Source organism: Euzebya rosea, assembly GCF_003073135.1.
Taxonomy (GTDB): Bacteria; Actinomycetota; Nitriliruptoria; order Euzebyales; family Euzebyaceae; genus Euzebya; species Euzebya rosea.
This window is the reverse complement of record NZ_PGDQ01000001.1, coordinates 172,743-230,413: the sequence shown is the minus strand read 5'-3', so window position 1 is coordinate 230,413 and position 57,671 is coordinate 172,743. Positions and strand designations below refer to the sequence as shown.

The following is a 57,671-nucleotide window of genomic DNA, read 5'->3' as shown; positions in this document are numbered from 1 at the left end:
GGCGTCCCGCAAGGGGGGCGTCGGCAAGACCAGCGTGGCGCTGATGCTCGGTCACGCCTTCGCCGCCCGGCGGCTCGACCGGGTGATCGCCGTCGACGGTGACCCCGATGGCGGCACCCTGGCCCACCGCGTCGCCCGAGCGGACGCCCTGCACATCGGCGACCTGCTCGAGGCGATGCGCGACGTGCACGGCTACACCTCGATCCGACGTTTCACCGTCGGCACCCCCTCGGGCCTGGAAGTCCTCGCCACCCCCGCCGATCCCGACGCCTCCCGGACCTACCACACCGCGGAGTACCTGCGGATCCTCGCCAAGCTCAACGGCAGCTACGGGCTGATCGTGCTCGACACGGGAACGGGCGTGCTGGACAACGTGACCGCCGGCATCCTCGACGCCGCAGACCAGCTGGTGCTGGTCGCCGGCCCCGGCAGCGACGAGTCCCGTGCGGCCGACCAGACGCTGGACTGGCTGGAGGAGCAGGCAGCGGGCCACCTCGTGGAGGGCGCCGTCACCGTCCTCAACACCACCTGGCCGCTGGACGGGGTGGACCTCGATCCCGTCGCCGCCCACTTCGCGACACGCACCCGTGCCGTCGTCCGGCTGCCGTTCGACGCACACCTCGCGGACGGGGCCGTCGTGGACCCCCTGCGGCTGGCCGCCCCGACCCGGCACGCGTTCCTGGAGCTCGCGGCCACCGTCGCCGATGGCTTCGCCCTCGACACCCCGCGCCGGACGAGCCCGACCCCGTCAGGGCACGCGTGACCAGACGCGGCGGGCGACCTGGTCGACCACCAGGACCGCGCCGGAGGGTTCGACGGCCAGGTCGACGGGGCGGAGGAGCGGCAGGTCGCTGGTGACCCCGCCGAACAACGTGTCGCCTCGATCGCCGTCGAGCAGAAGGACTCGACGGTTGCCGGTGTCGGCCACGACGATCCGTCCGTCGGCCAGCACGTCGACGGCCTGGGGGAGGTCGAGCGTGACCGTGTCCGTCGATCCGTCTCCGCCGGAGGATCCACGGGTGCCGGGGACGCCGGCAAGGGTGGACACCGACCCTGCGGCCATGTCCACCCGTCGGACGGCATGGTTCCCGGTGTCGGCGATCACCAGCGCGGAGCCCGTGACGGCGACGTCGTGGGGCACGGAGAGGCGCGCGCTGTCCACGGGGCCGTCGGCCGTCCCGGCCTCGCTGCCCGAACCGGCGACGGTGGTGATGCGTCCGTCCGGCCCGACGGCCCGGATCCGGTGGGCCAGGCTGTCGGCGATGTAGAGGGTTTCGTCGTGCCAGTCGAGACCGCGGGGGAAGCTCAGCAGCGCGTCGGTGGCCAGCTGTCCGTCACCGATGCCGACAGCGGAGATGTCGGCGGGCCGTCGTTCGGGCTGTCCGGCCACGATCGCCAGGACCCCGTCGCGACCGAGCCGCCAGACGACATGCCGGAGCGGGTCTGCCACGTAGACGTTGCCGACGTCGTCGACGGCAACCCCACCGGGTGCCGACAGCTGCGCATCCCCTTCGGTCCGGCTGCGCGCCTCGCCGTCGCGGATCGCCACGACCTCACCGGTCGCGGCGTCATCGACGACGAACCCGCCTGCCGGATCCACGGCGATCGACGTCGGCAGGACCAGGGCAAGGGCATCGGCGGGTGTGACGGCGGGTTCTGCAGCGGTGCCGGCGATGGTGGAGATCGTGCCGTCGGCGCCCACGGCCCGGACCACCGGCGACGACCCCTCCGACACCGCCAGCGTCCCGTCGGGGGCCACGGCGACGCCTTTCGGCCGATCGAGGCTGGCCAGCACGGCCGGTCCGCCGTCGCCATCGCTGCCCTGCTCACCCCGTCCGGCGAGGACCGACCGCACCCCGTCGACGACGGCGACCACCGTGTTGTCGAAGGTGCTCGTGGCGAGGATGGCCCCATCAGCCGCCACCGCGACGCCCTCGGGCCGGTTCAGCCCGGTTCCCCCGGCGATGCCCTCGATGCGCCAGGCCTCCCCGTCGGGGACCAGTCGTCGAAGCCTGCCCGTCGGGGGGTTGCCGCCGGTGGCACGCCGCCCGAGCTCGGCCACCACCAGCGTGTCGCCGTCCACGGCGATGGCGGTGGGTGCGTCCATGGTTGCCTCCAGGGCCGGCCCGCCGTCGCCGCTGGACCCGCGGATACCCGAGCCAGCGATGACGGACTCCGTGCCGTCGGGCTCCACCCGCACCACGAGCCCGTTCGCGAGCAGCGTGGTGAACAGCGTGCCGTCGGCCCGCACGGCCAGCCCGTGGGGCGGGGTCCCCGTCGTCAGCACCGAGCCGGGGCCACCGGCCACGGTCGAGATGGTCCCGTCGACGTCGATCCGGCGGACGACTCCGTTCCCACGGTCGGTGACGTGGACCACGCCCCCGTTGACCGCCACCCCGTACGGGTCGTCGAGGCTGGCGAGCACCGCTGGGCCGCCGTCGCCGCTGTACCCGGGGTGCCCGGTGCCGGCGAGCACGGTGACGGTGCCGTCGGCGTCGATGCGCATGACCCGGTGGGCGGCCCGGTCCGCCAGGTACAGCTCGCCGTCGTCGCCCCAGGCCATGCCTTCGCCCCGACCCAGGCGAAGGTCGGTCGCGGGTCCGCCGACCGCCAGTCCGCGCCCAGCGGCGACCGTCACATCAGCGGGGATCACCGCGGGACCCGACAGCGGGATGGGCAGCTCGACCGCAGGCTCGGCGCCGACCGGGGGCGGGGTGACCGCTGACGGTACGGCGTCCGCTGACGGTACGGCGTCCGCTGACGGTACGGCGTTCGCGGTCGTGTCCTGCGAGTCCGCGTCGGCGACCGCCGGCTCGGGGGCCCCGGCGGTTTCCGGGACTCGACCGAGCACGACGGGGGCGCGGATGAGCGACCGGCTGACCTCGTCCACTGACGGGACGACGAGGGCTGTGAGCAGGACGACCAGCAGCCCGAGGGCGACGAACGCCAGCGGCCGCCGGCGCGGTGAGGTCCCGTTCGGCGCCGGAGCGTCGGACTCGCCGGTGTCGCGAGGTGGATCGACGTGCCCGGCGAGCTCGACCGGGGGCGCCGGGATCCGCACGGTCGCCGACCGTCGCGCCCTGATGGCCGCCTCCGCCTTCTCGGCAACCCCCGCCGCTTCCTCCGCAGCCCGAGCCTCCTCGGCAACCCGCGCCGCTTCCTGCGCGGCCCCGGCCTCCTCGGCAACCCGCGCCGCTTCCTGCGCGGCCCCGGCCTCCTCGGCAACCCGCGCCATCTCCTCGGCAGCGCGGGCGTCCTCGGCGGCGCGGGCGTCCTCGGCGGCGCGGACGGTCGGCGGCCAGGGCTGCGGCGGGAGGGGTGGGAGCGCAGGGTTGTGTCGCGTGGCGACGGGCGGATCCGTGGCGGCAGGCGGCGCCAGCGGGCCACCTCGGGCAGCAAGGCGCGCCGACGCCCCCGCACGCTGCAGCGCCGTCACGAATGTCGCGACCGAGGGGTACCGGGCGTCGGCGTCGACGGCCAGCCCTCGCTCGAGGACGGCCCAGACCGGTTCGGGCAGCCCCCGGTCCCGCAGGTCGACGAGGTCGCCGTCGACCTTGCGCTGCACCACGGTGGCGGGATCGGCGATGCCGTGGCAGAACGGGGGCCGCCCGGAGAGGATCGTGTACAGCGTCGAGGCCAGGCCGTAGACGTCGGCGGCCACCCCGAGGGGGCCCCTGTCGACCACGTCGGGAGCGATGACCTCGGGGGCCACTACCTCGGGGGCCATGACCTCGGGGGCAAGGTGGGCCAGCACGCCGGGCTGGGACTGCGACCGGCTGATCCCCATGGCCCCGCACCACAGGTGGGCGATCCCGGCATCACTCAGCCGCACGCCGCCCCACCGGTCCACGAGGACGTTGGCCGGCCGCACGTCGAGGTGGCGGAGCCCCGCCTCGTGCAGCGCCTGCAGGCCCGCACCGATCCGGCGGCCGACCTGCACGACATCCAGGACCGTCGCCACCGGTCGGGCCCCCGGCTCGAGGCTGCCGGCCATGCGCTGCTGGACGACGAACGGCGCACCCCGATCGGTCCTGCCGCTGGAGAGGACGCCGACCAGGCCCGGGTGGTCCCGCAGCCCCGACAGCGCCGCAACCTGCCGGTCGAGACGGGCCGCCGTGGCGTCGTCCACCGGACGCAGGAGCGACACGGCAACGGCCCGTCCGAGGTGGGGCTCCCGGCCCGCCCTGACCCGGGCGAACCGTCCCTCGCCGATCGGCCCCTCGTCGAGGATCCCCTCAACGGGACCGCGGACCTGGGGTCGGTGGCTCACCGGGGCGGCGGCGCCGAGGGCGGACGGTAGCCGCCGCGAACGGCAGCCTGCTCCAGGACCGCGACCGCGCGGCCGATCTCGTCCCGGGCGCTGTCGAGGTCGGTGGCCAGCGCCGCCCGTCCCTCGGCCACGACGCGTTCGAGCTCACGGGTGGCCCACGTCACCGTGGTCACCAGCTGTTCGGTGCTGCGGTCGGTCCGGCTGGCCACGACCTGGGTGGCCGCGTCGACAGCGGCGCCGATGCCCTCCACCGCGTTGCCGATGCCTTCCACCGACCGGTCGCTGGCGGCGGTGCCGGCCTGGATGGCCCGGGCCACCGTGGTTTCCAGCCGTTCGGTCAGCACCTCCAGGCGAGTCGCCGCGTCGGCGCCCGTCGTCCCGATCCGGTCGGCCCGGCGCAGTGACTCCTCGATCAACCGCTCGACCCGTTCCATGTCGCTCCGCAGGCGGGTGTTGGTCTCGCCGGCAACCGCCTCGACCCGCGTCAGCGTCAGGTCGACGCCGTCGGCCAGCCGCAGGTGCTGGGCCTCCGCCGCCTCGGCCAGCCGGCGTTCGGTCTCGCCGAGGCGCTGGTCCATCTCGCGCTGCAGCCCCGCGGTGGAGGACAGGACCTCGTCGCGGTGCTGGTCGGCGCGTTCGGTGATGACGTCGCCCGCCCGTGCGGTCGCAGAGGCAAGCCGGTCGACGAGGGCCTCGATCCGCGGGGGGAGTCCGTCGACGGCGACCGACACCGACGCCGCGGCATCGCTGACCCGCTCCTGCATCCGGCTGCTCGCCGACTCGCCCGACTCCACGAGCCGTTCGAGGGTGGTGGCGACGGTCTGCTCGACCTCGGTCCTCAGCCGTTCGGCCGCCGCGAGCTGGGTGTCGGCCTGGGCGGTCGCCGCGGCGAGCAGGCGGGCCTCGGCGTCACCGACGGCGCCGTCGAGCCGTCCGCCGGCGTCGGCGAGCTGGCGCACCTGTGCCCCGACGGTGTCCTGGACCTCGACGCGGAGCTGTTCGGCCAGGGCCATCTGCTGCTCCGCCTGCGACCCGGCGGCCGCCTGCAACCGATCAGCGGCCCGGGTGACCGCCGAGTCCAGCCGATCGCCGACGTCGGCGAGCTGCGTGGCGGCGGTCGACCCGGCCTCGCGGATGTCCTCGGCCGCCGCGCGGACGGCGTTGGCACCCGCCTGCTCGATGCGTTGGGTGGCGACGCTGACCGCACCGTCGACCGCGGCGGTGGCCGCCTCGATCCGGCCGGTGGCCGTGCGCAGGTCGTCCATGGACCGGGCCACCCGATCGCCGGCCAGCGTGCTGGCCTCGGTCAGGGTCGTGACCTGCCCGTCGAGGCGACCGGCGACGTCGTCGAGCTGGGTCCGGTGTCGTTCGGCGTGGTCGGCCATGGCGCTCGTCAGCTCGGTGGCGACCCGACGTACCTCGGCGCTCGCCTCCTGGCCTGCGCCAGCAACCTCACCGCCGGCGCGGCCCATCTCCGTCCGCAGGTCGTCGGTGGCCTGCCGGGCGCCGTCCAGCACCAAGGATGCGGCGCGACCGGCCGCGTCGGCGAGGCGGGTCACCTGTCCCTCGGCGGTGGCGTGGAGCTGCTCCTCGACGTGGGTTGCGGCCCCCTCGATGCGTTCGGTGTGGGTGACGGCCAGGTCGTCGAGCATCGACCGCAGCCGGGAGGCTTGTGCCTCGACCACGTCGTCGAGTCCTGCCCTGGTGCGGTCGAGCGCCGCCTCGGTGCGGGCGTGCACGCCCTCGACCCGCCCCGAGGTGCGCTCCAGCGCCTCCTCGATCCGGTCGGCTGCGCGGCTGCCGGCGTCCACGACGCTGGCCTCGGCCACCGTGACGCGGTCGACGATGCGGGTGCCGGCCTCGTGGCTGCTGCGCTCGATCCGCTCGGCAGCGGCACGGGTCCCCTCGTCGAGGTCGACGAAGCGCCCGTCGAGGGCGGTGTCGGCCGAGGCGACGGCCGTGGCCAGGCGTTCGGACTCGCGGGCCACGGCCGCGGCGATCTGGTCGGTCAGGCCGCGGGTGCGCTCGATGACCGAGGCGGCGGCGTCCGCGGCGGCGGCTTCGATGGCGGACGTCGCGGCCTGGGCGGCGCGATCGGTCCGGTCCCCCACGGTCAGCGCGGCGGCTTCCAGCGTCGTGTGGAGGGAGTCGAGGTGCCGCTGCTCGTCCTGGGCGATCCGGGTCGAGGCGGCCTCCGCCGCGTGCTCGATACGCCCCGACGCCTGGTCGGTGGCGGTGCTGAGCCGCGCGGCCACCTCCTCGACGGACCGGGTGGTGGCCCCGGTCGCCTCGACCACCGCGGTTCGCGCCCGGTCCACGACCTCGTCGATGGCGTCGGCGGCAGCGTCGGTGCGTGTGGTCACCGTCGCGGCGGCGGCCTCGGACTGCTGGAGGAGCTGGGTCGCGCTGGCGTCGACGCGGTCCCCGAGCTGGTCGGTCAGGTCCCGGACGCGCGAGGCCAGCTCGCTGCTGGACCGCTCGACCCCCTCCGTGATCGTCCGGCCGGCGTCGGCCAGGTTGGTGGCGATCACGGCCTCGGCATCGCCGACCCGTGACTGCAGCGTGTCGGCGGCATCGGTGCTCCGCTGGGCCGCGTCGGTGACCGCCAGCTCCAGCGACGCCGTGGCGTCGTCGGTGGATCGGGTCACCCGGTCGGCGGCTGCCGCCACCGCATCGGCCAGGCGATCCCGGACCGACGCGACGGTCCCGGTGAGGTGCTGCTCGGTGGCCGCCACGCGGTCGGCGATCGTCTCGCCGGCCGCGGTCGAGGCCCCTTCGATGGCGGCGGCAGCGTCTGCCGCTGCGTCACGAACACCTGCCCTGGTCTCCTCCAGCCCCAGGCGGACGGCGTCGACGACACCGACCAGGCGCACCCGGGTCTCCTCCACCGACGCCGACAGCTCGTCCCGGACACCGCCGACGCTGCGGTCGATGCTGGCGACGGCCTCGCCGCCGGCGGCCTGGATGCCCTCCGTGGCCGCGGCACCGGCCTGCGCCACGCGCTCCGCGGCGCTCGACGTTGCCGCGAGCAGCTGGTCACCGACCCGGTCGGCCACCTCGGTCATGCGCTCGGCGGCGGTGTCGCCGCCCGCCACGATCCGCTCGACGGCCGACTCGGTCCCGACCGCCACGCGGTCGGCTGCGCGCTCGCTGCCCGCGTGGACCCGGTCCACCGCGCTGTCCACCAGGTCGTCGACCCGGACGACCGCCGCCTCGAGCTGCTCGTCGATGCGCTCTGCGGCGGCGTCGACGTGCTGGCCGACCCGGTCGGCAACCCGTGTCGCGGCCTCGTCAGCTGCGGCGGCCGTGCGTTCGGCGGCTCCGTCGACGGCACGTGCGGTACGGGCTGTGGCGTCCTCGACCGAGGCGAGGGCCTGCTCGGTGGACGCCTGCCCGGTGGCGAGGAGTCGTTCCTCCTGGACGGTCCAGGAGGACTCGAGCCGTTCGCGAAGCCTCGCGGCGGTGTCGTCGACGACCGTCGCCAGGCCGTGCTCCATCCGCTGGATCCGCTCGACCAGCCGTTCGTCGGCGACCTGGCCGAAGAGGGTCAACGACTCGGCCTGCGCCGCCGCCACCCGGTCGACGACGCCGTCCACGACGTCGGTGATCTGCTCGACCGCCTCGGAGGTGCGGGTGTCGAGGCTGCTGACGGTGCGGCCCATGGCGGCCGTCAGGGTGTCGGTGGCCGAGACCACACGAACGTCGACGGACTCCAGGTGCCCGGCCAGCCCGCCCACGCGTTCGGTGACGACCTCCAGCCTGCCAGCGACGCCATCGATGTCGGGCCGCAAGCCCTCCACCTGCGCCCTGACCTCGTCGACCCGCTCGCCGACGCCATCCAGCCGGTCGACGACCCCGTCGACTCGCGCCCCGACGGCACCCACCTGCTCGCCGACACCGTCGAGCCGGTCGACGACCACCTCGACATGGCCACCGACCCCGCCGACACGCTCGGCGACACCATCCAGCCGGTCGCCGATGCGGTCGATCCCGCTGCGCACCTCCAGCACCTGTGCGCCGACACCGTCGATGCGGCCGCCGACGGCGTCCGCCCGCTCGGCCAGCCCGTCGATCACGCCCGCCACATCGGTGGCCAGGCGGTCACCGGCACCGGAGACCGCCTCGACGGCCCGGTCGGCCACGGTTCGGCCGCTTGCCTCCGCCGCCTCCGTGAAACCCTGCCGCGCCTCGCGGACGGATTCCGCGATGGTCGAGCTTGCCTGGGACGCCGCCGCAGCGACGCCTGCACGGGAGTCCTCGGTGGCTGCCGCGATCCGCGCCGCCACACGATCGGTCGCCTCGGCCATCGCCGTCCGGGCACGCTCGGTCAGGTCACCGGCAGCGTCCACGGCGCCGTTGGTGTGGGACTCCGCACGGGTTGCGGCGTCCTCCAACGACGTGACGGCAGCCGCCATGCGGTCGGTGACGTCCTGCACGGCCTCGGCAGCCGCCCACGCACCGCGGCTGGTCTGCTCGCCGGCGTCGGCCATGACCGTGGCGGCACGCTCGGCCGCCTGCCCGACGGCCCGGTTGGCCTCGGCGGTGGAGGCCACCACCGCCTCCCGGTGCTCGGCCGCGGAGGACCGAAGCTGCTCGACGAACCCCTCCCCTGCGGTGGTGATGCGCTCGCCCGTGCCCTCGACCAGGGCACGCAGGCGTCCCAGGTCGTCGCTGGTGATGCTGTCCAACCGGCTGCTCAGCGCGGCGGCAGCCGCGTCGACACCCCGGGCGGCCTCCGCCACCATGTCCTGCAGGCGCTCGACCTGGGCCCCGAGCAGCTGGCGGACCTCTGCCGTCGTCGCCGCCGAGCTGCGGTCCAGCGCTTCGGCGTAGGCCTGCTGGGAGGACTCCAGGTCGACCCGGATCCGCTCCGCGGTGCGGTCGGGCGCGCCCTCCAGCGCCGACACGCTGGACTGCGCGGCGCGGTTGACGCGTTCGCCGATCGCCTCCAGCTCGTCCAGCAGCTGCTCGGAGATCTCGATGAGGATCTTCGTGGCCTGACGGTTCTGGCTGATGGCTTCGGCGAGGTCGACGTCCTCGCTGGGCTGCTCGGGTGCCATTGTTGTCCTTCGGGGCTTGGACCTTCGGGGCGTGCCCACGGCGGCGTGCTCCCGCGTCTCCACCGGGGTCAGCGGAGCCGCCATGCTCGCATCGCGAGAACGCGGCGTCGACCTGCCTCCCCTCCCCAACGGACCGGGTGGTCCCGTCCGACGACCGGGAGCGCCGATCACACAACGACATCCGTGGATGACTCAAGGCGACGTCGGACCCGCCGATCGGAGGTTGACGGCCACCAGGGATCGGCGGCCGTGAAGACATCCACCACCATGGACGGTTGACCTTTCGCGAGGACAACACGTTGGGCAAGCGCGCCTGGGCTCCGATCGTCGTGCCGGCCGCGGTCATCATGATCGTGGTCATGATGGTCGTGCCGTTGCCGACCGCGCTGCTGGACCTGCTGCTGGCCATCAACATCGCCGGCGCCGTCCTCGTGATCCTCGCATCCATGCAGGTCAGCCGTCCGCTGGACTTCGCCGTCTTCCCCTCCCTCCTGCTGATCCTGACGTTGTTCCGCCTGGCGCTGAACATCTCCACGACGCGGCTGATCATGCTGAACGGCTACGCCGGCAAGGTGATCGAGGCGTTCGGCAGCTTCGTCATCGGCGGGTCGCTCGTCGTCGGCCTGATCGTCTTCCTGATCCTCGTCATCGTGCAGTTCCTGGTCATCACCAACGGCGCGGGACGCGTGGCCGAGGTCGGAGCACGGTTCACCCTCGACGCCATGCCCGGCAAGCAGATGGCGATCGACGCCGACCTCAACGCCGGGCTCATCGACGAGGCCGGGGCCCGCAAGCGCCGCGAGGACGTCGCGGCCGAGGCGGACTTCTACGGCGCGATGGACGGTGCGTCGAAGTTCGTCAAGGGCGACGCGATGGCCTCGGTCATCATCACCGTCATCAACCTGCTGGGGGGCCTGGTCATCGGCGTCCTGCAGCAGGGCATGGACGTCGCCGAGGCCGTCAGCACCTTCTCGCTGCTGACCGTCGGCGACGGGCTGGTCAGCCAGCTCCCCGCCCTCCTGATCTCCATCGCCTCGGGCATCATCGTGACCCGCGCGGCGACCGCCGGGGACATGGGCTCCGACGTCGTCGTGCAGTTCAGCCGCCAGCGCAACTCCATGCGCCTCGGTGGCGCGGCGGTGGCGTTGATGTCGCTGCTGCCCGGCCTGCCGATGGTGCCGTTCCTGGCCGTCGGTGGGGCGCTGCTGTTCGCCGCCTCCCGCCTGCCCGACCCCGAGGAAGCCGTTCGCCGGGCCGAGGAGGCCGAGCGCGAACGCAAGGAGGCCGAGGCGCGGGAGCACATGCCCAACCCCGACTCCCCCGAGGCGATCCTGCAGGAGGTGCAGGTCGAGAGCCTGCAGCTGGAGATCGCCTACGACCTGATGGACCTCGTCGACGCCAACCGCGGTGGCGACCTGCTGGACCGGGTCAAGGCGCTGCGTCGCAAGGTCGCCCAGGACCTGGGGATCATCATCCCGCTGGTCCGGACCCGCGACAACATCGAGCTGCCCCCGTCGACGTACTCCATCCGCCTGCACGGCGTGGAGCTCGGCCGCGGGCAGGCGCCCGTCGGCCATGTCCTCGTCATCGGCGACGACCAGCCGGCGCTCGGCGCCGGTGGGGCCGTCCAGCCCGCCAACGGCATCGCCGCCCTGCCGGGCCAGGCGACCACCGAACCGGTCTTCGGGCTGCCCGCCCGCTGGGTGCCGATGGAGTACCGCCAGCAGGCCGAGGTGCTCGGCGCCACCGTCGTCGACCGTTCGTCGGTCATCACGACCCACCTCGCAGAGGTCGTGCGCACCAACGCCTCACGCCTGCTCAGCCGCTCGGACACCAAGACGCTGTCGGAGCTGGTCAAGGCCCAGGCACCCACCGTCGGTGAGGAGCTGGACGCAAGCCAGCTGACCCTCGGCGACGTGCAGACCGTCCTGGCCGAGCTGCTGGAGGAGCAGGTGCCGATCACCGACCTGGTCCGGATCTTCGAGGTGCTCAGCGAGAAGGGGCAGGCCACCAAGGAGACCGAACCCCTGGTGGAGTCGGTCCGGGCGATGCTCGGCCCGGCCATCTCCGGCGCCCTCGCCCTGGACAGCCGGCTGCCGGTGATCGTGCTCGACCCGATGACCGAGCACCGCATCCTCGAGGCCATCCGTCCCGGGAGCGCCGGCACCTTCCTGGCGCTCGATCCCGCCGTGTCGGAGCAGCTCGCGATGGAGATCGCCCGCATGGCCGAGCAGGCCGAGCAGCGTGGCGACAGCGCCGTCGTCGTCTGCTCCCCGCAGGCCCGCCCCGGGCTGCGCCGCCTGGTCGCCCAGGTGATCCCCCGTCTTCCAGTCCTGTCCTATGCCGAGATCGGACCACAGCTCGTGGTCGAAACCGTAGGGGTGGTGAACGTTGGCAACCCAGCAACGGTCTGAAGAGAACCGCACTGACACGCAGCGATTCGAGGGGGACTCCGTCGAGGAGATCCTCGGTCGTGTCCGCGCCGACCTCGGCGCCGACGCCGAGATCGTGGAGGCCAACAAGATCCGCTCCGGCGGCATCGGTGGCTTCTTCGCCAAGGAGCGCTTCGAGGTCCTCGCCCGCCCGCGTGCGGCGACGGGCGCCACCGGCTTGCCGCCCGGGATCGACGAGGCCGCGTTCGACCGGGCTGCCGCTCACGTCGCCGCCGCCCGGGCCGGCATCGCGCCGTCCGCGCCTGCCGTGTCCCCCGCCGCCCCCACCGACCTGCTCGGTCTGGCCGACGCGGTGTCCTCCGCCGAGGCCGCCCAGGCCGCTCCCCCCTCCCCCCGCGTGACGGGCGATCCCCACCCGCGGCCCGATATCCGACACGCGGTGGCTGCTGACGCCCCCCGGAACCCCGGCATGTCGGGCGATCACGACGGGCGGCCCGACACCCGACACGCGTTCGAGCCGTTCGCGCCGGAGGAGATGCCACGGCTGTCCACCGAGGGCGGCGCCTTCAACGACGTGCTGCACCGCATCGCCACCGACGCCGGCCCGGAGATCGCCGAGGCCGTCGACCGCCGGCTGGGGACCGCACCGCTGATGGACCCGATGGCCCGTCCGCTGATGCCCGTCGGCCCCCAGGCACGGACCAGGGCCACCACGGCCGCGGAGATGTTCGCCGCCAGCGACGCCGCGAGCGCTGCCGTGCCCGCACCCACGGCGCCGATCCCCACGACGCCCGTCGACACCGGCCACGCCGGCCACATCGTCGATGCGCACGCCAGCGCCGCGGACGCCACGGACGAGCTGCCGGTCGTGGCAACGGGCTCCAGCCCGGCCGTCGCCCCGATCAGCGACCTGGTGCAGCCAGCCGACCCCGGCAGCGACACCCTCGACCGGACCGCCCGCCTGCTGTCGTGGCTCGAGCGGGACAACCTGCCTCGATCGACCCTGATGACCGCCCTGCGTGGCCTGCCCAGCATCCCCGCCCTGCCCGACACCACCGGTGTGGTCGTCGTGGTCGTCGGGCAGCGCCAGCAGGCGCTGAAGCTGTGCCGGGCCATGGCGAAGGCGGTCACGGGCTCCAGCGACGACGTCGTCCTGGCCTCCGCCTCCTACAAGGGCTCGGCGATCCCGACGGAGCGACGGATCATCGACCTGACCGACGCCGAACGCGACCGCCTGTCGTGGCGACGTCGGCCCACCCCGACGTTCGTCGCCGTCGAGGCCCCGACCAGCATCAGCCCCGAGTCGTTGCGCTGGACGCGCGAGATGGTCGACCAGCTCGAGGCGCACCAGGTCATCGGCGTGGTCGATGCCGGCCGCAAGACCGCCGACGTCGCCGCCTGGGCCGAGCGCATCGGCGGGGTCGACGGCCTGGCGCTCCGCAACCTCGAGGAGACCACGACCCCCTACGAGGTCCTCGCCCTCGAGGTGCCCGTCGTCTACCTCGACGACGTGCCGGCGACCGCTGGGTCATGGGCACACGTCCTGCTCGAGGGGACCAGCACGTGACCACCGACCCCGCGACCAGCGCCCCGCCCCACGACGCCGTCGAGGACGCGGTCGAGGACGACCGCCGGCCCGCCCGCGGCGACGTCGCCACGCTCCAGTGGGCCTTCAGCCGTGCGCAGGCCCGTGTCCTGCGGGCCAGCGAGGACGTGCTCGTGCTGGCTGCCGTGCTGCCACGGGGTTCCCGACCCCTCCCACCGAAGGGGGGCCGGCTGCAGCTCCGGTGGTCCGACGTCGACGGACTCCACGAACGCCACTGCGTCGTGCTGGGCCTCAGCAGCGGGTTGCTGCACCTCGCGCCCGACGGGCCTTCGGTCACCCACCAGCGTCGCCGGTTCTTCCGTGCGCCGGTGACCGTCGACCTGACCATCCACGACGGCCAGCGCACCGTCCACGGGGAGACGATCGACCTCAGCGAGGGTGGCACACGCGCCTCCATCGGCCACGAGACGTTGCTCCCGTCCACCCACGTGACCACCACCATCACCGTCGGCACGACCCGCTACCGGGTCCCGTGCCGTGTGGTGCGTCACACCCCCAACCACACCGGTGCGGAGGTGGGACTGGAGTTCGGCCCCATCCCCGCGTCAGCCGCCACGATGATCCGCAAGCACGTGTTCACCGCCCAGGTGCGGGCCCGCTCGAACGGACAGCACAGATGACCAACGCGATGCGTTTCCCCGCGATCCTTGCCCTCTCCGTCGTCTTCGGGATGCCCGCGCTGCGCGACATGATGGCGCGGCCCGAAACCCTCTTCGAGTCCGGCGTCGCCTACGCCGCCGCGTTCGCGCTGGCCTGGGCCGGCGTCACCGGCGTGACCCGGCTCGTGGAGCACTACGCCCACAGCAACGCCCTCGCCCAGCACCGCGACGACGCTGCCGAGGTCGAGCGGGAGCTGCTGGAGATCCGCGAACGCGAGATGGCCGCCACAGCCAGCGGCCGCATGTCCGACGGCGGCCCCATGGGCACCATGCCGCCGCACGTCGAGCCGGTGGACGCAGCCGTGGCCAGCTAGGACTCCGGGCGCCCGAGTGGTGGCGGCGCCCCACCCTCGTCGGCGACCGGCAGTAGGCTCTCGGGAACGATTGCCTCCACGGAAGGGCCTGCAATGCTGGTGCTCACCCGCCGCGCCAACGAAAGCATCATGATCGGCGACGACATCGTGATCACGGTGCTCGACGTCCGCGGCGACCAGATCCGACTCGGGATCAAGGCTCCGCGCTCGGTCGCGGTGCACCGCGAAGAGGTGTACGCGGAGCTGCAGGAAGCCAACCAGGCGGCTGCGTCGCCGTCGAAGGCGGCCATGGCCAACCTCAGCAAGCTGCTGCCACCCGGCACCGGGTCGACGCAGGACTGACCGGCTGGCCGGCATCCCGTCGGCCCACGTGGGGGACACTGGACACATGCACACACCCCCTCGCATCGTCGTGGTCGGGGGTGGCTATGCGGGCGTGATGGCTGCGCGTGCCGCCCTGGAACGCCGCGCGCACGTGACGCTCGTCGACGCCGACGGCCGCCACGGGTTCCTGCCCCGCCTGGCCACGGTCGCCGCCGGGGTCGGCCCGATCGGCGACGCCGACGCACCCCTGGCCGACCTGCTGCCCGGCGTCACGCTGGTCACCGAGCTGGTCGAGGGCATCGACCACCGGGCGCGGGCCCTGGCGACCGCCGACGGTCGGGGCATCGAGTGGGACGCCCTCGTCCTCGCGGCCGGTGCACAGGCATCGGCACCGCCCGTCCCGGGGCTGACGGACCATGCCTGGACGCTGCGCAACCCCGACGACGCCAAGCGCCTCCGCGAGCTGGTCCCGACCGCCGAGTCCCTCGTGATCGTCGGGGCCGGATCCACCGGTACCCAGCTGGCCGGCGAAGCAGCCGCCGCCCATCCCCACCTCCGCGTGCACCTGCTGGAGATGGCTGATCGGATCCTCCCCTCCCTGCCCGTGGGCATGGCCGACCGGGCCCGCGACGTCCTCCGGGACCGACGGGTACGGATCCGGACGGGGGTGTCGCTGGAACGTGTCGGTCCCGAGGGCGCCGACCTCGACGACGGGACCACCGTGCCGGGCCTCGTGGTCTGGACCGGCGGCTACGCCAGCAACGGCAACGCCCTGCTGCCCGACGCACCGACCACCGACGGGCGCCTCGTCGTCGACCGCTGCGCCCGCGTCAGCGGCCACGACCGCGTCCTGGCGGCCGGGGACATCGCTGCGCACCGGGGACCGGGCGGTCGGGTCCTGCCACAGACCGCGCAGGTCGCGGTGCGTGCCGGACGCCTCGCCGGCGCCAACGCCGCTCGCATCGCCGAGGGCGTCCGGCCCAGGGCCGGACGGCTGCGCCACATCGGCTGGGTCCTCCCGCTCGGGGACGGCCAGGCGGTCGCCCAGGTCGGACCGGTTCCCCTGACCGACCCGCTGACCGGTCGGCTCGCCCCGCTGCTGCACGACGCCATCGACGTGCGCCACCTGCTGACCGTCGGCGGCCTGCCGGCCGCGGTGCGCCACCACCAGGACTTCGTCAGCCTCCCCTGAGTGCGCCCTCGAGGGATCCCCACCGTCGGAACCGCCCGACGTGGCCCTCGACGTGGCCCCCGCCGCGGGTGCAGCATCGCCGTATGGACTCCCTGCAGCGGCTCGCCGCGTTCACCACCGACCCTGCCGGTGGCAACCCTGCCGGCGTCCACATCGCCGAGGCCCTGCCCGACGACGCCTCGATGCTGGCGATCGCAGCCGACGTCGGATACTCCGAAACCGCGTTCCTGGCCCCGGCGTCGCCCGGCCGGATCGACCGCTGGCAGACCCGGTACTGGTCACCGCTCGCGGAGGTCGACTTCTGCGGCCACGCGACCATCGCCTCGGGTGTGGCGCTGGCGGCCGCGCACGGTGAGGGCACCTACGTGCTGGTCACCAACGTCGGTGAGGTGGTCGTGGAGACGTCCTCCGACGGCGACGGTCCAACCGCGACGCTGGAGTCCGTCGACCCCCGTACCACACCCCTGACCGCAGCTCGTCTGGATGCCCTGCTCGCCACGTTCGCATGGACCACCGACGTCCTCCATCCGGACTGGACGCCCGCGGTGGCGTTCGCCGGTGTGTGGCATCCCGTCCTCGTCCTGGCAGACCGCGCCGTGCTGGCCGGGATGACCTACGACTTCGATGCGCTGCAGCAGCTGATGACCGATGAGGGCTGGACCACCATCCAGGTGGTGGTCCCGACCGCGGACGGGTTCGATGCCCGCGATCCGTTTCCCGTCGGCGGGGTCGTGGAGGACCCGGCGACCGGTGCGGCCGCGGCAGCGCTCGGTGGCTACCTGCGCGCACACGGCCACGTCGAGCCCCCGGCGACGGTCACCGTCCGGCAGGGAGCGGACATGGGACGTCCCAGCACGCTGGTGGTCGACATCCCGCGGACGGGCGGCATCCGCGTCAGCGGACACGCGGCGGCCATCTGACGGGACCCAGGTCGACGTGCGCAGCCGGCACACGACACCGGTCGGTACCGGTGTCCACCCTCCGTAACGCAACGTCTCAGAGCGGTTTCCCACTCCGGCCAGCTCGGCGGGAGCCGAGAGGCTGGTACGGGCCCACCCATCGATGTCACCTACCGAGGTCACGAGGACCCTTCGACGAGACCGATGGTGCAAGCCACATCATTAGACGAAAGTCTCCGAGCGGGTTTGTGGAGGGTGAACACCACTACCGACCGGCGCAGCACACTGTACCGGCGACGTCACCGCTGCAACGGCGGGACCTCGGGCGTCCGGACGACACCCGAGCGGGAATACCTCAGTCCTCGAACAGCCCCATGCGCATCGCGGCAGCCACGGCGGCGGTGCGGTTGCGGGCGCCGAGGCGGTCGAAGACCTCCTGGCAGTGGGCCTTGACGGTGCGCTCGGTCACGCCGAGCTTCTCCGCGATCTCGGGGTTGGTCAGTCCCTCCTTGAGGAACTCCAGCACCTCGCCCTGCCGCGGGGACAGGATCGGCTTGGCCTCCGACGGCTCGATCTCGAGCACCTCGGTGTCGTCGTCGCCCTGCATGTTGGCGCCACGGTCCTCGAAGCGGGTCTCGATGTTGCCGAACTTCACGACATCACCGTGCTTGAGGGCCGCCGAACCCGAGACCTGCTCGTCGTTGACCCACGTGCCACCCGTGGACTTGAGGTCCTCGATGAGGACCGCCCCGGCCGTCTTCCTGATGGTCGCGTGAGCGCGGGAGACATGCGGGTCGTCGATGACGAGGTCCGACGTCGACCGACGGCCGAGGATCTGTTCGTCGGCCTCGATCACGAGGACACGACCCTTCAGTGGCCCGTCGCTCGTCACGACGAACATGGGCAGCGGCTGTAGCCGTTTCGCTGGTCCTACCACGTTCTGACCTCTCCTTCGGCCCGCGTTCGGAGCGCCTCGACCATGGGGACGGGAGTACTGATGGATCCCATGCTGGCTGATTGTGCCTCACCGTGGAAGTCACTGCCGTGTGTCACGACCAAACCACGTTGTGCGGCGATCCGGCGCCAGGCGCGGGCTGCGTCCGGCTCGTACTGATCGCGAGGTGACTCTATGCCGGCCAGTCCGGCGGTGCACATGGCATCCAGCAGTCCCCGATCCACCCCACCCCACGTGGGATGGGCGAGGACCGCTGCACCGCCCGAGGCGCGGACGAGCTCGACACATCGGACCGGATCCAGCGCGCCCTTGGGGACGTAGGCGGGGCATCCCTCCCCCAGCCACTGCGCGAACGCCTGACCGGTCGTCGGGACCAACCCGGATCGCACCATGAGACGGGCGACGTGGGGACGCCCCAGCGACACCGTGTCCCCCATCTGGAGCAAGGGAGAGGGATCGATGTCGGCGCCGTGGGCGTTGAGCGCGTCCACCATGGCCAGCGCCCGGTCACGCCTGGCGGTCCTCAGGCGCTCGAGCTCGGTGGAGAGGGGCCCCTCGGCGTCGACGAAGTAGGCGAGCAGGTGGACCGATCGTGGGCTGTCCCCGGTGCCGGGCGCGGCAGCGACCTCTGCGGACAGCTCGACCGCCGGCACCCAGCACAACCCGAACGTGGCGCAGGCCTCGGCGGCTTCCTCGAAGTGTGCCGTCGTGTCGTGGTCGGAGACAGCCAGCCCGTCGAGTCCCCCGGCCCAGGCCATGCGTGCGAGGTCGAAGGGGCCGGCATGCCCGTCGGAGTAGGTGGTGTGGCTGTGGAGGTCGAAGGCCATGCACGCACCGTACGGAGGGGGTGTGACGTCCACGCCGCCCCCCTCGCCCTGACCCCCTGAACCGCGACCACGTACGTACGCAGGACCGCCACCGCACCCACGACATCCGTACGTACGGCGAAACTGATCAGATCGGACGATGGCGGGCCCGCGCACGACGGGTCATCCTCATCGTGGTGCCCAGCAATCCGCAGTCATCGGACCGAGGACCCGACCGAACGGTCCGGGTCCTCGTCGTCGAGGACGACCCCCACCTCAGCGACTACCTGTCCATCGAGGTGGGCGCTCGACCGTTGGCCGACGGGTTCAGCACCGAGGTCGTCGCGGCCGCCAGCCTCGAGGCCGCCCTGGAGCACGTGGACGACGTGGACCTCGTGCTGCTCGACCTGGAGCTCCCCGACTCCCAAGGCCTGGACACCTTGCTGCGGATCGTCCAGACGGCCCCGGCCGTGCCGGTGATCGTGGTCACCGGCACCGTGGACGAGGAGTTCGGCGAGATGGCGCTGGCCGCGGGGGCCAACGAGTTCCTCCGCAAGGGCGACTACGACCGCGACACGCTGCTGCGGAGCATCCGGCACGCGCTGGCACGCCACCGGTACTTCCTGTCGATCATCGACGTGCTCGCCCGACGGCGGACTGCCGAGGAGCAGATCGCCGTCCTCGAGTCCCTCGGCGCCGGCGGCACGAGCGTTGCCGCCCGATCGGCCGGCCGATCGTCGCTGTCGGAGACCTTTCCGGACGTCTTCGAGACGGCACGAACGCAGTACGGCGAGCTCGTGGCGCAGTACGTGGAGGAACGCGGACTCGAGGTCGACTACAACGTGGCCAGCCGTGCGAAGGCGCTGGCCGGCGACGTCGCCCTCCTCCGGGTCACCCCACGCGACGTCGTCGACGTGCACGTTGCCGCCCTCCGGGACCTCACCGACGGCGTGGGACGGGGTCGGGTCCGGGCCCTGATGGACGCCGGCCAGATCCTCTTGGTCCAGGTGCTCGGCCACCTTGCGTCCTACTACCGTGCACAGGCCGTCGGGCGCGCCGTCGGCTTGCTCACGCCCCTCGAACAGCCACCGCCACCCGACGAAGGCAGGCCCTCGTGAAGGCCGTCCGGCTACGCCTCTACATCGGCGGGGAGAGTCCTCGGGCGATCCGCGCCGCATCCAACCTCCGACGGCTGTGCAACCAGCTGCTGGGCGACGACTGGGAGCTGGAGGTGATCGACGTCGTCGATCGCCCCGACCTGGCCGAAGACGCCCGGATCTTCGCGACGCCGACCGTCGTGAAGCTCACCCCCGCCCCCATTCGACGCGCCATCGGCGACCTGAGCGACATCCAGCGGCTTGCCGCCGCACTTGACCTCGGGGTCCCGAGCGACGAGGAGATCTCCAACCTGTGACGCCCATTCCCAGCATCGACCGCGTGCCGACCGGCAACTCGGGCCTGGACCACATCCTCCACGGTGGCATGCCTGCCGGCCGTACGACCCTCGTCAGCGGATCGGCGGGCAGCGGCAAGACCGTGTTCGCCCTGCAGTTCCTCATCGACGGCGTCCGCAAGTACGACGAGCCGGCGGTCTTCGTGACGTTCGAGGAACGCCCGCACCTGATCCGCATGAACGCCGCAGCGCTCGGCTTCGACATCGCCGCCCTCGAGGAGGCCGGGAAGTGGGCGTTCATCGATGTCTCCTATGACCCCTCGGAGGACGAGGAGGTCATCGGACGCTACGACTTCGTGGCGTTGCTCGCGCGCATCGAGCACGCGGTCCGGACCACCGGTGCGAAGCGGGTGGCGATCGACTCCGTCGGGGCCGTGTTCACCCGCTTCGCCGAACCACACGGCGTTCGGCGGGAGCTGGCGCGGGTGGCCGACGGCCTCAGGTCGTTGGGGGTCACGGCCGTCCTGACCAGCGAACGCACGCAGGAGTACGGCGAGATCGCCCGATTCGGCGTCGAGGAGTTCGTCTGCGACAACGTCCTCGTGCTCCGCAACGTGCTGCAGGAGGAGTCGCGCCGCCGCACCATCGAGGTCCTGAAGATGCGGGGCATCGATCACCTGACCGGTGAGTTCCCGTTCACCATCCTCCCGGGGCAGGGGATCGTCGTCATCACCCTCGCCGGGACGGACCTGACCGCCGGGTCGACCACCGAACGGATCACGTCGGGGCTGGAGGAGCTCGACGAGATGTGCAGCGGGGGGATGTTCCGCGACTCCGTCACCCTCGTCTCGGGGGCCACGGGAACGGGCAAGACCCTCCTCGTGACCGAGTTCATCGACGGCGGCGCCTCGCGGGGCGAACGATCGTTGATCCTGGCCTTCGAGGAGAGCAGGGCCCAGCTGTACCGCAACGCCGCGGGCTGGGGCCGCGACTTCGCCAGCATGGAGGCGGAGGGGTCGCTGCGGGTGGAGTGCGCGTACCCGGAGGTCATGTCCCTGGAGGACCACCTCGTGGCGATCAAGCAGGCCGTGGAGGAGTTCAACCCCACCCGCATGGCGGTCGACAGCCTGTCAGCGCTGGAGCGCATCGCCCCCGAACGCAGCTTCCGCGAGTTCCTCATCGGGCTGACCTCGTTCATCAAGCATCGTCAGATCGCGGCGTTGCTGACCGCCACGGCCCGATCGTTGCTGGGCGGCGAGTCCACCACCGAGGCCCACATCTCGACGCTGACCGACATGATCATCCTGCTGCGGTACGTCGAGACCGGCGGGGAGATCCGTCGCGGGCTCACCGTGCTGAAGCTACGGGGTTCCACCCACGACAAGCGCATCCGGGAGTTCAGGATCGACGGGACGGGCATGCACGTCGGTGCGCCGTTCCGCGACATCACCGGCATCCTTGCCGGCACCCCGCGACACGTGGTGACCAACGCCCTGGACGAGGTGGCCAACCTCTTCGACGGGACCTGACCAACGCCTGATCACCGCCGGGCCAGCAGCACCATGCGGGTCTCGGGACTGATCGGCCGCTGGTCCCAGTCCCCCATGACCTCGACGTCGGCGAACCCGGCGGCGCGAGCCATGGCCACGAGCTCCGTCGGCGTGTAGAGGCGGACGTCGAACCGCCTCGTGGTGCCATCGGGCATGCGGAGCGTCGAGTGGTTCACCCCCGTGACCCAGTCGATCGAGGGCTCCTCGCTGGCGCCGGTGTCGCCCATCGGGAACCGCTGGCCGGGCTGGTGGATCCGCGCGACCCGATCACGATGGTTGCCGGTCATGACCAGGAGGCCCCCGGGTACCAGCACGTCGCACCACGCCGACAACGCCGCTTGGTCCTCGGCGTCGTCGTCGAAGTACCCGATTGCGCTGTAGAGGTTGAGCACCACGTCGAACGGACCCGGCGGCGGGGTGCGCATGTCGCCCCGCTGGTAGGTCGGCCCGGGGTTGCGCTCCTCGGCCAGCGCCAGCTGGTCGGCGGAGATGTCCAGTCCGGTCACCCGGTGGCCGTCGGCGTGCAGCGGACCGGCGTGGCGGCCGAAGCCGCACGGGACGTCGAGGATGCGCAGCCCCGTGTCGGCGGGCAGCACTGACCGCAGTCCCGCGAGCTCCTCGTCGGTGCCGGCGAAGGCCCCCGCCGCATCCCACACGTCGGTGTAGGTCCGGTCGAAGAAGCTGCGGTACCAGGGGTCCGACATGGTGCGGCAGCCTCGCACCGGACCGGCCGTGCAGCAAGGCAATGCACGCGGTGGTTCACTCCTGCCGCGGACCTCCGGCGGACACCGAACGGGGAGACGTTCCTTGCCAGGATCACTCATCGCACCGCTCGCAGCGATCGTGCTGCTGTTCGCGTCGGTCGCAGCCCAGGCGGCCGAGACCGAACCCTTCCTGCCCACCCCTGCTGCTCCCGCGGCGGAGGCCAACGTGCAGGCACCGCTGCTGCACGCCGACGACGCCTCGGCGATCGACGGGCAGTACATCGTCGTGCATCGCAAGCGGGCCTCGCTGCTCGACATTCGAGGGACCGAAGCCCTCGTGGGCGTGCTCGGCGGCACGGTGCACCACCGCTACTCCTCGGCCCTCCGCGGATTCTCCGCGACGCTGTCCGACGCGGCGGTCGACGCCCTTCGCAGCGACCCGAACGTGGAGTACATCGAGGCCGACCGGACGGTCACCCTCGACGCCACGCAGTCCGGCGCGACCTGGGGCCTGGACCGGATCGACCAGCGCAACCTGCCCCTCGACGGTGACTACACCTGCACCGCGTCGGGCCAGGGCGTGCACGTCTACGTCGTCGACACCGGCACCCGGGCCACCCGGAGATGTACAGCTACAGCGGCTCGGGAAGCTACGCCTTCCAGCTCGACCGCCCGTAGCACCGGCCAGCAACCGACGACGACCCGCGCCCGTGGCGCGGGTCGTCGTCGTCTGCTGTCCGATCCCGGGTGTCCTCGCGCGGCTCAGGTGAACGCGGTGCTTGCTGGCGTTCACCTGCGAGACGCCGCACTCCGGTCCAGTGGTGTCCTCGCGCGGCTCAGGTGAACGCGGTGCTTGCTGGCGTTCACCTGCGAGACGCCGCACTCCGGTCCAGTGGTGTCCTCGCGCGGCTCAGGTGAACGCGGAGATCCCGGTGAGGTGGCGTCCCAGCAGCAGGCGCTGGATCTGGCTGGTGCCCTCGTAGAGGGTCGTCACGCGGGCGTCACGCAGGTACCGGCCGACGGGGTACTCGTCGGAGTAGCCGTAGCCGCCGTGCACCTGCACGGCCCGGTTGGCGTTCCTGACCGCAGCCTCCGACGCGAAGGTCTTGGCGACGCTGGACTCCACGGTGTGCCGCTCGCCCTTGTCGTGCTTCCACGCGACCTTCCAGGTCAGCGCACGGCTGGCCTCGAGGTCGAGGTAGATCTCGCTGAGCAGCTCCTGCACCAGCTGGAACCCGCCGATCTTCTTGCCGAACTGCTCCCGCTCCAGCGCGTACGCCAGCGACGCGTCCAGGCAGGCCTGCGAGATGCCGGTGCAGCCAGCGGCCAGGGAGAACCGGCCGTTGTCCAGCGAGTGCAGCGCGATGCGCAGGCCCTTGCCGACCTCACCCAGCACGTTCTCCTTCGGCACCCGGACGTCGGTCAGCGACAGCTCCGCCGTGTCACCGGCCCGCAGGCCGAGCTTGCCGTGCAGCGGTGTGCCCGAGTACCCCGGCGTGTCCTGCGGGACGAGGAAGGCGGTGATGCCGTCATCGGTCTGGGCGTAGACGACGGTGAGGATCCCGCGCGACCCGTTGGTGATCCACATCTTCGAGCCGTTGATGACCCAGTCGTCGCCGTCCCGACGGGCGAAGGTCGTCATGCCGTTGGGGTTCGAGCCGTGGTCGGGTTCGGTCAGGCCGAACGCCCCCAGTCCCTCGGTCGCCAGGCGTGGCAGCCACTCCTGCTTCTGCTCCTCCGTCCCGTAGTTCAGCAGCGAGGAACCGACCAGGCCGAGGTTGACGGAGATCATCGAACGGATCGACGCGTCGGTGCGGCCGGTCTCCTCCACGATCAACCCGTAGGAGAGGTAGTCCAGGCCCATCCCGCCGTACTCGGTCGGGATCGTCGCGCCGAGGAACCCGACGTCGAACAGCTTGGGTACCAGCTCCTCGGGAAACGCCTCGGTGCGGTCCAGCTCGCGAGCGTTGGGCGCGAGCTCGCGATCGCAGAAATCCTTCGCCAGCTGGCGGATGCCAGCCTGCTCGTCGTTGAGATCGAAGTCCATGTCGCGTCAGCGTAGCCAACCCGCAGTCCCCGCAGGGGAACGACGCCCTCCCCGTGGGCCGACCCCGTTCACCGCGCGTGACCAAACGGATGGTGGATCTTGGTTCCGCTGTCGCCGTCGCGTAGGTTGCCGCCACCGGACGCTGGCGGAACATCGTTCCACCAGGATGAACAACGTTCGGCAACACTCCCGCCGAGAACAAGGAATATCCCTCGATGATCCGTCGAACCATCCCCGTGATGGTGCTGCTGCTGGTCGCATCCCTGACCGCCGTCGCCCCATCGCTCGCACAGGACGAGAGCCCGCCCGAGTCCGCCCTCGTCCGCCTCGCCGGTGACGGCCGTGCTGCCACCGCGGCCGCCATCGCCGGCCAGCGTGACGTGGCCGACCACGTGCTGATCGCCCGCCAGGACTCCTTCCCGGACGCCCTCGTGGGGTCCGTGCTGGCCGGTGCGCTGGACGCGCCGATCCTGCTGGCCGCCACCGACGGCCTGCCCGAGGCAACCGTCGATGCGATCGCTGACTTGGGTGCATCCTCGGCCACGCTGCTCGGCGGGACCGCTGCGCTCGGCGAAGCCGTCGAGACGGCGCTGGCCGACCTGGGCCTGGACGTCGACCGCCTTGCCGGTGACGGCCGCCACGAGACCGCTGCGGCCATCGTCCGTGCCGCCGTCGCCGCCGACCCGACCATCCCCGGCCAGGTGGGCGGCCAGCGCACCGCCTTGGTCGCCAGCGCCGGCGGGTTCGCCGACGCCCTCGTCGGTGGTGCGGTCGCGGCAGGCGCAGGCCTGCCCCTCCTGCTCGTCGACGCCGACGGCGTGCCCGAGCAGACCTCGGCCCTCGTGGACGAGCTGGCCATCGAGCGCCTCGTCGTCCTGGGCGGCACTGCCGTGATCAGCGAAAACACCGTCGCTGACCTCGAGGCCCTGGACGTCGACGTCACCCGGCTGGCCGGCGACGGCCGTCAGGCCACCGCGGCCGAGGTCGCAACGTGGGCCATGACCGCCCTCGACTGGCGTCCGACCGCTGCCGTCCTTGCCACCGGCGATGACTTCCCCGACGCCCTCGCCGCCGCGCCGCTGGCGGGTGACCTGTCTGCGCCGGTCCTGCTGGCCGGCGGCGACATCGCGTCCGACGCCCTGGCCTCGGCCCTGGGCTGCACCGTCTCGACCCTCTACGTCGCGGGTGGCGAGAACGCCGTCAGCGACGCCGACGCCCAGTCCGTGCTGGACGCGGCAGCGACCGGTGATGTCTGCGACCTCGCCGTCACCGCGTTCCCGGACGTGGCCGTCGTGCCCGTCGGCAAGGCCTTCACCGTCACCGCGGACCTGATCGACCGTGACGCCAGCTTCGCGTCGGTCGACCTCGACGGCGTCGAGGCGACGTTCACCGTCACCCCCGACACCAACAGCATCGGCATGGCCGTCCCCACCATGGGGATGGAGACCGTCCCGGCGGCCGCCGATGGCACCGCTGCGGCGACCTTCACCTCCAACACCCCGGGCCTGGTCGTGGTCAACGTCTGCGCTGCCGGCCCCGACGGTGAGGAGACCTGCGACACCTCCGCGGTGCGCTTCGCCGCCCGGTACGCCGCCTCCCTCGACAACATGGCGGCCCACGTCAACGTCATCGACGACGAGGTGTGCCTCGCCGGCTCGCCCGCCGACTCCGTCACCCGCCTCCGCATCAGCGATGGCACGACGACCTTCGCCGTCGACGGGTCGGAAGGCTGCCTGCCCGCCGACGGGCTGACCGCCCGTGACGTCGACGCCGACATCGACAGCTGGACGCTGGCCATCAACGGCGCGGCGGCCGAGGGCTTCGCGGCCATCGGCAGCGACTACAGCGAGTTCGAGACCACGGAGGCACCGCCGTACGACGTCAACGAGTCGACCACGAGCGGTATCGACCACATCGTCACCGTGCCCGGCACCAGCGGCTCGACATCGATCAACTTCCTCGAAGTCGACGGCGTGGAGGTCATGGCGACGAGCGGACGGTACGGCCTGCAGCTGTTCGACATCGGCGACCCCGCGGCTCCCGTCGCACTCGGGTCGGCGGACATGCCGGGCTTCTGGCAGAACGAGGACATGGACGTCGACGACAGCCGCGACCTGGTCTTCCTCTCCCGCGACCCACGGGCCTACGGCGGTTCGACCGACGACGGCGTGGCCGGCGTGTACATCTTCGACGTGTCCGACCCAACCGACATCGTCGAGCTGGCCTTCCACGAGCTGCCGACCGGCCACACCGCCACGTGTGTCCTGTCCGACTCCGGCCCGTGTGACTACCTGTGGTCCGGCGGTCCGGCAACCGGTGAGCACCAGCCCGAGGACTGGGCCGGCCGCCCGATCTTCGTCACCGACATCACCGATCCCGCCAAGCCGTTCACGTATCCCCAGCCGCTGGTCACCAACCAGAACGACGGCGTGACCGACTACGCCCACGACGTCCAGGTCGACGCCGAGGGCATCGCCTGGGTCTCCTCCCGCGGTGGCATCTACGGCTACCACACCATGGGCACCCACACCGACCCGGTGACGGGCGAGGAGCGCGTGGCCACCCCCGTCGACCCGATCCCCTACGCCGGCGGCACGCTCGCCGACGAGGCCGCACCCAGCCGCCTCGTGCACAACTCCTTCCGCGCCGTGGGCGACACGGCCGACCAGGCCGCGGACCTCGACGCCAGCGGCTTCGCCGAGGGCGAGCTGATCTACAACACCGAAGAGGCGTTCTCCACCCGGTGCGAGACCGACGGTCGGTTCGTCATCGCGAGCCTGTCGGGCAGCGAGTCCGGGGCCGGCTTCGTGTCCACTCCCGATGACCCGTACCGCCTGGAGACGGTGGGGATCTGGTCGCCGACGATGGTCGAGGGCCAGTCCCCCGACCTGTTCTGCAGCGCCCACTACTTCGACGTGCAGGACGGCATCGTGGCCTACTCCTGGTACGCCCAGGGCACCCGCTTCCTGGACGTGTCCGACCCGGCGAACCCTCGCCAGATCGCCTACTCCCGCCCCACCGGCGGAAGCAGCTACGCGCCGTACTTCCACGGCGACTACGTGATCGTCGCCGACAGCCGTCGCGGTGTGGAGGTCCTGCAGCTCAACGACGATGCCATGGCCGCACTCGCCGGTGACGAGGAGGTGCTCGCCCCGGTGTTGCCGGGCGCCACCTTCGCGCAGCGACAGGCCACTGGTTCGGCCGCGACCGACGCCGGAACCTGGGTCGCCGACCCGCTCTTCGGCTGGTCCTGCGCCATCCTCGTCGAGGAGACGACCTCGGCGTAGCCAGGTCGCTGAACAGACGGACGCCCGGGCCCTCGTGGTCCGGGCGTTCGCGTTGTCGGGCGTAGGCTGCCGCACGTGCCTGCTGGTCCTCCCCCTCCCGTCGTCGGCGTCGGCGCCGTGGTCGTCCACGATGGCCGCCTGCTGGTCGTCCAGCGGGGCAACGAGCCCGCCCGCGGCTCGTGGACCCTCCCCGGCGGACGGCTCGAGCCGGGCGAGACCATCGACGCGGGTGTGCTCCGAGAGCTCGAGGAGGAGACCGGTCTGCGGGGGCGCGTCGTGGCGTTGTGCGGGGTTGCGCACCGGATGGGTCCGACACACAACTTCGTGATCCTCGACTACCGAGTCGACGTCGCCGACATCTCCACGCTGCGGGCCGGCGACGATGCCGCAGCGGTCAGGTTCGTGACCAGGTCGGCGCTGGAGGCCCTCCCGACGGTGCCCGGAACGGTGGCGTTCCTGGACGACCAAGGACTACTCGACGAGCTGACTGGGTAATGATTGGCCATCGCCGAGGGGGACGGGAAGGAAGATCGACTCAATGACCCAGCCCTCGACGGACACCGAGGCGCTGCTCGAACTCGCCGAAGTGCTGGCCGGCCGACATTCCATCACCCGTCGACTCGAGGAGCTGTGCCGCCTCGCAACGGTCATGGTGGGCTGCGACCGTGCGTCGGTCTACGTGCTCGAGGACGGTCGCTTCAGGCCGTGGGCACAGCACGGCGTGCCCGAGGACCTGCTTCCACTGCTCGAGAACACGTCGTTCTCCCCCCGCCATCCGCTCGTGCGACGGGCCGTCGACAGCGACGAAGCCGTGATCATCGATGACCTGGGCGAGTCCGGTCTCCTCGGTCCATGGGTCGCCCGCACCGGTGTCCACGCCTTGATCCTTGCCGCACTCGTGTCGCACGACCACGACGCCCCACGTGCGGTGGGGTTCATCAGCGTCGACTACGCGGGTCCGGACGAGCGGCCCGACGACAGCGCGGCCCGGCACGTGCTGGCGATCGCCCGTGTCGCCGGACCGGTGGTGCAGACGGAGCTCATGCGGCGCACCGAACGTGCGCACCGGCGACAGGCCCGCGCCCGGGTGCAGCTGGTCGAGGGCTTGCTCCGAGTGGGGGCCGACGCCGTCGACAACAGCGGCCGCCCGTCGGTCCTGACGCGTGTGGTCGAGCTGCTGGCGAACGGAGGGTTCGCATCCGGGGCACGGATCGTCACCGACGACGAGGTGGGACGTGTCGTCGCGGCGGCAGGGGTGCCCGTCGGCGATGCCGTCAACGAGGTGGCCGACACCGCAGCTCGGATCGTCAGGGTCCCGGTCGAGGGCGACGTGCTGGCGATCGAAGCGCTGGTGCTGGGAGACCCCGAGGTCGCGAGCAGCGGGGTTGCGCTGGTCGCGGGCCACCTCTCGGCGTTGCTCGGCCGGATGGACGCGGCCGACCGCATGCGTCAGATGGCGCTGACCGACGACGTGACGAACCTGCCGAACCGTCACCACCTCGTGGCGTTCCTGGCCGAACACCTCCCCACGAGCGCCATGACCGTGCTGGCCCTTGACCTCGACAGCTTCAAGATCATCAACGACAGCCTCGGCCACGACGCCGGTGACTCCGCGCTCCGTGAGATCGCCGACCGGCTGCTGAACGCCACGACTCCGCACTTCGTGGCCCGGTTCGGCGGTGACGAGTTCGTCGTGGTGGTGCGGGACGAGGATCCCGACCAGGTCGTGGCTCGCGTCCGCACCGTGCTCGAACGTCCCCTGAGCAAGGCGTCGGGTGGAGGGTCGGCAAGCGCCAGCATCGGCCTTGCGTCCGCCGCTCGTGGTGCTGACCCGGCCGATGTCCTGCGCGACGCCGACGCCGCCATGTACGTGGCGAAGTCAGGCGGGGCAGGGCGGGTCCAGCGCTTCGACCGCGCGACCCGAACCGAGGCGATCCGCCGCCAGGAGCTGGCCACGCAGCTGCGGGTCGGGCTGCACGCGGGTCAGCTGGAGCTGTTCCACCAGCCGTCCTGGTCGCTGCCGGACCGTCGGCTCGGCGGCTTCGAGGCGCTCCTGCGCTGGAGACGGACCGGCGGAACGGTCTGGCTGCCGTCCCAGTTCCTCGACGTGGCCGACCAGTCGCTGCTGATGCACACCATCAACGACTGGGTCATCGACGAGGCCTGCCGGCAGGCGGCACGTCGCCTCGAGGTCGACGCCACCCTCGACTTCGCCATCAACCTGTCGCCTCGCTGGCTGGACCGCGGCGTCGTGGCCACGGTCGAGGCGGCGCTGGAGACCCACGGGCTCCCACCCGAACGGCTGGTCGTGGAGGTGACCGAGGACGGCGTGCTGACACCGGGCACCCCCGCGTGGAACGCCCTGCTCGCGCTTGCAGACCGTGGGGTCCAGCTGTCCCTTGACGACTTCGGCACCGGGTACTCGTCCTTCCTCAGGCTGGCCGAGCTCCCCTTGGCCGAGATCAAGATCGACCGCGAGGTGGTCCACCGGCTGACCGACGGCCCCGCAGGACGTGAGCTGATCAGGGCCATCACCAGGGTCGGGGCGTGGAGGGCCGCCCGTGTCGTCGCGGAGGGGGCTCGCGACGACAGCCATCTGGCCGCCCTTGCCGAGCTCGGGTGCACCCACGCGCAGTGCTTTCACCTCGGGGTGCCACTCAACGCCCAGGAGGCGCTGGAGCTGGTGCGAGCGCACGCCCCGGCGGCACGCGAGGACCACTGACCGACCGAGGTCAGGAATTCACCGGGCTCACCCCGTGGGGGCGACTGACTCAGCAGGTCGCCGTTCACCGGTGGCGGCCAGGAACACGCCGGCCAGCATCAACGGTCCACCGAGGGCGAGCAGCGCCGGGGGCACCTCGCCGAGCAGCAGGAAGGCCAGCAGCCCGGCACCGATCGGCTCGCTGAGGACGACGACGGCGACGGTCGTGGCCGGGACCTGGTTGAGCACCTGGTTGAAGATCGTGTGGCCCAGCAGCTGCGGGCCGAGGAGCAGTCCGAGGATGGCCAGCCAGGTGATGCCGTCGAAGCCCACGAGCGCGCTGCCGGTGGCCAGCGACACGACCAACAGCACGATCGCCGACGTGCCGTACACCCATGCGCCGTAGGTGGCCACCGACAGGCGCTGCCGGGTCCGCTGGCCGATCACGAGGTAGCCGCTGACCGCGATCGAACCGCCGAGGGACATCAGGTCACCGAGGAGCGGGTTGGCGCCGGTGGCCCCCTCTCCGCCGTCGGCGATCGCCACGACCGCCGCGCCGGCCATCGCCACGCCGATGCCCAACCAGGTCCGCCGGCTCGGTGGCTGGCCGAGGAACACCCACGAACCGAGCCCGACGAACACCGGCGCGGTCGCGGCGAACACGACCGCCGAGGCGACCGAGGTGTAGGCGAACGCGCCGATGAACAACGCGAAGTGGACCGCCAGGAAGACGCCGCTGAGCAGCATGGCACGGATCTCGGGGGCACTCGGACGGACCGTGTCGCGCAGGGCGAAGGGGATCAGCGCCACGGAACCACCGAAGGACCGCCAGAAGGCCAGCGCCAGGGCAGGGGCCGAGGCCGTCCGGATGAGCACCGCGGCGAAGGACACCGCCAGCATGCCGACCGCCAGCAGCACGCGGACACGAGCGGGCGTGTGCGTCGTGGTGGCGGGTCCCGAGGAGGTGGCGGCGGTCACGGCGACCACGTTGTCAGCCCCGGGCTCCGTCGACCAAAACGTCGCGTGGCCGTCAGGGCCGACAGGCCCGATCAGGGGGGTGGGCGTCGAGGCCGTATACTCCCCCAGACGTTCACCGCCGGTTCCGGCGGCCCTGCCTTGCGCCGATGCTGGCGCCGACATGACCACTCCAAGGAGCTCGAAGCCGCGATGACCCGCGCCGACGTGCACTACGCCCTCGCGATCGACACCGAGATCTGGGAGGCGTCGAAGGTCGACCCGACCCTGCTCGACCCGGTGGTCCGTACCGACGCCGTGCCCGGAACGACCCACCCGTTCGTGGTGGTCCGTGACTACCAGGGCCCCCAGGGGCTGTACCTGGAGTACTTCACGATCACCGACCCGACCGGGGCGGAGGTGTTCCGCTCGGTCGAGCGCAAGGTCAACCTGCGCGGTGAGCAGTTCGAGGACCGGCTGACCACCACCGTCCCGCGGCTGCTCGTGGACCGTGGCGACGAGCACGAGCTGACCTTCTTCGTCGACGGGGACGAGGTCAGCACCGTCCCGATGTTCCTCGAGGTCGGCGGCGGCGGTGACCCCTCGGTCATGGCCGAGGAGACCCTGGCCAAGGCCCTGGGCAAGGGGTCGATCATGTGGATCGTGGTCGACCGCAAGGAGCCGGTGGTGCCGGGCAGCAAGAAGCTGCGCAAGAACCGTCCCCGCGGGCTGGTCTACGAGAAGCACCAGACGCCGGCCTGGTTCGTGCTGGACAAGGGGACGATCTTCGTCTTCTCCGGTCCGACGGAGCAGCAGATCGAGGGCCTCGAGCCGTCGACCGACGAGGTCGAGATCGTGGCCCGATCCAAGGACATGCGTTCGGCCGTCGTGCGGACCAAGGCCACCGTCGAGGTCGTGTCGTCCGATGACCCCCGCTGGGCCAAGGCTGCCGAGGCGGGTGTGGGCAAGCGGCTGAACCTGCCCGATGGCGAGGGCGCCATCGACCGCTGGCGCGAGAAGTGCACGCTGTACGCCCTGACCCCCGTGTTCGCGGGTGCCCCCAGCAAGACCGCCGGCGAGGCCGTTGCGGCTGCCGCGGCGCCTGCCGCAGCGGAGGAGAAGAAGGAGGTCAAGAAGCGCCCGGAGGACGACATCCACGTCGAGGCGCAGATCGACCAGGCCGTCTTCGACAAGCTGGTCGCAGAGGGCAAGTCCGAGCGCGTCGCCCGCGCGAAGGCCAAGGCCGCGTACGTGCGAGCAGAGAAGAAGCGGATCCTCGCGGAGCAGCAGGGCGGCTGAGGACCCGAGCTGCCGCGCAGCGGCCTGGCGAGGCCCGGAAACCGCCCGACCGCTGCGCCGCCAGACCAACACCGCGGAGCAGCAGGGCGGCTGAGGACCCGAGCTGCCGCGCAGCGGCCTGGCCGGCATCGGCCCCTTCGGGCTGACACCACCGCCTTCGGTCGCACCTCGTGGCGACAGGAGCGTCGGTGCGATCGGCATCGAGGCGGTGCCCACGAATGGCGTCGCCCGACGATTGTGGCGGCGGGTGCACCGGTGCACCGGTGACCACAATCGTCGCCGGATGCCAGGTTCGGGGAGCAACGCGTCGGGCAGTCTTGGCCGCCGGCCGGCCAGACGTGACTCACCCTGACTCGCGGAGTTGCGCACCCGCGATCGAGCGGGGATACGGCCTCGACCGTTGCTCCCAGGCGCGGAGCCCGAGGACCACGGACCCGGTCCGGAGCGCCGCTGGGAGTCGGTTGTCCACGAGGGGGCCGATCGTGGCTGATCGGGGTGCGGTCAGGATCCTGCCCACTCCAGACCGCCTTGGATGACACGGTCCATCAGCAGCCACGAAGCGGAGACGATCACCACTGACGAACCGTCAGAAATGCCGTTTGAGCTGGGGAAACACTCGATCCGAGACCGTCCGAGGCGGTATACTCGAACACACGATCGAGACAGGTGAGAGGCGGGGTTCGGGGTATGGGGTCAGGGGTGGTGGAGGCGGGTGAGGTGACCGAGCTGGTCACCCACCTGCATGCCCTTGCCACCCGGTTCGACCCCGATGCCATCCCCGACCCCGACATCGCCGGGCTGGTCGCCGACCTGGGTCGTGCCGGCCGGATCGTCGACGGGATGCTCACCAGGGCTGCCCGACGGACCACCGAGGCCGACGCCCACCACACAGCAGGGGCCAGGGACGCGGCGACGTTGATCGCCACCGCCACCGGCACCACCCCTGCCGCGGCCAGGAAGATGCTGCGCACCTCCGCACAGCTGGTCGACCAGCCCGAGGTGGACCGGGCCGTGACCGACGGGACCCTCTCCACCGACCAGGCGGTGGTGGTGTCCGAAACCGTGGCCGATGCGCCCGAGAGGGCGGGTGAGCTGATCGTGGATGCGGCCTCGCAGACGTTGCCGGAGCTGCGGAAGAAGGCGCGTGACATCCGCACCGCTGCTGATCCGGACCGGGAAGCGACCCGCCGCAGGCATCTGGCGCGGCGGGCGTTTCGGTCGTGGACGGAGACCGATGGCGAGTGGAAGGCGTTCCTGCAGGCCCCCGGTGACCTGGGTGCCCGGATCGAGGCGGCACTACGAGGCGAGCACGATGCGGTGTTTCGTGCCGCCCACGCCGCCGGCCGTCGGGAGGGGGGGTGTCCGCGTTTCTGTGTAGGTGCGTGGTGTGGTCATGGGGTTCAGCCCTGGTCGAGTCGGCCGGGGAAGAACAGTTCGAATTGGTTGATGGCCTCCTTCCATCCGTGGGTGCCGGGTCCGGGCTTGCCCTTGCTGCGCCACTTGCCGGTGATGTTGCGCACCCCGAGATAGAGGAGCTTGAACAGGGCGTCGTCGTGGGGGAAGTGCCCGCGGTTGCGGGTGATCTTGCGGAGCTGGAAGTTGACGCTCTCCACCATGTTGGTGGTGTAGAGCACCCGGCGGATCTCCGGCGGGTAGTCCAGCATCGGGACGAACCGGTCCCACGCATCTCGCCACACCTTGATCATGGCGGGGAACCGGGTGCCGTAGCGCTGGTCGAGTCGGTCCAGCGCGTCGGCCGCGGCGGCCTCGTTGGGGGCCCGGTAGATCTCGGCCATCATCGAGCTGATGGTCTTGCGTTCCTTCCAGTTGGCGTAGCGGGAGGACGCGCGCACCAGGTGGACCACACAGGTCTGCACGATCGCCTGTGGCCACACCGACTCGATGGCCTCCGGCAGCCCCTTGAGCCCGTCGACGCAGACGAACAGCACGTCGGCCACGCCACGGTTGGCCAGCTCGTTGACGATCTTGAGCCAGAACTTCGCGCCCTCGGCCTGTCCGATCCACACCCCGAGGATGTCGCGGTAGCCGTCTCGGTCCACGCCGATGGCGATGTAGGCCGACTTGCGGGCCACCACCCCGTTGTCGCGCACCTTGCAGCTGATGGCGTCGAGGTAGATCGCGGCATACACCGGCTCCAAGGGTCGGGTCTGCCAGGCCTTGGCGTCATCCAGGACCGCGGCAGTGACCTTGGAGATCAGGTCAGGGCTCACCTCAACGTCATAGATCTCCGCGAGGTGGGCCTGGATGTCGCGGACGGTCATGCCGCGGCCGTACAGGGCAATGATCCGGTCGTTGAACCCCTCGAGTCGTCGCTGGCCCTTGGCCACGATCGCCGGTTCGAACGTGCCGTTGCGGTCGCGGGGCACCTCGATGTCCACGGTGCCCACGTCGGTGTGGACCCGCTTGGGGGTCGTGCCGTTGCGGGAGTTGCCGCTGCCCCTGCCCACGGGATCGCCGCGGTCATAGCCCAGGTGGTCAGTCAGCTCGGTGTCCAGCGCAGTCTCCAGCAGCTGCTTGGTGAACTGCTGGACCAGCCCGCCCTCCCCAAGCAGATCACGGCCCTGGGACTGCCGCAGCAGCCGATCGATCAACCCGGGGTCAATCGCCCCCGCACCATCAACCAACCGCTCCGTCACCGAGGACGGTTCCACCGGCGCCACCGCCGGCCTGTCACTGTCGATCTTCTCGTTCATCGTGGTACCTCCCAACGCCGACTCAACGGCGTCGTATCAGGACCACGCACTTACACAGAGGATCTGACACCCTCTCGGGAGGACGATGCCTGCTACCGCTTCGATGCCCTCCTCAACCTGCTCGACCACCCCACCCATGACCCGACCGGCACCACGACTCCCCCGACCGCCACGGACTCCCAGAAGGGCACCAGCACGCCGGCCCAGTCGATGCTCCTGGGGACCACCGAGGACGATGGCCCCGACTCACACACCCCCAGCAGCACCGACGCGAGCAGCAGCATCACTGGCGGCGTCGAGCCGGGCCGAGATGCTCCAGGCGGCACGGATCGGAACCGCACCACCAGGGACAGCCCACCCGGCCGCCAGGCCGGCGGGCCGGACCCCGGCGCCCATGTCCAGGACCCGGACACGATCCACGACGGGTCCGGCCGGACCGACCGGACCGACAACGACCCGCCCAGCGACGACCCGGACAGGCACCAGGGCTCGGATCCGACCACGAGCGATCCAGTCGCCGGACCGGGTGGCCATCCGCCGTCGCAGCGACATCGACCCTCCGGCAGACAGACCAAGGTGATCATCCGCGTCGACGGCTCCGCCCTCGTCCGCGGCGAACTCGCCGACGGCGAGATCTGCGAGATCGCCGGCATCGGCCCCGTCGCCCTCTCCGCAGTCCGCGAGCAGATGCTGGATGCCCACATCGCCTACGTCATCACCAACGCCACCGACGTCACCGTCGCCCACCTCGGCCGACAGGTCACCGCCAAACAACGCACCGCACTCCACGCCCGCGGCTACCAATGCGAGGTACCCGGCTGCACCGCCGACCACCTCCTTGAGATCGACCACGTCACCGGATGGGCCATCACCCGCACCACACGACTGGACGACCTCGCCTGGCTCTGCGCCGCCCATCATCGGGACAAGACCAGACGCAACCACCAGCTCCACGGCCCACCCGGACAACGCATCTGGACCACCGAGGGCGGCGTGGAGATCAGCCGCGACCCACCCCTCGCCGCCTGACGAGGCGGACGGCACGCGACGGAGTCCCAGCAGGACCATCGGGGCACTGCGCGGCCGAGGCTGACACCCCGAGCGCTGTACCCACGGTCGGCCCGATCCCGATCGGCACCCCGCCTGTCGCTGCAAGGTGCGACCCAAGGCACTCGTTCACCGCCTCCGCGCCGCTGCCACCGCTACCGACATGAAGGCACCGGCCACGCAGCCGCGACCCACCCCTTTCGGGGGCGGACAGCCCCGGATGCGGATCGCGGTCAGCGAATGCGACGCCGCTGGGCCATGACGCCGCCGGCGATCGCCAGGATCGCCAGGAGGGCAACGCCGCCCTGCAGCAACCAGGCGGTCAGGTCGAAGCCGGGGCGGACGTAGGCCACCTCGACCACCTGCTCCTGACCCGGAGAGAGGTCCAGCACGACCTGCTGCGCGCCCTCGGGGTCCTCGGGGTCGACCGGGGTCGTGACCGTCGTCGATCCCTCGACCAGCGGTACCGGCGTCGTGACCACGAACGTGTAGGGAACGACCGCGTCGACCTGTGGTGCCAGCGCCTCCAGTGGCATGCCGGCATCCGCCGCTGCCACCTCGGTCAGCTGGAACGGCACGCTCCCGCTCAGGCTGACCACGTCGGTCTCGGGGTCCAGCGACAGCGTCATGGGGCCGAGCAACGACGCCTCGGGGGCGTCCAGCGCGCCACGCAGCTCCTCGTAGCGGACACCGAACTCCTCGGGACCGTCGAAGCCGCTGCTGACGGTGACCTCGAGGAGGGTGCCGTCCTCCGCCTCGGCGGTCATCAGGTCCCAGCCGTCGAGGACCTCGACACGCTCGACCAGGCGACCCAGCGGGTCCACACCGGCCGAGCCAGCCATCTCGACGAGCTCGGCATCCGGTGAGATGGTCAACAGCAGCTGCCCACCTCCCTCGTCGTCCAGATCGACCCGCGTTTCCAGGCGCAGCTCGCATCCCGTGGCCAGCACGAGCAGGAGAACAATCAGGACTGCATGGCGAAAGGTGCTCAAGATCGGGGGCAACACTACCGACTGAAGACAAGAACCATGACTCAGGAACGACGAAGCAAGAAGCCGATCGGCGAATGGCTGGTCGCCGAAGAGCTGATCTCCCAAGGAGAGCTGCTCGAGGCCCTGGCGAGCCGGATGGTCATCGACGGCAAGCGCGAGCGGTTGGGCGAGACCATCGCCCGGCTCGGCTTCGTCGAGATGCAGGACGTCTCCCGCATCGTCGCCAAGCAGTTCGGCCTGGAGTTCGCCGGCACGACCCTGCCCGAGCCCCACGCCAGCGCCCGCGAGGCCGTTCCCGAGTCCCTGGCCCGCCGCCACGGCATCGTGCCGATGTGGACCGAGCAGGACGGCACCCTCGTGGTGCTGACCGCCGACCCGACCGACATCGTCGCGATGGACGACGTACGGCTGTCCGCAGGTGCCCGCCGCCTCCGGCCGATCGTCACCTCCCCCGACCGCATCGGCGACGCGCTCAAGCGGGTCTACCTCTCCGACGGCTCCCGCACCGGCGCGCTGCTCGACCAGATCTCCACCGACTCCGAGTCCATCGCCGACGAGGCCGACGACATCGTCGACTCCGTCGAGGAACGTGCGCCGGTCATCCGCCTGGCCGAGCAGATCATCCACGACGCCCTGCACGGCAACGCCAGCGACATCCACGTCGAGCCCGGCAAGAACTCCTCCCGCGTCCGCTACCGCATCGACGGTGTGCTGCAGGAGGTCATGCAGATCCCGAAGAACGTCCACGGTCCGCTCATCAGCCGGCTGAAGCTGATCGCGTCCCTGGACATCGCCGAGCGCCGCCGTCCCCAGGACGGTCGGTCGACCTACCGCAGCAAGGACTCCGAGGTCGACCTCCGTGTCTCGACCCTTCCGCTGCTGTACGGCGAGAAGATGGTCATGCGTCTGCTCCGCAAGGGCGCGGAGCAGCTGCAGCTGGACGAGGTCGGCCTGTCCCCCGAGCAGCACGCCAACGTCCTGGCCCACATCGAGCGACCGCAGGGCCTGTGCCTCCTGACCGGCCCGACCGGTGCCGGAAAGACCTCGACCCTCTACGCCTTCCTGTCCCACCTCTCCGACGACGAGCACAACCTCATCACCATCGAGGACCCGGTCGAGTACGAACTGCCCGGGGTCAACCAGACCCAGGTCAACGCCCGGATCGGCTTCACGTTCTCCTCGGCACTGAAGACCGTGCTGCGCCAGGACCCCGACGTCGTCATGGTCGGTGAGATCCGCGACCTCGAGACCGCCGAGCTCGCCCTGCAGGCCTCGCTGACCGGTCACATGGTGTTCTCCACCCTCCACACCAACGACGCCCCCGGCGCCGTGACCCGCCTCGCCGACCTCGGCATCCCCGACTACCTCATCGCCTCGTCGCTGACGATGGTGGTTGCCCAGCGCCTCGGCCGCCGTGTGTGCCCCAGCTGCATCGGCCCACACACCCCGACCCAGCGCGAGATCGACCGGCTGCGGCTGACCCCCGAGGACATCGCCTACGACGGCTGGGTGACCGGGCACGGCTGTGCCGCCTGCGGCCACACCGGCTATCGCGGTCGCATCGCGTTCATGGAGATCCTGACCGTCGACAAGGGCGTCAAGAACGCCATGATGGCCAAGGCCGAGGAAGCCGAGATCCGGCGTGCTGCACGCCGGGCGGGCCTCGTGTCGCTTCGCGAGGACGGCCTCGTGAAGGCTCGCGACGGCATCACGACCCTCGAGGAGGTCCTGCGGACCACCCCGACCGACGCGGTGGAGGAGCACGACGAGCACGTCGCCGCCGTCGCCGCAGCCGCGCTCGCCGCGCGGGCCCCGATGGTGCCGGCCCAGCCGGCGCCCGCCCCCGTGCAGCCTGCCGTGCTGGCTCCCGTCCGCGAGGAACCCAAGCGGGTGGTCGTCGCCGATCCCGACGAGGAACACCGCGTCGGCGTCGCTCGGGCACTCCGCGACAAGGACTACGAGGTCGTCGAGGTCGGGTCCGGTGAGGACGCCCTCGACGCCGTCGCAAGGACGCGCGCCGACGCGGTGTTCGTGTCCGCCGAACTCGAGGACGTCGACGGGTATGCGCTGACCCACGAGCTGCGTGGTCGACAGGTCACGGTCGACACTCCTGTGTTCGTGATGAATCCTGCCGATGAGGATGCAAGGCTCGACGCGGTCAGGGCAGGTGCCACTGATGCCGTCAGCACCAGGACTACCCCGAAGAACGCGTTGAACCGGCTGGAAGAGCTGCTGGAACACGTGGACTGAACCGGATCGGTTGGATCGGATGGACGGAGTGAACACGAGGAAGCGCCTCGGCGACCTGCTGGTCGACGAGGGCGTCCTCACGCTGCAGCAGGTCGACGAGCTGCTGTCGTCTCGTATCGAGATCGACGGTCGACTCGAACGCCTCGGCGAGGCTGCGGTCCGGCTCGGGTTCTGCACCCAGGACGAGATCGGCATGGTCCTGGCCCAGCAGATGGACCTCGAGTACCGCGACGAGCACGTCCTTCCCGTCGACGCCGAGCTGGCCTCGCGGATCTCGCGGAGCCTGGCCGAGCGCCACCTCGTCATGCCCCTGTGGGCCGAGGACGGCGACGTCGTGGCGGTCGCCTGCGTCGACCCGACCAACATCGTCGGCCTCGACGACGTGCGCGTGGCCATCGGCGCCCGCCGGCTGCGCATCGTCGTCGTCCCCACCAAGACGCTGCGCCAGACCGTCCAGGAGGCCTACGGCGTCGAGGCCCGGGCCCAGCAGGACGACTTCTTCTCCGCGTACCGCAAGGAGGAGGAGGAACCTGAAGAGCTCGAGATCACGGCCACGAGCGAGAACGACGGCCCGATCATCAAGCTGGCCGACGAGATCATCCTCCGTGCCCTGACCGGCGGCGCCTCCGACATCCACGTCGAGCCGCGTCCCGACTCCATCGTCGTCCGCAACCGCATCGACGGCGTGCTGCACGAGACGATGAACCTGCCGCGCCAGATCTCGGGCCCCTTGATCTCCCGCATCAAGCTCATCGCCGGCCTCGACATCGCCGAGAAGCGCAAGCCGCAGGACGGCCGCGCCCACTTCCGCGGCAGCGACCGGCCCGAGGATGCCGTCGACCTTCGCCTGTCGACGCTCCCGACGATGTTCGGCGAGTCCGTCGTCATCCGCCTGCTCCGGCGCGACAACGCCCGCCTGACCCCCGAGGACATCGGCATGTCCTCCGCGCAGGCCGCCCAGGTCCTCTCCGCCGTCGAGCGCCCCCAGGGCCTCGTCCTCGTCACCGGCCCGACGGGGTCCGGCAAGACCTCGACCCTCTACACCTTCCTGCAGCACCTCGCGACGGAGGAGCGCAAGCTCATCACCGTCGAGGATCCCGTCGAGTACGAGCTCGAGGGCGTCGTGCAGTCCCAGGTCAACGAGCGGGCCGGCTACACCCTCAACCGGGCGCTGCGCACGATGCTGCGCCAGGACCCCGACATCGTCATGGTCGGAGAGATCCGCGACCCCGAAACGGCGGAGCTCGCACTGCACGCGTCGCTGACCGGTCACCTCGTGCTGTCGACGCTGCACACCAACGACGCCCCGAGCGCCGTCGTGCGCTTGGCGGAGCTGGGGATGCCCGGCTACCTGATCGCCTCGGCCCTGACGATGGTGATGGCGCAGCGGCTGGTCCGGACCGTGTGTCCCGACTGCACCCGCGAGGTGCCGCCCAACGACCGGCACCGCCAGCGCCTGTCCCTTCCGCCGGACGCCCGCTTCGTCGAGGGCGCGGGCTGCAACGCCTGCATGCACTCCGGGTACCGCGGACGCGCCGGGGTGTTCGAGATCCTGACCGTCGACGGTCCCGTCCGGGAGCTGATCGCCGACAACGCCAGCACCGACGCGATCGCCCAGGCCGCCCGGGCCGGCGGGCTTCGCGGCCTTCGCGAGGACGCCATCCACAAGGCCGGTCAGGGCATGACGACCCTGGACGAGGTCCTGCGCGTCACCCCGCGCACCGAACACGCGGCCAACCACTGCCCGGTCTGCGCGCAGCAGGTGGAGGTCGACTTCCGCACCTGCCCGTGGTGCACCGCGGACCTGCGACCCAACCAGTGCGCGGAGTGCGAGCGTGCGCTCGACCCGGCCTGGCTGGCCTGCCCGTCGTGCGGAACGGCCACCGGCATGGTCACCGGCCCGGTGGCCGTCGACGGCGAAGGTGATCCCTCGACCCTGCCGCGGATCCTCGTCGTCGACGACGACCCGAGCGTCCGAGGCGCCCTGCAGGCGATGCTCGCCGGCGACTTCGAGGTGGTCGAGGCCGACTGCGGCGAGGCCGCCCTGGCCGCGGTCCACGCCAACCGCTTCGACGCGGCGGTGATCGACAAGGGCCTGCCCGACCTCGACGGCTACGCGGTCACCCGCGAGATCCGTGCCCGTCCCACGGTCCGCGACCTGCCGATCATGATCATCACCGGCTACGACGACCCGGAGACCGAGATGGAGGGGCTCCGCGCCGGTGCCGACGACTGGCTGGCCAAGCCGGTGGACCTCGAGGTCCTCATCGCCCGGCTGACCCGCCTCCTGCGGCGCCGCGCCATCCACGCCGCCTGACCCGGATCGCCCTTCCGCCACAGTCCCTGCCCGCCGCAGGCCCCATCGGACCCAGCGGGTAGGGTGACCGGCCGATGACGACGTCCTGGGAGACACTGGCCTGCCATGCCGTCGGGGCCCTGCGGTCCCACGGTGCCGACACCGGCGACCGGGTGGTCCTGCTCGCCGACAACAGCCCGGCGTTCCTGGCCTTCACGTGGGGTGCCCTGCGCGCGGGCATCGTCCCGGTTCCGCTGAACACGGCGCTGTCGGACCGGCAGGTCGCCGAGCTGGCCACAGACGCCGACGCCACGCTGGTGGTGACGGACCGGGCCAACGTCGGCCGCCTGGACCCCGACCTGCTGCTCGACGAGGCAACCCTGCTTGCGGCCCGCCCCGCCGACGACCTGCACCCCGTGCCCCTCGCACGCGCGATGCACTACACCTCGGGCACGAGCGGCACGCCGAAGGGGGTGTGGACCGGTGTCCTGTCCCCCGACCTGGCGGCAGCGTGGGCCGACGACGAGACCACGGCCAACCCAACCGGTCCCGACGACGTGCACCTGGTGTGCTCCCACCTGTTCCACTCCGGCCCGCATCGGTACGCGCTCAACACGCTGAACCGCGGCGGCCACGTCGTGGTGCAGCCGCACTTCGATGCCGGGGAGACCCTCGCCGCCATCGAGCGCCACCGGGTCACCACCGCGTTCATGGTCCCCACCCACCTGTCACGGCTGCTGGACCACCCGGACCTCGCGACCACCGACCTGTCGAGCCTGCGGTGGATCCACCACGCCGGCGCCGCCTGCCCCGAACCCCTCAAGCGTCGGGCCCTCGAGGCGTTCCCCGACGGGGTGCTGCACGAGTTCTACGGATCGACGGAGGGTCAGTTCACCGACATCACCCCCGCGGAGTGGCTCGAGCGGCCCGGCTCGGTCGGCCGGGCCCGGACCGGCCGGACGCTGGAGGTCACCAGGGAGGACGGCAGCACCGCCGACGTGGACGAGGTCGGCACCGTCTGGGTCTCCTCGCCCCCACACGCCCGGTTCGCCTACTGGCGCAGCCCCGACGCGACGGCCCGCGCCTGGCGGGGCGACCGGTTCACCGTCGGGGACCTCGGCTCGCTGGACGCCGACGGCTACCTGACGCTCTCGGGCCGCCGCACCGACCTGATCGTCACCGGCGGCGTCAACGTCTACCCCGCGGAGGTCGAGCGGGTCCTCCTCGCCCACCCCGCCGTCGCCGAGGGCGTGGTGTTCGGCGTCGCCGACGAGGAGTGGGGGCAGCGAGTCACGGCGGCAGTCGTCGGTCGCCGCGGGACCTCACCGGACGGTGAGGAGATCAGGGCGTTCCTCAGGGCTCGCCTCGCCGGGTTCCAGACCCCCAAGGCCGTCCTCGTGCTGGACGACCTGCCGCGCACCGCCTCGGGCAAGCCGTTGCGCAACGTCCTGGCGACGCAACTGTCGCCGAAGGCGCCGAACCAGACTTGATCGATCGTTCGAACAACTCCTCGGATGGGCAGGGTGACGCCACACCCCCCACCGAGGAGACGACCCGATGCCATCAGTCATGGACCGCACGAGCGAGGCGACGTCAGCCACGTCACCCCGCACCGACGCCGACCGGCGTTTCTGGGCGACCAAGGTCGCCTTCATGGTCGCAAGCTTCCTGTCCCTCGCGCTGAGCGTGACGCTCTGGGCGCTCGGCAACCAGACCCAGGCCATCTTCGTCGGCCTGTGGGTGCCCAGCATCCACTCGCTCGGCACGTTGGTCCTCACCGGGGAGCGCACCCGATGAGCGACCAGGTGCTGCTGCTGATCGGCACGATGATCTTCGCGGTCACCGTGTGGGCGACCCTCGCCTTCGGCTACTGGCGGTTCGGCGAGTGGTACGACCGCAACCCAGCCGAACCCGAACCGGACACCGCCACGCCGGTCGGCCTCGACGGGAAGCGACTCCTCGTCGTCGCCGACGGACGCACGGACGGCGACGCGGAGGACGCGCAGACGATGCCGGTGGACCGCCTGACCGCCTGACCAGCCACCCCTCCTGCGTCGCCTTGGGCGGGATCTCGGGCCGCCGATACCATGACGGTCCCCCGCAATCCCTCAAGGAGAGTGTTGTTGCCATGCCCACGACCGACCAGGTGATGCAGGCCCTCGGCACGGTCAACGACCCCGAGATCGGCCAGCCGATCACCGACCTGGGCATGGTCGACGGCGTTGACGTCGCCGACGACGGCAAGGTCACCGTTGACGTGCTGCTGACCGTTCCCGGCTGTCCGATGAAGGACACCATCACCCGCGAGGTCACGGCCGCCGTGCAGAAGGTCGAGGGCGTCACCGCCGTCGAGGTGCGGCTGGGTTCGATGACCGAGCAGCAGCGTGCCAGCGTCGCGGAGAAGGTCCGCGGCGGCGCGGGCCGTGCCCCCGGCGGACAGGTCGTCATCCCCTTCGCCGAGACGGACAGCCGCACCAAGGTCGTGGCCATCGCCTCGGGCAAGGGCGGCGTCGGCAAGTCCTCGGTCACGGCCAACCTCGCGGTCGCGCTGGCCAACGAGGGCCTGAACGTGGGTGTCCTCGACGCCGACGTGTGGGGCTACTCCATCCCCCGGATGCTCGGGGTCGAGGGCAAGCCGGTCGCCTTCAACAACATGGTCATGCCGTTGCAGGCCCATGGCGTGAAGGTCATCTCCATCGGCTTCTTCGTCGACAGCGAGCGCCCCGTCATCTGGCGTGGCCCGATGCTGCACCGCGCGCTGCAGCAGTTCCTCGCCGACGTGCACTGGGGCGACCTGGACTTCCTGCTGTGCGACCTGCCCCCGGGTACCGGCGACATCGCCATCTCCCTGGCGCAGATGCTGCCCAACGCCGACATGCTCGTCGTCACCACCCCGCAGCAGGCTGCGCAGCGGGTGGCGTTGCGTGCCGGCCAGATGACGGCGCAGACCGGCATGCGGGTCTCGGGCGTCATCGAGAACATGGCGACCTTCGTCGCCCCCGACACGGGCAAGGAGTACCGCATCTTCGGCGAGGGCGGCGGCCAGCTGCTGGCGGCCGAGCTCGACACCGAGCTGTGGGCGTCCATCCCGATCGACCCCCGCCTGCGGGAGGGGTCCGACAACGGCACACCGATCGTCGTCGCGGACCCCGACGCCACGGCGTCGCAGCGGTTCACCGAGATGGCCAAGCGCCTCGCGAAGACCAAGACGTCGCTGGTCGGCAAGTCGCTCCCCCTGAAGTTCTGACCGGTCGTCGGCTTCCCGGCCCTCGAGCCGGACTCGCCCCGCGGCACGAAGGAGCCCGCACCATCCGGTGCGGGCTCCTCGCGTTGTTGGGGTGTGTGCTAGCCGGCGCGGGGCTGGAACAGCGGGTTGCGTGCCAGCATGAACGCCTGGTCGGCCGTCATGGTGCTGGACAGGCCGGTCCAGAACATGAAGTTGTCGCCGAGCTCGCCGCACTCGACGTCGTCGACCTCACCGTTGTCATCGGCGTCGTTGGCGATGTCGCACTCGGGGGTGTCGGCAAGCAGGTCGTGCTCGATGCCGTCCGCCTGGGTGGTGTGGGCCAGGCCCATCAGGTGGCCGGCCTCGTGCCACGCCACCGGACCAGCGCCGAGGATGCCCGGCTGGCCGTCCTCGGTGTCGGGGACGTCGGTGGCGATGATCACGCAGCTGACGCCGAAGCCGCCGAGGACCACGCTGCCGGGAAGCCCGGAGGACAACCCGTCGATGCCGACGTCCTCGCCACCCTCGGTGATGCGGTCCACGAACGCGAAGTTGAGGGCCCGACGGTCGGTGTCGGCGTCCACGATCGCGCGGCACAGGTCGGCGATGTCGGTGGTGCTCGAGTCGACCACCGAGTAGTCCGTCCTGACCTGCTCAGGGGCGGTGGTGAAGGACGTAGCGCCCGGGTGCAGCCCGAAGCCGCCCATGATCTCCTCACCGACGGTGTCGAAGACGTCCACGACGGCCGCCTGCTCCTCCGGGGTGTCGACGTGGCCCACGGTGCTGACGTCGACGTAGTTGACGTCGATCTCCTGACGGGCGGCGGGGTCGCCGGACTTGACCAGCGCCACGACGCGGGAGATGGGGGCCTCGGAGGAGTAGGTGAACGCGTAGTCGCCGGCCGGCAGGGTGTCACCCTCGAACTGGCCGGGGAACTGCGGCAGGGACAGTGCGACGTCGGGACGGTTGCTGTTCTCGGGGATGTCCTCGGCCGTCAGCGCGAAGCCGTCGGGACCGGTGACGCCGTCGATGACCATGGTCCCGTCGGAGGTGCCGCCCTGGACCATGAAGAGCACGGAGATGTCGCCCTCGGCGATGGGCACCGTGGCGGTGCCGCCGCCGTCCTCGGGAAGGGGAAGCTCGACGATCCGCAGGTCCTCGCCGATGCCACCGGGACCGTCGCCACCTGCCAGCGCCTCGGCCTCGGCCTTGACGGCGTCGGGGACGGCGGTGGCCGGGCCGATCGTGGTCACGGCCGGCATCTCGCGGCCCAGGTACCCCGCGGTGGTCGTCGGCACCGAGTCGGCGGTGACGTACAGCAGCGGGGCGTTCTCCGAGGCAGCGGCCACGCCGCCGGGGAGGGCGTAGGTCCAGAAGGTGTCGGTGAACCCGTTGACGATCGCCACGGCGTCGCCGGCCAGCTCACCCCACAGGTCCTCGGCGATGCGCAGCGCGGTGTCGTCACGGGTCACGCCGGCGATGCGCCGCACCTCGGTGTCGGTGCCGGCAGCCTCCATGACGAGGGTCTCGACGTCTGCGGACAGCGCCGCGGTGCCACCGAGGAGGATCACGTCGTCCCACGGGTCCTCGCCCGGGGCCAGCAGCGTCCCGACGGCCTCGTGGAGGGAGTCGGTCGGGGTGACGACGATGGGCGTGCCGGTGGCGGCGGCCCAGGCACCGGCCGTGGCCGAGTCAGCTGGGTTGTCGTCACGGGCGATGAGGAGGGTCTCGCGGGGGCCGTCACCGACGACGTCGAGGGCGATGTCGACGGCGGTCTCCACGCGGGACGGACCGGACAGGCGGTCGATGCACCAGCCGGCGTCGGTCAGGTCGGCGGCCAGCTCGGCCCCGAGTGCGGCTTCCCCTCCCAGCAGGACGACGTTGGCGTCGGTGCACTCGTCCTCGGCGGGGGACCCGAGCAGGCGGGTGAGCTCGGCAGCGACGGCGTCGTCGAGGCCCGCGGGCGCGGGGTCGACCAGCAGCAGCACGCCGTCGGCGCCGGCCGCGGCGGAGCCGGCCAGGTTGTCGGGGAAGACGTCGTTGCGGCCGAGTGCCACGCGAGTGGCAGCGCCGTCGGCGACGGTCCGCTGGGCGATGTCGATGGAGGCGGCGGTCGGTGCATCGGACGCACCGATCCGGTCACCGCTCGGGAGCGCGGCACCAGCAGGGGTGGCGAGCAGACCGGCGAAGACCATCGCCAGCAGGAGGACCAGCGCCAAGGGGCGACTCGCCCCGGGCATGACACGTGCAGCCATGAAAGTGAATCCTTGCGTCGAGTAATGGAACCGCTCTCCCCCGATTGACGCGCGGAAGAGTAGACGACCGCGACGGCCCGCAACACACCCGACATTCCCGACCAGCCGATGGCGGTCGCGAGCGCGTCCGGTCAGTCCCTCCTGGTGCGCACCAGCGACTCGACACCACGGGCGATGGACCATCCGAGGGCGGCCCCCGCGACGGTGTCGCCCGGGTAGTGCACGCCGACGTGGATCCGCGTCAGGGGAACCCACACCGCGATCGCCGTCCACGGCCAGCGGCGTCCACCGGCGGCGCGACGCGTCATGAGCGTCGCCATGGCCGCAGCGACCGTGGCGTGCCCCGAGGGGAACGAGGACCCGGTGGGAGGCTTGATCAGCCGCTCCAGCGCCGGGTCGGCCTCGAAGGGACGACGCCGGTTGAACAGCCGCTTGCTCTCCTGGCCGATGAACCATGCGGCGGTGCCGGCGATGGCCAGGTCGGCGGCGTCCCGACGGTGACCCGTCGCAGCCAGCAGGCCGGCCGCACCGGCGACGGTGTACATCGACCCGAGGTCGGTGGTGTTGACCGCCAGGGTGTCCAGGGCGGGATGGCGGCGGATCAGGCGACGCCATGCCGTCGCCAGCCGGACGTCCAGCGGGCCGATCGGGTTGACGAGGCTGCGGACGCGGCGAAGCAGGGGGTGGGTCATGGGGTTGCGGACCGTCGCAGGATCAGGTCGCGTCGGGGTCGAACGGGGCGTTGCCCGGCTCGAGCCCGTTCGCCGACATCGCCATCTCCTTGGGGCCTCCGGTCGAGATGCCCTTCACCTCGTCCATCGTCTCGTTCATCGGCCCGACGATGGCCTGGGTCGCGGTGCCCTTCAGGTCGGTGAGGGAGCTGCGGAGCTGTCGTGCCTCACGGGTCAGCTCCGCCAGGTCCTCGTCGACCCCCGCGGCGTCCCGCAGCTCGCCGAGGGTCTTGTTGGCCTCCCGGCGGACCTGGCTGACGGTGCGCCCGACGGTGCGGGCGATGCCGGGCAGGCGGTCGGGGCCGAAGATGAACAACGCGAGCACCGCGAGGCCCACGAGCTCCCAGAAACCGAGGCTGCCCATGTGTGTGCGTCAACTCCCGCGTCGACGGCCGTGGGCCGTCAGGACTGATCCGACCGCAGGGTGACCGTCACCGAGCGGTGCTGGTCGTCACGGACCAGCTCGACCCCGAGGGTACCGCCCACACCGGCTGCGCGGACACGGTCAACGAGGTCGTCGATGGTCCGCAGGAGCTCCCCGTCGACGGCCACGAGCACGTCACCCTCCCGCAGGTCGACCGCCGCGGCCGCCGAGCCGGGGCTGATGGACTCCACGAGCACACCCCCCGGCAGGTCAGCGGCCAGTGCCTCGTCCGGGGTCAGGGACCGTCCGCTGATGCCGAGTCGCGGACGGTCGACGGTCCCGTGGGCGATCAGCTGGGCCACGGTGTCGGCAACGATGTCGACCGGCACCGCGAAGCCGACCCCCGACCCGGAGGGCCGGTCGCCGGACAGGACGGCGGAGGTGATGCCGAGCATCCGTCCCTCGCTGTCGACCAGCGGGCCGCCGCTGTTGCCGGGATTGATCTCCGCGTCGGTCTGCAGGGCGCGGGACAGCCGCAGGGTGGAGCCGTCCAACCCCGCCAGGTCGATCGCCCGGTCGATGGCGCTCACGACCCCGACGGTGACGGTGCCGTCCAGGCCGAAGGGCGCGCCGACGGCGACGGCCAGCTGGCCGACCCGGATGTCGTCGACGTCGGCCCGGGCCAGCGGGGGAAGGTCCGTGCGGCCGACTCGCAGCAGGGCCAGGTCCGCCTGCGCGTCGGTCCCGACGAGCGCAGCCGGTTCGCTGCGACCGTCGTGGAAGACCACCTCGATGCGGGTGGCCCCGGCGACGACGTGCAGGTTGGTGACGACGTGCCCGCTGTCGGACACGATGGCACCCGAGCCGTTGCCCGCGCCGCTGCCGATGCCGTCGACGTCCACCCGGACCACCGAGGGCAACACGACCTCGGCCACGGCGGCCACCAGGTCGGGGTCGGCGACCCCGTCGACCTGGATGACCGGACGGGCCACCGGCCCGGCAGGCCCCTGCCTGCCGGGGAGCACCAGGGCCACCAGCCCAGCCCCCACGAGGACACCGATGAGACCCGCGACGGCAGCCACCCACACCAGGGACAGCCGTCCGGTCGGCGACGTCGACGGCAGGTCTGCGACCTCGGGTTCCTCCACGCTGCCAGCATGCCGGACCCGTCGGACCCGGGCATCGCGGCGACCGTTGTCGTTGTCGTGTTCCCGACGCCTCGGCAGGTAGGCTGCCTGCGAGATGCTGAACGATCAGCGCGTGACTGCGTACCTTCGATCCCATGCCGAAGGGGAGGACGAACCCCTTCGGGCCGCTCGTGCGCGCAGCGAGGAGAGCGACATCCCCGCGGTCAGCAGCGAGATCGGCTCGGTGCTGCGCTTCATGGCCCGCGCCACCGGTGCACGAACCGTGGTCGAGATCGGCTCCGGCGGCGGCTACAGCGGCCTGTGGTTCCTCGGCGGCATGGACCCCAAGGGGATCCTGACCACGATCGAGATCGACTCGGGCAACCAGTCGCTGGCCCAGCAGGCCTTCAACGAAGCCGGGCTGACGTCCCGAGTCCGGTCGCTGCTCGGCCCTGCGCTGCTGATGCTGCCGAAGCTGGCGGACTCCGCCTACGACATCGTCTTCATCGACGCGATGAAGTCGGAGTACCCCGAATACCTGGAGCACGCCAAGCGCCTGCTCCGTCCCGGCGGCGTGCTGCTGGCCGACAACGTGCTGTGGTCCGGCAAGGTCGCGGATCCGCTCGTCGACGACGAGGACACGCAGGGCCTGCGCACCTTCAACGAGACGGTCAAGGACGACCCGGACCTCGCCAGCATCCTGCTGCCGATCGACGACGGCCTGATGGCTGCCGTCCTGCGCGCCAGCTGACCTCCCGCGGGGGTTCCCCCGCCACGGCCCACGATCAGGCACGAGACACGGAACGGGTCTATGTTCCACGTCCATGAGGATCGAGCCGTTCACCGAGGACCACGACCAGCTGCGCCAGACGATCCGGAAGTGGGTCGCCGAGGAGATCACCCCCCACGCCGCGGCGTGGGAAGCCGAGGGGATCTTCCCCCGGGAGGTGTTCAGCAGGGCCGGTGAGCTGGGGTTCCTGGGCCTGTCCGTGCCCGAGGAGTGGGGCGGGTCCGGCGGCGACTACTGGGCGACGGTGGTGTGGGGCGAGGAGCTCGGGCGGGCCGGCTTCGGTGGCGTGCCGATGGCCCTCGGAGTGCAGACCGACATGGCCACCCCGCCCATCCTCGAGTTCGGCACCGACGCGCAGAAGCGCCGCTGGCTGGAGCCGGCGGTGCGGGGCGAGAAGGTCGCCGCGATCGCCATCACCGAACCCGACGCCGGCTCCGACGTCGCCGGGATCCGCACCCGGGCGGTGCGTGACGGGGACGACTGGATCATCAACGGCGCCAAGACCTACATCACCAACGGGACCCGAGCGGACTTCTGCACCATGGTGGTCCGCACGGCTGGCCAGCCCGGCGACCACTCCGGGGTCTCGCTGTTCCTGGTCGACACCGACCTGCCCGGCTTCACCGTCGCCAAGAAGCTGGACAAGCTGGGGATGCGGTCCTCCGACACCGCTGAGCTGTCGCTGGTCGACGTGCGCGTGCCCGGCGAGGCCCTGCTCGGCGAGGAGGGCATGGGGTTCGCCGAGATCATGTGGCAGCTGCAGGGCGAACGGATCATCGGCGCGCTGCAGGCCGTCGGCACGGCCGAGCAGCTGCTGGAGCGGGCGACCGCCTACGCCCGCGAGCGCACGGCGTTCGGCCGTCCCATCGGCCGCTTCCAGGTGCAGCGCCACCGGCTGGCCGAGATCGCCACCCGCATCGAGGCGACCCGCCGGCTGGTGTACGAGACGGCCGAGGCGTGGGAGCGTGGCCTGTACCCCACCCTGTCGATCGCGATGATCAAGCTGGCGGGCGCCCGGCTGGCCCACTGGGTGTCCGACGAGGTCATGCAGCTGTTCGGCGGGTTCGGCTACGCCGAGGAGTCCGGTATCCCGCTGCTGTGGCGGGACATGCGGCTGCTGCGGATCGGTGGCGGCGCCGACGAGGTCCAGCTCGAGGTCATCGGCAAGCTGATCGAGGGGTCCGGCGGGCTGCGCGAACCAGCCCGTGCACAGGTCGCGGTCGGCGAGGACCGGGGCGTGGGTGTCCAGCCGCTGTACCGCGAGGAGCACGAGGCGCTGCGCAAGTCCGCGCGGGCGTTCGTCGAGGCCGAGATCGCCCCCCACGTGGAGGAGTGGGAGGCCGCCCGAGACTTCCCGCGGGAGCTGTTCCGCACCGTCGGCGCAGCCGGGTTCTTCGGCATGAAGTTCGATCCGGCCCACGGCGGGTCGGGCCCCGACTTCGTCGCGCAGGCCGTCTGGATCGAGGAGCTCGCCCGGGCCGGCTCGGGCGGCCTCGCCGCTGACCTCGGCGCCCATTCCGACCTGCCAGCCCTCTACATCGACCGGGCGGGGACGGAGGAGCAGAAGCAGCGCTGGTTGGTCCCCTCCATCGCCGGCGAGGTCGTCGGTGCGCTGGCGATCACCGAACCCGACGCCGGCTCAGACGTCAACGGCATCCGCACCCGCGCGGTTCGTGACGGCGACGACTGGGTCATCAACGGCGCCAAGACCTACATCACCAACGGGTCCTGGAGCGACTTCGTCGTGGTCCTCGCCACCACGGACGCCGAGGCCGGGCACGGCGGGAAGTCCCTGTTCGTCGTCGAGGCGGACACCCCGGGGTTCGACCGGCGTCGCCTGTCGATGCTCGGCTGGCACACCTCCCACACTGGTGAGCTGTCGTTCACCGACGTCCGGGTCCCCGACGCCAACCGCTTGGGCGAGGAGGGGACCGGCTTCTACCAGGTGATGCAGAACTTCGCGTGGGAGCGGGTGTCGATGTCGCTGGGCGCCGTCGTGGCCGCGGAGGAGTCGGTCCTCGGCGCGATGGCCTACGGCCGCGAGCGGCAGGCCTTCGGCCGACCGATCGGCAGCTTCCAGACGTGGCGTCACCGGTTCGCCGACCTGGCCACGCGCATCGCCGAGGGCCGCGCCCTGACCGACCACGCGCTGCGGGTCATGCTGGCCGGGCGGGACGACGCCGCGGTCGAGGCCGCCAAGGCCAAGCGGTTCACGCAGCGGCTGGCCGTCGACTGCGCCGACTGGGCGGTGCAGATCCACGGCGGCGCCGGCTACATGATGGAGTACCCCGCCCAGCGATGGCTGCGCGACGCCCGGCTCGGCCCAATCGGGGGCGGCACCGACGAGATCATGGCCGAGATAATCGGCAGGTCGATGGGCTTCTGACCGGTTGCGTCAGCCGAGTTCTTCGGCGAGTCCGATGAGCAGGCCCTCCGGACCACGGATGTAGCACAGCCGATAGGCGTCCTCGAACCGAACCACCTCACCGACGAGTTCTGCACCGTGGGCCTCGAGACGGGACAGGGTCCGGTCGAGGTCGTGGACGGTGAACATGACACGCAGGTAGCCGAAGGCGTTCACCGGGGCGTTGCGGTGATCCGCGACGACCGATGGTGTGAGGAAGCGCGACAGTTCGAGCCGGCTGTGCCCGTCGGGGGTACGCATCATGGCGATCTCGACGTGCTGGCCGGGCAGCCCAGTGACGCGTCCCGACCAGTCCCCGTCGATCGTGGCCCGGCCCTCGAGGTCGAGGCCGAGCTGGACGAAGAAGGCGACTGCGGCGTCGAGGTCCTCCACGACGATGCCGACGTTGTCCATGCGCTGCACAGTCATGGGCAGGACGCTAGTGGGCATCGCCGAGCATTGCACTCGACCTAACCGGCGGCGTCCCGGACGGATTCGGTCTGCTCGCCGCGCAGGTCGTACAGGAAGCAGGCGACCACGCGGTCGCCCTCCGCCCAGGTGACGTCGCTGGGGACCAGCGGCGCGGTGAAGTACCGCGACTCGTTCCACGGCACGCCCACGTAGTCGGTGAAGGCGTCCTCCCGACAGATCGGGGCGACCTGGTCGAGGAGCGCTTCCTGCCCGGGATAGGGGGCGCTGGCGTCCCCCGGCGACAGCAGGACGGCGTAGATCTCGCTGCCGTGCGGGCCGTCGCAGGGGATCGGGGTGACGTCACGCGACGTGGTGGCGGTGCCGGTGAAGCAGTCGCCGACCGCGATCGACAGGCCGCCGTCGGGGATCACGGGGGTGCCCGGACGCGGTGGCGTGGTCGCCCCGGTGGACGGGGTGGCGTCGGGTTCGGTCCCCCCGGACGAGGACGGCGACGGCGACGCACCGCCGGCGCTGTCGTCCATGGTGCCCTCGGCGAGGGACTCCAGGCCGGCCGGGCGGTCCGGGTCGGCGTCGGCTCCGGAGGTCCCGTCGTCGTCGGCGCTGGCTGCCGTTCGATCGGCGCCGTCGTCCAGCACGGTGTCCGGGTCGTCTCCGGACCGGGTGACGGCGAGGACCACGCCGATCAGCAGGAGCAGCGCCACGACGGGCCCCAGCACCATCGCGGGGCCGAACGTGGGTCGACCGAGGCGTGACTGCACGACCCGATCAGCCCTCGACGAAGAAGCGGAACTTGGTGGCGAGCTCGGCGGAGAACGCCATGATGACCGCCAGGTAGAAGTACCCCGTCGCCGCCTGGATGGACTTGCCCCCCTCGTTGGAGAGGCGGATCAGGAACCCGGCGATGACCGCGCAGATGGCCACCAGGCCGCCGGCCAGCAGCACCGTGAAGTTCGCGGTCTGCAGGAAGGGCGAGAACTGGGTGGCGTCCGACGGCACCGGGTTCTGCGCGCTCAGCACCGCGGCGCCGATCGACATCACCGTCCCGGCGACGAACCACCATGCCGAACGGATCATGTAGTCCTTGCTCAGCCGGCGCTCGACCAGGTACCAGTGCCCCAGGAGCAGCCCGTAGAAGGCGGAGCCGAGGAAGATCGACCCGAGCACGAGCTCGGCGACGCCACGTCCCACCGCGGCCTCCCGCAGCGTGGCGTAGGCCGGAAGGCTGGCCACACCGGCAACCGCCGCAGCAAGCCCGACCCAGCGGCTGATGGACTCCTGGCCGATCAGCAGCAGGACCTGCCAGGCGACCAGCAGGCCGGTGAAGACCGCCAGCGCGGTGTTGACCGTGCTGCTCTCCCCGCCGGCGATCGCCCACGCACCCGCAGCGCACAGCGCCAGGAACACGCCGGTGAGGACGAAGAAGCCCTTGCGGACCACTCCCCACACACCGCCGGCCCACATGACGACCGCACCGCCGACCGCGGTTTCGAGCAGGATGACCGACATCACACCGGCAGCGCCGGACACTGGCTTCACCGTCCTGAACAGGGGTTGAGGGTTTCGGCGCTCGCCCGACGCGTCGTGCAGACGTTCGTCGGCGAGGACGAGATGGCCCTCCATACTGCCTGCACGGGCCCGTTCCCACCCAACCGGTGGGGTGGCCACCCGCCATCCAGACCCAGAAGGACGATTCCATGACCGATACCGACGGCCTCGAAGCCGGCCTGGCCGGCTCGGTCACCCACACGGTGACCAGCGACGACACCGCCATCGCCCACGGCTCGGGCGACGTGCCCGTGCTGGCCACCCCCCGTGTCGTGGCCCTGGCCGAGGAAGCGGCGTGCACGGCGCTCGTCGGCCACCTCGACCCCGATCACACCACCGTCGGGGTCCGCATCGAGCTCGACCACCTGCGGCCGACGCAGGTGGGCGGCGAGGTCACCGCCGCGGCGACCCTCGAGGACGTCGACGGCCGCAAGCTGACCTTCGTCGTCTCGGTCCGGGAGGACGACACGGAGGTCGCCCGCGGCACGCACCGCCGGGTCGTGGTGGCCCGGGAGCGGTTCGCGGGCTGAGCGGTCCTGCGCGACGCAGGCGCCGGCGGTCAGCTCAGGCCGGCGAGGTAAGTCAGCAGGGTACGGACGCCGAAGCCCGTGCCGCCTGCGGACAGGTAGTTCTCGTTCGGGGCCTCCATGAAGGAGGGCCCGGCGATGTCGAGGTGTGCCCAGGGGATGTCGCCGGTGAAGGCCCGCAGGAACAGCCCGGCGGTGATGGTGCCGGCGTGGCCCGCCTTGCCGATGTTCTGCATGTCGGCGACCGGTGACTTCAGGGTCTCGGTGTAGCGCTCGACGAGCGGCAGCGGCCAGATCTGCTCACCGGAGGTCTCCGCGGCGTCGCGCAGCGCCTGCACCAGCGCCTCGTCGGTGCCCATCACGGCGGCGACGTCCTCGCCCAGTGACACGACCTGCGCACCGGTGAGGGTGGCCATGTCGATCATCGCGTCGGGTGACATCTCGGCGCCGTACGCCAGGGCGTCGGCCATGACCAGACGACCCTCTGCGTCGGTGTTGAGCACCTCCACCGTGGTGCCGCCGTAGTGGCGGATCACGTCACCGGGTCGCTGGGCCGTCGCCGACGGCATGTTCTCCGCCAGCGCGCACAGGCCCGTGACCTTGACGGTGACGCCCATGTCCTTCAGCGCCGACATCGTCGCCGCGACGCCGGCGGCACCGGCCATGTCGGACTTCATGGTCAGCATCGACTTCCACGGCTTCAGCGACAGCCCGCCGGAGTCGAAGGTGATGCCCTTGCCGACCAGCACCACGTGGGTGGTCGCACCCTCGGGGGCGTAGGTCAGCTCGACCAGGCGGGGCGGCTCGGAGGATCCCTTGCCGACGCCGATGATCCCGCCGAAGCCACCCTCGGCCAGCTCCTGCTCGTCGCGGATCCGGACGGTGACGTCGGCGTCGGCGACGAGGGCGGCCATGCGGTCGGCCAGCGCCGGGGGACGCTTGTCGCCGGGCGGGCAGTTCACCATGTCACGCGCGGCGCAGACGGCGGCGACGACGACGCTTGCCCGGGCGATCGCGTCCTCGGCCTCGTCGACGGCATCGGCGGTGACGACGGTCACGGTCTCCACCGTCGGGGCATCGTGGGGCTTCTTGCGGTGCTCGGTGTAGGCGTACGCGCCGAGCCCGGCACCCTCGGCGACGGCCTGCACGACCGCAGCGTCACCGGAGACCCCGATCGCGAGGGTGGTGTCCTTCGGGGTGTTGCGGACCGCCGTCGCGGCGGCGCGGCGGTACACCTCCTCGTCGGGCTTCTCGCCCAGGCCGGAGACGATCAGCAGGCGGCCTCCGACCGGGATCCGCGCCACCTCGCCGACCTTGCCCGTCACGTCGACGGCGGCCAGCGCTGCGCCGAGGTCGACGCCGCTGGCCTCCGACATCGCGGCGAGCGCCGCGGCACGCCCCTCGTCGTCGGAGGGAACGAGCAGTGCCACCGCCCCCGCGTCGACGTCGGACAGTGGACCGGTGCTGAGCTGCAGTGAAGTGGCCATCGAGGCGGGATACTAGCGAGCAGCACAGTCGGGCACTCGGCCGATTCACCACCGTCCTCGGGCCGTGCCCCTGCCGTCGCCCTACACTGCCGCGGCGATGGACGACGACCCACCAGAGCAGACCACCCCCGCGCCGCCGGACGTGCCGTTCGAGCCGATCGCGGTCGACCTGCGCGACTACGTCGAGTTCGACCTCGACCTGCCGGCTGGCAGACGCGTCATGGAGACCGACGTGCTGGCGCTCGACCTCATCTGCCTCGAACCCCAGCAGACCCTCGACGCGCGCACGTTCGAGACGGCCGACGCCGTCTACACGGTGCTGGGCGGCCAGGCCTGGGTCGTCACCGACGATGCCGAGGTGACGCTGCAGTCCCTCCAGGCCGTGATGGTGCCCGCGGGGATCGCCCACGGGCTGCGCAACTCCTCCGCCGACCCGCTGATCCTGCAGGTCGTGACCTCCCCGCCCGACGAGGCGCCGGTGGTGCCGGCCGGCGTGACCGAGCAGTCGACGGCGGAACGTCGGGCCGCCGCGGAGAAGCCGGGCCTGCTCGACCGGTTGCGTCGCGGGTTGGGGAGCGGCTGATGCGCTGGCCTGCGGTGGGAACCGTCGTGTCGATGCGACGGGTGGTGCTCGACAGCGACCGTGCGGCGTTCGACGACGAGGACATCCACGACCTCTACTCGACGGTGGCGATGGTCCGCGACGCCGAGCACGTCTCGCGGTACCTCTTCCGGCAGGGCCTCGAGCCGGGTGAGGAGGGTGCGGGCGCGTCCATCCAGCTGCGCCACGATGCCCCCGTGCCCGTCGGTGCGACGGTCGACGTGGTCGCCACGGTCACCCATGCCGAGGGTCGCCGGATGGAGACGTCGGTCACCTTCGTGCACGACGGCGAGGTCAAGGCCACCGCCACGTTCACCCAGGTGGCCCTGGGCACCTCGAGCTAGCTGGGTCGCGACCCGCTCGTCAGGAGAGCTCGTCGGGGCGGGGCACCAGGTCGAAGGTGGCGGACAGCGACCCGTCCGGCAGGCGGACGTCGAACTCGCCCCGGTAGCGCTGCCCGGGCTCGACGA

The 57,671-nt window shown here is 71.6% G+C and carries 46 protein-coding genes (2 of these 46 cut by a window edge); 28 read left to right on the top strand and 18 right to left on the bottom strand.

Annotated features, from left to right (window positions below; genetic code table 11):
* A protein-coding gene (locus CUC05_RS00910) for a MinD/ParA family ATP-binding protein (RefSeq protein WP_108664190.1) crosses the window boundary here: on the top strand, positions 1-763 show its 3' portion. It extends 167 nt beyond the left edge of the window; the window shows 763 of its 930 coding nt (coding positions 168-930); the start codon falls outside the window, past its left edge; it ends in the stop codon at positions 761-763.
* Here CUC05_RS00910 and CUC05_RS00905 read toward each other — a convergent pair.
* The gene (locus tag CUC05_RS00905) at positions 749-4,270 is read right to left on the bottom strand and encodes a serine/threonine-protein kinase (protein WP_108664189.1); all 3,522 of its coding nucleotides are present in this window, start codon (positions 4,268-4,270) and stop codon (positions 749-751) included. The two genes, CUC05_RS00910 and CUC05_RS00905, sit on opposite strands and share 15 nt — an antisense overlap.
* Positions 4,267-9,330 (bottom strand): apolipoprotein A-IV repeat region-like domain-containing protein, encoded by a 5,064-nt coding sequence (locus CUC05_RS00900; RefSeq protein ID WP_157965060.1) that lies wholly within the window; start codon positions 9,328-9,330, stop codon positions 4,267-4,269. The genes CUC05_RS00905 and CUC05_RS00900 overlap by 4 nt, the downstream gene beginning before the upstream one ends.
* 275 nt (positions 9,331-9,605) lie before the next feature.
* Between CUC05_RS00900 and flhA the strand changes: the two genes are divergently transcribed.
* From flhA to CUC05_RS00865, 7 genes are all read left to right on the top strand, one after another.
* Positions 9,606-11,744: a flagellar biosynthesis protein FlhA gene (flhA, locus tag CUC05_RS00895; protein WP_205712062.1), complete on the top strand. Its 2,139-nt coding sequence runs from the start codon at positions 9,606-9,608 to the stop codon at positions 11,742-11,744.
* Positions 11,722-13,290 (top strand): hypothetical protein, encoded by a 1,569-nt coding sequence (locus tag CUC05_RS00890; RefSeq protein ID WP_108664186.1) that lies wholly within the window; start codon positions 11,722-11,724, stop codon positions 13,288-13,290. Before flhA ends, CUC05_RS00890 begins: the two co-directional genes overlap by 23 nt.
* Positions 13,287-13,949, top strand: coding sequence for a PilZ domain-containing protein (locus CUC05_RS00885; protein ID WP_157965059.1), 663 nt, complete (start codon positions 13,287-13,289; stop codon positions 13,947-13,949). Before CUC05_RS00890 ends, CUC05_RS00885 begins: the two co-directional genes overlap by 4 nt.
* Positions 13,946-14,302: a hypothetical protein gene (locus tag CUC05_RS00880; RefSeq protein ID WP_108664184.1), complete on the top strand. Its 357-nt coding sequence runs from the start codon at positions 13,946-13,948 to the stop codon at positions 14,300-14,302. The genes CUC05_RS00885 and CUC05_RS00880 overlap by 4 nt, the downstream gene beginning before the upstream one ends.
* 93 nt (positions 14,303-14,395) lie before the next feature.
* The gene (csrA, locus tag CUC05_RS25810) at positions 14,396-14,644 is read left to right on the top strand and encodes a carbon storage regulator CsrA (RefSeq protein WP_108664183.1); all 249 of its coding nucleotides are present in this window, start codon (positions 14,396-14,398) and stop codon (positions 14,642-14,644) included.
* A gap of 46 nt (positions 14,645-14,690) precedes the next feature.
* The gene (locus CUC05_RS00870) at positions 14,691-15,818 is read left to right on the top strand and encodes an NAD(P)/FAD-dependent oxidoreductase (protein ID WP_108664182.1); all 1,128 of its coding nucleotides are present in this window, start codon (positions 14,691-14,693) and stop codon (positions 15,816-15,818) included.
* Between the two features lie 83 nt (positions 15,819-15,901).
* Positions 15,902-16,738 (top strand): PhzF family phenazine biosynthesis protein, encoded by an 837-nt coding sequence (locus CUC05_RS00865; RefSeq protein ID WP_108664181.1) that lies wholly within the window; start codon positions 15,902-15,904, stop codon positions 16,736-16,738.
* Positions 16,739-17,072: 334 nt separating this feature from the next.
* Here CUC05_RS00865 and CUC05_RS00860 read toward each other — a convergent pair whose 3' ends face one another.
* Together CUC05_RS00860 and CUC05_RS00855 are read right to left on the bottom strand one after the other, a co-directional pair.
* Positions 17,073-17,618, bottom strand: coding sequence for an FHA domain-containing protein (locus CUC05_RS00860; RefSeq protein ID WP_108664180.1), 546 nt, complete (start codon positions 17,616-17,618; stop codon positions 17,073-17,075).
* Between the two features lie 29 nt (positions 17,619-17,647).
* A complete protein-coding gene (locus CUC05_RS00855; RefSeq protein ID WP_108664179.1) occupies positions 17,648-18,499 on the bottom strand; it encodes a PHP domain-containing protein in 852 nt (283 codons plus the stop codon).
* A gap of 176 nt (positions 18,500-18,675) precedes the next feature.
* Between CUC05_RS00855 and CUC05_RS00850 the strand changes: the two genes are divergently transcribed.
* The 3 genes from CUC05_RS00850 to kaiC are packed head-to-tail and all read left to right on the top strand — an operon-like array spanning position 18,676 to position 21,400.
* On the top strand, positions 18,676-19,596 hold the full coding sequence (locus CUC05_RS00850) for a response regulator (RefSeq protein ID WP_157965058.1): 921 nt from the start codon (positions 18,676-18,678) through the stop codon (positions 19,594-19,596).
* Positions 19,593-19,892 carry a circadian clock KaiB family protein gene (locus tag CUC05_RS00845; protein WP_108664177.1) on the top strand — a complete coding sequence of 100 codons (300 nt, stop codon included), beginning with the start codon at positions 19,593-19,595 and terminating at the stop codon, positions 19,890-19,892. The genes CUC05_RS00850 and CUC05_RS00845 overlap by 4 nt, the downstream gene beginning before the upstream one ends.
* The gene (kaiC, locus tag CUC05_RS00840) at positions 19,889-21,400 is read left to right on the top strand and encodes a circadian clock protein KaiC (RefSeq protein WP_205712061.1); all 1,512 of its coding nucleotides are present in this window, start codon (positions 19,889-19,891) and stop codon (positions 21,398-21,400) included. The genes CUC05_RS00845 and kaiC overlap by 4 nt, the downstream gene beginning before the upstream one ends.
* Before the next feature lie 11 nt (positions 21,401-21,411).
* Here the strand turns inward: kaiC and CUC05_RS00835 are convergent, their stop codons facing one another.
* A complete protein-coding gene (locus CUC05_RS00835) occupies positions 21,412-22,125 on the bottom strand; it encodes a class I SAM-dependent methyltransferase (protein ID WP_157965057.1) in 714 nt (237 codons plus the stop codon).
* A 103-nt stretch (positions 22,126-22,228) separates the two neighbouring features.
* Here CUC05_RS00835 and CUC05_RS00830 point away from each other — a divergent pair, with 103 nt between their 5' ends.
* Positions 22,229-22,969 carry a protease inhibitor I9 family protein gene (locus CUC05_RS00830; RefSeq protein ID WP_157965056.1) on the top strand — a complete coding sequence of 247 codons (741 nt, stop codon included), beginning with the start codon at positions 22,229-22,231 and terminating at the stop codon, positions 22,967-22,969.
* A gap of 66 nt (positions 22,970-23,035) precedes the next feature.
* Here CUC05_RS00830 and CUC05_RS00825 read toward each other — a convergent pair whose 3' ends face one another.
* On the bottom strand, positions 23,036-24,172 hold the full coding sequence (locus tag CUC05_RS00825) for an acyl-CoA dehydrogenase family protein (RefSeq protein WP_108664175.1): 1,137 nt from the start codon (positions 24,170-24,172) through the stop codon (positions 23,036-23,038).
* 215 nt (positions 24,173-24,387) lie between these two features.
* On the opposite strand from CUC05_RS00825, the gene CUC05_RS00820 reads away from it, so the two are divergent.
* The 3 genes from CUC05_RS00820 (at position 24,388) to CUC05_RS00810 (ending at position 30,181) form a co-directional block, all read left to right on the top strand.
* Positions 24,388-27,459 (top strand): cell wall-binding repeat-containing protein, encoded by a 3,072-nt coding sequence (locus CUC05_RS00820; RefSeq protein ID WP_108664174.1) that lies wholly within the window; start codon positions 24,388-24,390, stop codon positions 27,457-27,459.
* 75 nt (positions 27,460-27,534) lie between these two features.
* Entirely contained in the window at positions 27,535-27,954 is a 420-nt protein-coding gene (locus tag CUC05_RS00815; RefSeq protein ID WP_108664173.1) for an NUDIX hydrolase, read from the top strand.
* A 43-nt stretch (positions 27,955-27,997) separates the two neighbouring features.
* A complete protein-coding gene (locus CUC05_RS00810) occupies positions 27,998-30,181 on the top strand; it encodes a putative bifunctional diguanylate cyclase/phosphodiesterase (protein WP_108664172.1) in 2,184 nt (727 codons plus the stop codon).
* Positions 30,182-30,208: 27 nt separating this feature from the next.
* On the opposite strand, the gene CUC05_RS00805 is transcribed toward CUC05_RS00810, so the two are convergent.
* Positions 30,209-31,138, bottom strand: coding sequence for a DMT family transporter (locus CUC05_RS00805; RefSeq protein ID WP_170127886.1), 930 nt, complete (start codon positions 31,136-31,138; stop codon positions 30,209-30,211).
* Positions 31,139-31,327: 189 nt separating this feature from the next.
* Here CUC05_RS00805 and CUC05_RS00800 point away from each other — a divergent pair, with 189 nt between their 5' ends.
* Positions 31,328-32,413 (top strand): hypothetical protein, encoded by a 1,086-nt coding sequence (locus CUC05_RS00800; protein WP_108664170.1) that lies wholly within the window; start codon positions 31,328-31,330, stop codon positions 32,411-32,413.
* Between the two features lie 1,400 nt (positions 32,414-33,813).
* On the opposite strand, the gene CUC05_RS00790 is transcribed toward CUC05_RS00800, so the two are convergent.
* The gene (locus CUC05_RS00790; RefSeq protein WP_240606173.1) at positions 33,814-35,127 is read right to left on the bottom strand and encodes an IS256 family transposase; all 1,314 of its coding nucleotides are present in this window, start codon (positions 35,125-35,127) and stop codon (positions 33,814-33,816) included.
* A gap of 576 nt (positions 35,128-35,703) precedes the next feature.
* Here CUC05_RS00790 and CUC05_RS24375 point away from each other — a divergent pair.
* A complete protein-coding gene (locus tag CUC05_RS24375; protein WP_157965054.1) occupies positions 35,704-36,156 on the top strand; it encodes an HNH endonuclease signature motif containing protein in 453 nt (150 codons plus the stop codon).
* Positions 36,157-36,407: 251 nt separating this feature from the next.
* Here the strand turns inward: CUC05_RS24375 and CUC05_RS00780 are convergent, their stop codons facing one another.
* Positions 36,408-37,166, bottom strand: a complete 759-nt coding sequence (locus CUC05_RS00780; protein WP_157965053.1) for a hypothetical protein — start codon at positions 37,164-37,166, stop codon at positions 36,408-36,410.
* A gap of 36 nt (positions 37,167-37,202) precedes the next feature.
* On the opposite strand from CUC05_RS00780, the gene CUC05_RS00775 reads away from it, so the two are divergent.
* From CUC05_RS00775 to CUC05_RS00750, 6 genes are all read left to right on the top strand, one after another.
* Positions 37,203-39,416 carry an ATPase, T2SS/T4P/T4SS family gene (locus tag CUC05_RS00775; protein ID WP_170127885.1) on the top strand — a complete coding sequence of 738 codons (2,214 nt, stop codon included), beginning with the start codon at positions 37,203-37,205 and terminating at the stop codon, positions 39,414-39,416.
* A gap of 28 nt (positions 39,417-39,444) precedes the next feature.
* The gene (locus tag CUC05_RS00770) at positions 39,445-41,733 is read left to right on the top strand and encodes an ATPase, T2SS/T4P/T4SS family (RefSeq protein WP_170127884.1); all 2,289 of its coding nucleotides are present in this window, start codon (positions 39,445-39,447) and stop codon (positions 41,731-41,733) included.
* 74 nt (positions 41,734-41,807) lie between these two features.
* A complete protein-coding gene (locus CUC05_RS00765) occupies positions 41,808-43,202 on the top strand; it encodes a class I adenylate-forming enzyme family protein (RefSeq protein ID WP_108664164.1) in 1,395 nt (464 codons plus the stop codon).
* Positions 43,203-43,269: 67 nt separating this feature from the next.
* A complete protein-coding gene (locus tag CUC05_RS00760) occupies positions 43,270-43,509 on the top strand; it encodes a hypothetical protein (protein ID WP_157965052.1) in 240 nt (79 codons plus the stop codon).
* A complete protein-coding gene (locus CUC05_RS00755) occupies positions 43,506-43,748 on the top strand; it encodes a hypothetical protein (protein WP_108664162.1) in 243 nt (80 codons plus the stop codon). Before CUC05_RS00760 ends, CUC05_RS00755 begins: the two co-directional genes overlap by 4 nt.
* Before the next feature lie 92 nt (positions 43,749-43,840).
* Positions 43,841-44,959 (top strand): Mrp/NBP35 family ATP-binding protein, encoded by a 1,119-nt coding sequence (locus CUC05_RS00750; RefSeq protein ID WP_108664161.1) that lies wholly within the window; start codon positions 43,841-43,843, stop codon positions 44,957-44,959.
* A 98-nt stretch (positions 44,960-45,057) separates the two neighbouring features.
* Here CUC05_RS00750 and CUC05_RS00745 read toward each other — a convergent pair whose 3' ends face one another.
* The 4 genes from CUC05_RS00745 to CUC05_RS00730 all read right to left on the bottom strand — a co-directional run bounded on the left by CUC05_RS00745 (position 45,058) and on the right by CUC05_RS00730 (position 49,436).
* On the bottom strand, positions 45,058-47,193 hold the full coding sequence (locus CUC05_RS00745) for a cell wall-binding repeat-containing protein (RefSeq protein WP_170127883.1): 2,136 nt from the start codon (positions 47,191-47,193) through the stop codon (positions 45,058-45,060).
* A 131-nt stretch (positions 47,194-47,324) separates the two neighbouring features.
* Positions 47,325-47,885: a phosphatase PAP2 family protein gene (locus tag CUC05_RS00740; RefSeq protein ID WP_108664159.1), complete on the bottom strand. Its 561-nt coding sequence runs from the start codon at positions 47,883-47,885 to the stop codon at positions 47,325-47,327.
* 22 nt (positions 47,886-47,907) lie between these two features.
* Entirely contained in the window at positions 47,908-48,288 is a 381-nt protein-coding gene (locus CUC05_RS00735) for a twin-arginine translocase TatA/TatE family subunit (protein WP_108664158.1), read from the bottom strand.
* Between the two features lie 38 nt (positions 48,289-48,326).
* Positions 48,327-49,436 (bottom strand): S1C family serine protease, encoded by a 1,110-nt coding sequence (locus CUC05_RS00730; RefSeq protein ID WP_108664157.1) that lies wholly within the window; start codon positions 49,434-49,436, stop codon positions 48,327-48,329.
* Between the two features lie 112 nt (positions 49,437-49,548).
* Here CUC05_RS00730 and CUC05_RS00725 point away from each other — a divergent pair, with 112 nt between their 5' ends.
* Together CUC05_RS00725 and CUC05_RS25225 are read left to right on the top strand one after the other, a co-directional pair.
* Positions 49,549-50,166 (top strand): O-methyltransferase, encoded by a 618-nt coding sequence (locus tag CUC05_RS00725; RefSeq protein WP_205712060.1) that lies wholly within the window; start codon positions 49,549-49,551, stop codon positions 50,164-50,166.
* 73 nt (positions 50,167-50,239) lie between these two features.
* On the top strand, positions 50,240-52,591 hold the full coding sequence (locus CUC05_RS25225; protein ID WP_205712059.1) for an acyl-CoA dehydrogenase family protein: 2,352 nt from the start codon (positions 50,240-50,242) through the stop codon (positions 52,589-52,591).
* Between the two features lie 9 nt (positions 52,592-52,600).
* Here the strand turns inward: CUC05_RS25225 and CUC05_RS00715 are convergent, their stop codons facing one another.
* The 3 genes from CUC05_RS00715 to CUC05_RS00705 are packed head-to-tail and all read right to left on the bottom strand — an operon-like array spanning position 52,601 to position 54,568.
* Positions 52,601-53,038, bottom strand: coding sequence for a VOC family protein (locus CUC05_RS00715; protein WP_108664155.1), 438 nt, complete (start codon positions 53,036-53,038; stop codon positions 52,601-52,603).
* Positions 53,039-53,079: 41 nt separating this feature from the next.
* Complete coding sequence (locus CUC05_RS00710) at positions 53,080-53,799, bottom strand: septum formation family protein (protein ID WP_108664154.1); 720 nt, start codon at positions 53,797-53,799, stop codon at positions 53,080-53,082.
* A 7-nt stretch (positions 53,800-53,806) separates the two neighbouring features.
* The gene (locus CUC05_RS00705; protein WP_108664153.1) at positions 53,807-54,568 is read right to left on the bottom strand and encodes a hypothetical protein; all 762 of its coding nucleotides are present in this window, start codon (positions 54,566-54,568) and stop codon (positions 53,807-53,809) included.
* Positions 54,569-54,735: 167 nt separating this feature from the next.
* On the opposite strand from CUC05_RS00705, the gene CUC05_RS00700 reads away from it, so the two are divergent.
* Positions 54,736-55,116, top strand: coding sequence for a thioesterase family protein (locus CUC05_RS00700; RefSeq protein WP_108664152.1), 381 nt, complete (start codon positions 54,736-54,738; stop codon positions 55,114-55,116).
* A gap of 29 nt (positions 55,117-55,145) precedes the next feature.
* On the opposite strand, the gene CUC05_RS00695 is transcribed toward CUC05_RS00700, so the two are convergent.
* Entirely contained in the window at positions 55,146-56,600 is a 1,455-nt protein-coding gene (locus CUC05_RS00695; RefSeq protein ID WP_108664151.1) for a leucyl aminopeptidase, read from the bottom strand.
* A gap of 97 nt (positions 56,601-56,697) precedes the next feature.
* On the opposite strand from CUC05_RS00695, the gene CUC05_RS00690 reads away from it, so the two are divergent.
* Together CUC05_RS00690 and CUC05_RS00685 are read left to right on the top strand one after the other, a co-directional pair.
* Positions 56,698-57,183 (top strand): cupin domain-containing protein, encoded by a 486-nt coding sequence (locus CUC05_RS00690; protein WP_157965051.1) that lies wholly within the window; start codon positions 56,698-56,700, stop codon positions 57,181-57,183.
* The gene (locus CUC05_RS00685; protein WP_108664149.1) at positions 57,183-57,545 is read left to right on the top strand and encodes a thioesterase family protein; all 363 of its coding nucleotides are present in this window, start codon (positions 57,183-57,185) and stop codon (positions 57,543-57,545) included. Before CUC05_RS00690 ends, CUC05_RS00685 begins: the two co-directional genes overlap by 1 nt.
* 19 nt (positions 57,546-57,564) lie before the next feature.
* Here CUC05_RS00685 and CUC05_RS00680 read toward each other — a convergent pair whose 3' ends face one another.
* Positions 57,565-57,671, bottom strand: the end of a protein-coding gene (locus CUC05_RS00680; protein ID WP_108664148.1) for a hypothetical protein. It continues 427 nt past the right edge of the window; the window shows 107 of its 534 coding nt (coding positions 428-534); its start codon lies off the right edge, out of view — the gene reads right to left on this strand; it ends in the stop codon at positions 57,565-57,567.

Coding starts and splice junctions, on each gene's coding strand:
- CUC05_RS00900 (WP_157965060.1), bottom strand. CDS start 9,330: ATGGCACCCGAGCAGCCCAGCGAGGACGTCGACCTCGCCGAAGCCATC.
- CUC05_RS00880 (WP_108664184.1), top strand. CDS start 13,946: ATGACCAACGCGATGCGTTTCCCCGCGATCCTTGCCCTCTCCGTCGTC.
- csrA (WP_108664183.1), top strand. CDS start 14,396: ATGCTGGTGCTCACCCGCCGCGCCAACGAAAGCATCATGATCGGCGAC.
- CUC05_RS00870 (WP_108664182.1), top strand. CDS start 14,691: ATGCACACACCCCCTCGCATCGTCGTGGTCGGGGGTGGCTATGCGGGC.
- CUC05_RS00865 (WP_108664181.1), top strand. CDS start 15,902: ATGGACTCCCTGCAGCGGCTCGCCGCGTTCACCACCGACCCTGCCGGT.
- CUC05_RS00860 (WP_108664180.1), bottom strand. CDS start 17,618: ATGTTCGTCGTGACGAGCGACGGGCCACTGAAGGGTCGTGTCCTCGTG.
- CUC05_RS00855 (WP_108664179.1), bottom strand. CDS start 18,499: ATGGCCTTCGACCTCCACAGCCACACCACCTACTCCGACGGGCATGCC.
- CUC05_RS00835 (WP_157965057.1), bottom strand. CDS start 22,125: ATGTCGGACCCCTGGTACCGCAGCTTCTTCGACCGGACCTACACCGAC.
- CUC05_RS00825 (WP_108664175.1), bottom strand. CDS start 24,172: ATGGACTTCGATCTCAACGACGAGCAGGCTGGCATCCGCCAGCTGGCG.
- CUC05_RS00820 (WP_108664174.1), top strand. CDS start 24,388: ATGATCCGTCGAACCATCCCCGTGATGGTGCTGCTGCTGGTCGCATCC.
- CUC05_RS00810 (WP_108664172.1), top strand. CDS start 27,998: ATGACCCAGCCCTCGACGGACACCGAGGCGCTGCTCGAACTCGCCGAA.
- CUC05_RS00800 (WP_108664170.1), top strand. CDS start 31,328: ATGACCCGCGCCGACGTGCACTACGCCCTCGCGATCGACACCGAGATC.
- CUC05_RS00790 (WP_240606173.1), bottom strand. CDS start 35,127: ATGAACGAGAAGATCGACAGTGACAGGCCGGCGGTGGCGCCGGTGGAA.
- CUC05_RS00775 (WP_170127885.1), top strand. CDS start 37,203: ATGACTCAGGAACGACGAAGCAAGAAGCCGATCGGCGAATGGCTGGTC.
- CUC05_RS00765 (WP_108664164.1), top strand. CDS start 41,808: ATGACGACGTCCTGGGAGACACTGGCCTGCCATGCCGTCGGGGCCCTG.
- CUC05_RS00760 (WP_157965052.1), top strand. CDS start 43,270: ATGCCATCAGTCATGGACCGCACGAGCGAGGCGACGTCAGCCACGTCA.
- CUC05_RS00755 (WP_108664162.1), top strand. CDS start 43,506: ATGAGCGACCAGGTGCTGCTGCTGATCGGCACGATGATCTTCGCGGTC.
- CUC05_RS00750 (WP_108664161.1), top strand. CDS start 43,841: ATGCCCACGACCGACCAGGTGATGCAGGCCCTCGGCACGGTCAACGAC.
- CUC05_RS00745 (WP_170127883.1), bottom strand. CDS start 47,193: ATGGCTGCACGTGTCATGCCCGGGGCGAGTCGCCCCTTGGCGCTGGTC.
- CUC05_RS00740 (WP_108664159.1), bottom strand. CDS start 47,885: ATGACCCACCCCCTGCTTCGCCGCGTCCGCAGCCTCGTCAACCCGATC.
- CUC05_RS00735 (WP_108664158.1), bottom strand. CDS start 48,288: ATGGGCAGCCTCGGTTTCTGGGAGCTCGTGGGCCTCGCGGTGCTCGCG.
- CUC05_RS25225 (WP_205712059.1), top strand. CDS start 50,240: ATGAGGATCGAGCCGTTCACCGAGGACCACGACCAGCTGCGCCAGACG.
- CUC05_RS00715 (WP_108664155.1), bottom strand. CDS start 53,038: ATGACTGTGCAGCGCATGGACAACGTCGGCATCGTCGTGGAGGACCTC.
- CUC05_RS00700 (WP_108664152.1), top strand. CDS start 54,736: ATGACCGATACCGACGGCCTCGAAGCCGGCCTGGCCGGCTCGGTCACC.
- CUC05_RS00695 (WP_108664151.1), bottom strand. CDS start 56,600: ATGGCCACTTCACTGCAGCTCAGCACCGGTCCACTGTCCGACGTCGAC.
- CUC05_RS00690 (WP_157965051.1), top strand. CDS start 56,698: ATGGACGACGACCCACCAGAGCAGACCACCCCCGCGCCGCCGGACGTG.
- CUC05_RS00685 (WP_108664149.1), top strand. CDS start 57,183: ATGCGCTGGCCTGCGGTGGGAACCGTCGTGTCGATGCGACGGGTGGTG.